The organism is Aureimonas sp. AU40 (assembly GCF_001463785.1).
Classification (GTDB): Bacteria; Pseudomonadota; Alphaproteobacteria; order Rhizobiales; family Rhizobiaceae; genus Aureimonas.
Genome location: NZ_BBWL01000052.1, coordinates 168708 through 226378 on the forward strand (window position 1 = coordinate 168708; position 57671 = coordinate 226378).

A 57671-nucleotide genomic window follows, 5' to 3' on the forward strand; every position below is an offset into this window, starting at 1 on the left:
GGTCCGGTGCGGGCTGCGGCTTTCCCAAGCGCGTTTCCATCGGCAGGACGCCGGCCCAGACGGGATAATCCGCGTCGTCGTCATCACCGGGAGGTGCCGAGCGGGTTTTGACGCTGGCCTCCTCGATGTCGAGATAAAGGACACTGGTGCCCTTGAGCTCGGGCACCGTCATGGGCCGGAGCGTGTCCCAGCGGCCCGGAAAGAGCCCGTCCGTGAAGCGGCGCAGCGCCTCGGCGATGGCGTCCGGCTCTTCCACGATCTGTGCCGTGCCGAACACCATGGCCGAGCGATAGTTGACGGAATGGTTGAAGGCCGAGCGCGCCAGCACGTAGCCATCCATCAGGCTCACCGTCAGGCAGACGCGCGCGCCCTCGACCTTTCGAAGAAATCGGCTGGCGGCCGAGCCGTGCCAATAGACACGTTCGCCCTGCCGCCAGTGGATCGTCGGCGTGACATAGGGCTGCCCGTCGATGACGTAGCCGACATGGCACAAGGGCGCGGCGTCCAAGACGGCATGAACGGCCGCCGCCTCATGACTGGCGCGCTTGTGCAGCCGGCGCGCGCGGCTGCGCTCGGTCACGGGATAGGTGGGGTTTTCCGGAGTCGGGCTTGGGCGGGACATAGGCGTTTCCTCGCTGGATACGCCCAATGTGCCGCAAAACAGGATGGGCGAAACCATCCACTTGCGCAAGATCGGCCAGTCCAGTTCACTCCTCGCATGACGCTTCCCCTCCCCGACGCCTGGCTCCTCCTCGACCGTGCCGCCGGCAATCTCGAAGCGCAGATTCAGGGGGCGATCCGGGAGCAGATCCTGGACGGGCGGCTGATGGCGGGCGAGCGCCTGCCCTCCTCCCGCGCGCTCGCGCTTTCGCTCGGGATCGCGCGGTCCACCGTGGTCGGCGGTTTCGAGCGGCTGCGCGCCGAAGGCTTCATCGAAGGCGCCCAAGGGGCGACGATGCGGGTCGCCCGCCTCGCCACCCCGCCGCAGGGCGCCAGAGCCCGGCCGATCGAGCCCTTGCCGAGGGCTGCCCCCGAGCCGGAGCGCTTCCTTCCCTTTCGCCCCGGTCTCCCGGATCTCGACAGCTTCCCCGCCGCGCTTTGGGCGCGATGTCTCGCAGCACGGGCGCGCCATCTGCGCCTTCACGATCTCGGCTATGGCGAGGAAGCCGGCCTGCCGGAACTGCGCCAGGCCATCGCCGCGCATGTCGTTCGCGCCCGCGCTGTTCTGGCTGATCCCGAACAGGTGATCGTCATGCCGTCGGCCGCCTCGATCCTGGCGATGGTGGCTGATATCGCGGGGGTTCGCGGCGGGCGCCCCGTCTGGCTGGAGGAGCCGGGCTATGTCACAGCCCGTGACATCTTTCTGGCGGCGGGCGCCCGTCTCGTGTCCGTGCCCTGCGACGCGGAAGGGATCGCGATCACGCGCGGCGAAGGGCCGCCGCCGAGCCTGATCTATGTCACGCCATCGCATCAATACCCGACCGGGGTGGCCATGAGCCTCTCCCGCCGCCTGGAGCTTCTGGACTTTGCGCGGGCCAACCGCGCTGTTGTCATCGAGGACGATTACGACAGCGAGTTTCACTACGCCTCGCGGCCGCTCGCGGCTCTGCAGGGGCTCGATCGCGCCGGCTGCGTGGTCTATGTCGGCACCTTTTCCAAGGTGCTCGCGCCGGGCCTGCGCGTTGCCTATGCGGTTCTGCCCCCTTCGCTTCTATCGCAGGCGCGCGCGGTTCTGCGACGGGAGGGAAGCTCTGCGCCGATCCATGTTCAGGCGGCGCTCGCGGACTTTCTGAACGAGGGGCACCTTCGCGCCCATATCCGAAGGATGCAGACCCTTTATCGCGAGCGAATGCAGGCGACGCGCGCGGCGGTGCTGGCAAGCGGGGACGGCCTCCTCCAACCTGGATCAGGGGACGGCGGCCTTCAACTCGCCGCCTGGTTCAAGAACCGCGATGCCGACGACGGGCAAATGGCGCGCGCGCTTCACGCGGCGAAGATCGGCGCCATGGCGCTTTCGCCCTTCTACAGGAACGAGCCGCGCCCCGGCCTGCTGTTCGGCATCGGCGGCGCGACGCTGGAGCGGATCCCAGCGCTCGGCAAAGCCTTGGATCGGCTTCTCCGCCCGTAGGAGGCAGCGAGCGCGCCCGTTGCCAAAGCGTTCAGTCGCCGCCGCCCGCAGGAGCGGAGACCCCGATCGGATGATCGCGCAAGGCCGCCTTGGCGCGGGCGAGAATGCGCACGGGATCGCCGAAATGGGTATCCATCTCCTCCTCCACATCGCGCGGGTCGCCCTGCCCGATGAAGGCCGCGAGCCGTTCGTGCTCCTCGATCAAGGCGCGGTTCTGCCGGTAGCCCGCCATCATGATGCGCAGGCAAAGCCGCGTTTCGGCCTGGAGCGTGCGGTAGCTGCGCGACAGGCGCTCGCTGCGCGCCTCTTCCACGATCCGCAGGTGATAATGCAGGTCGAGATCGGCGATCTCGCGCCACTCGCCCTTGGCCAGCCGTTCGGCCATCTCATTGGTCAGGCCCTGAAGCTCTTGCGATAGCCGACGGCGCTCGGGCCCGGCCATGACGCGGCGGATCGCGGCGATCTCCAGCGACTTGCGGGTGAAGTAGATGTCGACGATGTCGCTCGTACCGAGATCGGGCACGAAGACGCCGCGATGGGGCTCGGAGCGCAGCAGCCCTTCCTGAATCAGGCGCTGGAACGCCTCGCGAACCGGGCCCCGACTGACGTCGAACTGCGTGGCAAGCGCGAACTCGTTGAGCTGGCTTCCGGCAGGAAAGGCGCCGTCGAGGATCAGAGCGCGAATCTCGGCCGTGATCTGGCTGGCCAGGGTGTTTCGCACCACGCGCCCTGCCCCGCGCGGGGCGTCGTTCGGCTTGGGAGATGGGGGCACGCTCGGCAAGGTTCCGCCTCTTGGTCGCGGCGAGGCCGCCGGTCTTCGGGTCCGCCCGTTCCGGCCCGAACGAGCCCTCGCTTCGCTATCACGCCTCCGCGCCGCCCGCCAACAGGCAAGGAGGTGAAGACGAGGCTCGTGTTGCTTCCGACGGGAAGGGCGTGGCCCGGCTGTCGAGCCACGAACGGCGCGCTCGGATCGGATGGGCGCCGGGATCGTTGAAGACTGGTGCCTTTCGCACGAGGGAAGCGAACCCATGTCCGATCATCCGTCCACCCCGCCGCGCGACGAGCAGGAGCCCAAGGAGAAGACGCCGTCCGCCGGTCCTCACGCCAAGCCCGAACTCACCAATCCCGATGCGACGCCCGGCGCTGGCAGCCTACCGGACGAGAAGGAGACCGGCGACGCGGATGGCGGGGCCGGCTGAGCGGCCCAGCGTCCCTCCCCGCTCCGGGGGTCGGGTCGTCACCGACGATACAGGCGGGAGCGGCCGTCAGCGCGCCAAAAGCTTTTGAATTTCGTCGGCAAGCTGCGACTGGCTATAGGGCTTGCCGAGGCGGGGCAGCCCGAGCCGCTCGCCGGCGGGCAGCTCGGCATAGCCCGTCGCGAGCAGGATCGGCAGGCCTGGGCGTAGCGCCAACGCGGCTTCGGCGAGTTCCGCCCCGTTCATGCGCGGCATGGAAAAGTCGGTGATCATCAGATCGAAGGGCGACCCCTGGCCCAGAAGCTGTAGCGCCTGCGCTCCAGACTGGGCCTCGACCACCTCGTGGCCGAGATCTTCCAGCATGTCGGTCGTGCTCATGGCGATCAGCGGATCGTCGTCCACCGCCAAGATGCGGGCTCGCACCGGCGCGCGCTCCGCTTTCGGTTCGACTCTCGGTGCTTGCTCTCGCACCGCAGGCAGGGCCTCGGCCGCAGGCAGCCAAAGCTCGGCCCGCGTTCCCTCCCCCGGATGGCTCGTCAGCCGCAAGGCGCCGTTCAGCTGAACCGCGAGGCCGTGAATCATCGACAGGCCGAGGCCCGTGCCCTTGCCCACGCCCTTGGTCGAGAAGAAAGGCTCTGTCGCCTTCTTCAGGGTTTCGGCGCTCATGCCCTGCCCCGTGTCGCTAACCGACAGGCGCACATAGTCACCGGCGCTGAGTTCCCCCTCGCCCTGGCCGCGATCGATGCGGATGCGCAATTCGCCGCCGTTGGGCATGGCGTCGCGCGCGTTGACGGCCAGATTCAGAATGGCGAGTTCCAGCTGATTGGCATCGACCAGCGCGGTGGACGGCGCGTCGTCGAGTTCCAGCGTCAGCTCGATATTGCCGCCGAGCGAGCGCTCCAGAAGATCGGTCATGCCCCGCACGAGATCGGCAAGGTCGCGCGCTTCCACCACGAGATCCTGACGGCGGGCGAAGGCAAGAAGACGCTGGGTCAGCGCCGCGCCACGCTGCGCGCCCTTCATGGCGCCGTCGATCAGGCGAGCCGTGCGCGCGTCGTCGGGAATGTGCTTGCGCAGAAGATCGAGATTGCCGAGCACCGCCATCAAAAGGTTGTTGAAGTCGTGCGCGACGCCGCCGGTCAGCTGGCCGATCGCCTCCATCTTTTGCGACTGGCGCAGAAGCGTCTCGGTGCGCTCGCGCTGCTCCACCTCGGCCATCACGATCCGGTGCGCGGCCTCGAGCTCGCCCGTGCGCTCCGCGACGCGGGCTTCCAGCGTCTCGTTCAGGCGCTGTAGATCGGCTTCAGCCTCCTTGCGGGCGGTGATGTCGGCGGAAACGCCGACAAGCCGGATCTTCCGCCCGCTTCGGTCCCGCACCAGGCGACCGTTGATCGCGGTCCAGTGCACCGAACCGTCGCGCCACAGGACGCGGTATTCGATCGCGTAATCCGCGCCCCCGGAGACGCTGCGCTCCACCGCCGCCTGCATCCGCTCGCGGTCGCCGGGGTGGACGCTGCGGAGGAGGTCGTCATAACCGAAGGCTTCCTCCGGGCCATATCCAAAAATGGCCTTGCAGGTGCTCGTGGCCACCAGGGTCCAGGTCGAAAGGTCGAGCTCCCAGGAGCCGAGATGGCCCGCCAGGAGCGCGGTCCGCAGACGCTCCTCGCCCTCGTGCAGCTCCTCCATGCGCGCCCGTGCCTCGAACTGGCGATGGCGCCCGCGCGCGGCCGTCGTGGCGAGGCTGACGAAGGAGGTCGGATGGAACGGTCGCTCGAGGAAGGATACGTTTCTAAGACGTTCGGACAATCGCGCGGCAGCGGGGTTGCGCTCCGGCCCGCCGCCGCGCTGGGTCAGCACGATGAACTGGAAGTCCGACCAGGGGGCCTGGGCGCTCAACCGCTCGGTCAAGTCGCTGAGATCGGACAGGCGCAAAGCTTCTTCCGTCACGACCGCGAAACAGGCGTCATCGTCGATCCGCCGGGTCAGAGTTTCGAAATCCGGGCAGACCAGCGGCGCGAGTCCGCATTCCGACAGGAGAGCTGCCGCCACTTCTGCGTCGCGCCCGCGCGGCGCCAGGACCAGGACATTCGTTTCGCGCACGTCAGGCTTCTCAGTCGGTGGCCGTGTTGGCCACGCCGGCGTTTGCCTGCTCGATCAGCGTGGGAACGCCGCGCAGCACGCCCTGGAACCCCCTGATCGGCTGGCCCAGCGTTAGCCCGTTCTCGGCGATCCGGTATTCCCGGATCGTGTCCTCGTGGAAGCCGGCGCGCTTCTTGATGACGGAAACGGCCCGGCGAACGGTGCCCAGCGCCTCGAAATAGCGCAGCAGGATCACCGTGTCGGCGAGATAGGTGATGTCCACCGGCGCCTTCATGTCGCCGACCAACCCGTGCTGGGCAACGGTCAGGAAGGTCGTCGCACCCCGCCGGTTGAGATATTGCAGAAGCTCGTGAATGTGCAGGACGAGGGCATTCTCCTCCGGCATCGAAGCCTGATAGCCGTTGAGGCTGTCGATGAGGACGGTCTTCATGCCGCCTTCGTCAACGCGCTGGCGCACGCGATGGGCGAACTCGCCAGGCGAAAGCTCCGCCGCGTCCACCTGCTCGATGTGGAGAAGCCCCTCCTTCTGCATGGCCTGGAAATCGAAGCCCATAGCTTTCGTGCGGTCGAACAGAAGACCCAGTTCTTCGTCGAAGATGAACATGGCCGCTTTCTCGCCCCGCGCGATCGCGGCCGAGATGAACTGGAAGGTGAAGGTGCTCTTTCCGGTTCCGGCGGGGCCCAGAATAAGCGTGCTCGACCCTTGTTCGATGCCGCCGCCCAGCAGCGCATCGAGCTCGGCGATATCGCTCGTCATGCGCGTGCGGGTAAAGCCCGTGCGGTGCTCGGCCGCGACGAGACGTGGAAAGACCGAGACGCCGCCATTGCGGATCGTGAAGTCGTGATAACCGCCGCGAAAAGCGCGGCCGCGATACTTCATGACGCGCAGCCGGCGCCGCTCGGCGCCATAGGCCGGAGCCAGTTCCTCCAGCTTGATGACGCCATGTGCGACGCTGTGGACGGTCTTGTCCATGGACTCGGACGTGAGATCGTCCAGCAGGAGAACGGTGGCGCCCTGCTGTGCGAAATAATGTTTCAGCGACAGGATCTGCCGACGGTAGCGTAGCGAGCTTTGCGCGAGCAGCCGGATCTCGGACAGGCTGTCCAGCACGACGCGTGCGGGCCGCACGCGCTCGAAGGCCTCGAAGATCGTGCGCGTCGCCTCTCCCAGTTCCAGGTCGGACGAATAAAGCAGGCTCTGCTCGCGATCGGAATCCAGCGCGACTTCGGGCGGCACGAGTTCGAAGACCTCGACGCTCTCACCGATCGTCCAGCCATGCGAAGCTGCGCTTTCGCGCAGTTCACGCTCGGTCTCCGACAGCGTGATGTAGAGGCCCTTGTCCCCGTCTTCGCCGCCCGCCAGGAGAAAGCGGAGCGCGATCGTCGTCTTGCCCGTGCCGGGACTGCCTTCCAGCAGGAAGACATGCCCTTTGGACAGGCCGCCGGAGAGGATGTCGTCGAGGCCGGGAACGCCGGTTCGCGCCATGACCTGCTTGTCCTCAGCGCTCATGGGAGCGTCCGATCCGGCTGAGCGACGGCTTGAAGGGGTCGCGAAGGCTTTGAAGCCTGACAGGGGAGCGATGAAGGAGCATGCATGCGCAAGACCATTCCCGGGTGCGCAGTCCGTTCGACAAGTCCGGGAAGATTCCCTGCGCCCATTCCCTTTGCGTAAAGCCTCCGGTCCTGGGAGGCAAATGCAATCGCGTCGGCAAGCTGCGGCCAACGGCGGCAAGACGCCGCCTGGCTAACGAGGTGAGGAAACCTTCCATCCCGCCGCGTCCTTCGAGTTGCATCGCCCTTCCACGGCATCGCCGCATTCCCCGTCCACTCGCGCGACACGAGCCATAAGGCCCCTGCCCCGTCCTGGATCGAGACGTGTCGGCGGCAATGATCGTCCACCGCTCTCCCCAAACCCGATCCGACATCCGCTCGATACCCCGTCACGACCGCAGAGACTGGTTGCGCAATGCCTCCAGCATCGGGCCGACGCGGAACCGCTTGGTGCCGGCCTTGGCCGTCAACGCGCGCAGATAGCCGCCGGGCGAGCGTACACGATCGGCGCGCTCCAGAAGCGCCGCGATGGTGATGGCGGCCTCATAGGGCCCCATCGCCGCCTGCGCCGCGCGGTAGGCGTCCGACGAAATGCCAAGGAAGCCGCGAACGAGGTCGGCCGTCACCTCGAAGTCGCGGCGGGAGCGGATGGGCGTGCGGCTGTAGTCCGCCAATGTCGGGCAGATCGTCATAACGGTTCCGACATCAGGCGCCTCTCGCTCCGCCAACCGGCGCAACGCCTCGCCCCCCTGCCCCACTGGTGCAGCGTCTGCATCGTGACGCATCGGTTGCTCGACCTCGGATTTTTCTTCGTTCTTCTCCTCCTGGGCTATTTCAGTAAGAGTGTCTGGATTTGAATCTTGATAGTGGCGCTCGCCGTGCGCGTCATTGCCGCTCATTTCTTGTTCAGAAAGCACTGAAAGATAAAGAGTTTCGCTCTTTGTGCGAAGTTCGATAGCATGCGCGGACATCTGTTCGAGTTCACTGGCGGTGGCACTACGCGACAGCGGCCGGGAAAGCTCTTGCCAAGCCTGCTCCAACGCGCCCCAATCGCCCGCGCGTTCTTCGATCAACGCAGCATCCAGGATCTTTCGGATGTCTCGTCGGCAGAGGGCGATCTCGGTCCGCAGACGACGCAGCTTACGCGCCTCTGCGCGTGCCTGCTCAGCCCGTGCGAAGATCTCGGTCGCGCAGAGGGCAAACGGCGACAGATCGAACCCGAACGCCTCGTCTCCCTCTTCGAGGTCGCGCCTTCGGTAGCGCTTGCCGTTGGGACTGTCCCGCCTCAGAAGCAGGCCGGCCTCAATCAGGCTGGCGAGATGCCGGCGCAGTGTCGCGTCCGCCATGCCACGCGTGCGCAGCGACAATTCGCGGTTCGAGGGAAACACGATCTGCGGGCGCGAAGGATCGATGCGCTTTTGCGCATGGCAGGATAGGAGCGCTTCCAAGACGGACAGAGTGCGATCGGACAAGCGGAAATGCGCACGCGCCTCCGTCAGCGCCCGCAGCAGCACCCACTTGTCGGGGCCATCGGCGCCCGCGTCCTCGTCAACATCCGGTTTTTCGGCGCGCAGACGCGCTTGCGCACGGCGCACGCCATCCTCCCGCCGAATCAGGGCAGCCGATATCGGCCGCGCCCCGAAAGGCGAGTTCCATTGGATCTCGAACATGGCTCTGCTTCAGGCTCGAGGCAAAGCAGAGGCGTTGCCGGAACGCGACCGACTCTTGACAGAGCATGCCGGACATGATTCTTTCAGATTGCTACATCTTGAAAGGGCTTCCGGAGCATCACGTTTCGGGGGCCTTTTTTTGATCGCCTCGATCTCTGTCCTTTCCTCGTTTCGTTGCGCGTCGTCTGTCTCGTCGGCGGTTGGTCCCGCCGATCAGTCCTCGCCCTCTCGCGCCTTGAAGGCGGCGTAGAGCGCGGGAATTTCGGAAGCGACGAAGGCGGCGAAGGCCCCCTCGCCTTTGAACTCGATGACGGACCGCTTGCCGTCTGGCTTAAAGGACGCCACGACGCGTCCGCTCGGCTCAGATAGCGCCTCGGCCGTACGGCTGGCCGTCTTGGCGCGGCGGGTCAGGCGCTCCAGCATAAGAACGAAGCGCTCGTCACTCGTCGCCTTGGCGAAGCGCTCCGTTGCGATCTCGCGCTCGGCCTTATCGCGTGCACCGGCCGTTCTCAGCTGTTCGGCCAGGAGCATCCAACGCGTGCGGCCCGCGCGCGGCGCGGGGCCGATGGCCCGCGCGATGGCGTCCGGTACGGCATCCGCCACCTGGAGCAGTCGCGTCATCTCCGCCTTATGCAGCGAAAGCGCGGACTGAACGGTTGCCCGCTCGAAGCCGCGTTGCAGGAGCGCCTCGGCAAACAGCGCGCGCTCGATGAAGGAGAGATCGCGCCGCTCGGAGTTTTCCTTGCCCTGCGCCACCACCAGCTCGACATCGCTGAGCGGACGCACCACGGCGCGCACCTTGATGCCAAGAGCTCTGGCGGCCGCGACGCGGCGATGCCCATAGGCGGTCTGATACCAGCCGGCCTGCGCCCGCTCCGCGTCGGGATGCGGGCGCAGGAGCACGGGCACCTCCTGCCCGCCGTTCTCGATCGAGCGACAAAGCGCGTCAAAAGCCTCGTCGGAGCGATCGGGCTGCGACAGGCGATCAGCTACGAAAGCCGGCTCGATCCGGTTCGGGTCGATCTCCACGACGCGCTCGCCGCGGGCCACCTGTTCGCGCAGGGCTCTCGCGTCCTCGGCCTCTGCGCGCAGGTTTCCGAGCGCCAGGCCCATGGCCTTCACCGCGCCGGAACTCGCATGGGCGCGAGGCCGAGCGGCGGAGGCGTCCGCCTCGGCGGGCGTCTCCGCCGCCGGCGGCGCCCCGCCGAGCAACGCCTTCAGCTCGTCGCGACGTCGGCTCATGCCACGCCTCCGAAAAGACTAGCCACGATGCCCGGAACGAGAGGGAAATCGCCCATCATCACACCCGCCCCCAGCTTTCCAGGATCAGCGCCTCAACCTCGCTGTTGACAGCAGTCAACGACTCCATCGCGCGGTCGTAGGTCGAGCGGGAGAAGTTCTCCCGTGCCACCTCGTAGAGCGTCTGCTTGGTGAGACCCGCGTCGCTCAGCGCCGTAGACTTCAGCATCGGGTTGGTGAGGACACGACTGCCGAACTGCGCGCGCAGGAACCCCGCGATCTGTGCCTGCGGCCCGTCATGGGGCTCATAGCGCGTCACGAGATAGCGCAGGAAGTCGAAGTTCAGATCGCCGCCGGCCTCTCGCACGACCTGAAGGAGGTCCGACGTCATGAACAGGAACTGGCTCATCGAAGCGACGTCAAGCATCTGCGGATGCACGGTGACGAGAACCGAGGTCGCAGCGCAAAGAGCGCCCAGCGTCAGGAAGCCGAGCTGGGGCGGGCAATCGATGACGACGATGTCGTATTTGGATTCAACCTCGCGCAGAGCGTCCTGCACGCGGGCGAAGAACAGGCGCTCTCCGGCGCGGCCCTCGCGCTGCGCCTCCGCCAGCTGCCGAGGCGTCGCGTGCTCGAACTCCTGCAGTTCAAGATTGCCGGGCACGAGATCGAGCCCGTCGAAATAGGTCGGTCGGATGATGCTCTCCAGCGAAACTCGCTCTTCGTCGTAGCGGATCGCACCGTAGAGCGTGTCGTTTCCGGTGAGGTCGAGCTCGGGCTGGTAGCCGAGGAGCGCGGAGAAGGACGCCTGCGGATCGAGATCGACCGCGAGCGTCCGGTAGCCCTGGAGCGCAAGATATTGCGCGAGATGCGCCGAGGTCGTGGTCTTGCCCGAACCGCCCTTGAAGTTGGTGACGGCGATGATCTGCAGATGCTCGTCGCTTTCGGGTCGGCGCCATTTCAAATACTGTCGCGCCTTGGGCGAGCCGGCCTCGTGCTGCGAGGCCAGATGCCGGCGCAGGGCATTGATGTCGCCGAGCGTATAGGAGCGGCGGCCGGAGGGGCCGACTTCGGGCTGCGGCCCTTCGCCCGAGATCGACAATTGCCGGAGGTAGCTGTCCGACACCCCGATCAGTCGCGCCGCTTCGCCCGAGGTGAAGGGGCGCAGCGTCTTCGACGAAGTCGGCGGGAACAGCCTTTGGCGCATCGCCTGGAGTTGGCTGGACAGGAGGCGCGCGTCGGCGGCAATCTGCTCGTCGGCGGGCTTGAACTCGAGTGATCTGGATTTCGGCTTGGACACCGCTTGGCCTCGTTTTGGAATCCGCGCCGCCCGCGAGCGGGCAGGGTGCGGCTGATCATCTCCGTTCCGCGACGCGGCACGGCCGGACCGGCGACCGGATTGAGCATCCGGCTCCGCCCGTTCATAAGCATCCGGGTCAATCCCGAGGCTTGCGCTCCCATCCATCAGTAACGGCACTCTGCTCATGTAACGGCCCAAACCGTTAACGAGGATGCGGCCAGTGGACCCGAGAGTCAAACGGGGTTCATATTTCGGTAAGGGATGAAGGGGGTGCTGCCGATGGGTCGTGAGCGCGCCGCACCCCTTATGCCTCGCAACCCATTGTTTTAGCGCGATTTCTCGGTGTCCAAGCCGCGTTGACATCTGTCAATCGCTCGCAGCGCTCATCGATTGGGGGCGTCCGGCTTGAAACAACGATCTCGCAAACCCTGATTCTCAAGGAGGATGCGATTCTCCGGTCTGCTCCTGCGAGGCTGCGTTCGCGGGCCTTATAGAAGGACTTCCCGGGCTCACCGAAGCCCATAATCTGAATCAAGAACAGCCCCATTCGGCGATGGCGGGCCAAGGCAACGGGGAGAGCTGAGGCTTCGGGCATCGGTTTGTTGGGATGTCGCGTTCCGATACAGTTCGTAAACGAGCAGCGGACATTGCCTTGTATTCAGCGAAATCCGGAATTGTTCCGTCACGAGTTCGCTGTGTCGATGCGACCGCCCAAGCGAGAATCCTGCTGTAACGCGAAGGGCGACACATCGATCTGCGGGGCCGGCCTCAATGGTGCGTCGTCTGTTCGGCCCGACTTGAATGCGAGGTGGTATCGGCCAATAAAAAAAGGCCGGCGCCCCGTGAGAGGCGCCGGCCCTAAAATCGTTCGGCGGTGAGGAGCGGGCAGGGGGCGAAGACGCCCCGCCACCCGGCTCAGGCGGCGGAGGTCTTTAGCGAACCATTGCGGTAGCGCTTGGCCATGTCGGAGAGCGCGATCGGCTTGATGGCGGAGGCATGGCCCGCCGTGCCGAACTCCTCGAAGCGCTGCGCGGCGAGCTTGGTGACGGCCGTCATCGCGGGGCCGAGATATTTGCGCGGATCGAACTCCTCCGGCTTTTCCGCAAAGACCTTGCGGATCGCGCCGGTCATGGCGAGGCGGCAGTCCGTGTCGATGTTGATCTTGCGCACGCCGTGGCGGATGCCGCGCTGGATCTCTTCGACCGGCACGCCCCAGGTCGGCTTGATCTCGCCGCCATGCTTGTTGACGATTTCCTGCAGATCCTCCGGCACGGAGGAGGAGCCGTGCATGACGAGATGCGTGTTGGGCAGCTTGCGATGGATCGCCTCGATGACGTTCATCGCGAGAACCTCGCCGTCCGGCTTGCGCGAGAACTTGTAGGCGCCGTGCGAGGTGCCCATGGCGACGGCGAGTGCGTCGACATGCGTGTCCTCGACGAAGCGAACCGCTTCCTCCGGGTCGGTCAGAAGCTGGTCGTGGCTGAGCGTGCCCTCGAAGCCGTGTCCGTCCTCCTTCTCGCCCGACCCCGTCTCCAGCGAGCCGAGCACGCCGATCTCGCCCTCGACCGAGGCGCCGCACCAATGCGCCATGTCGGAGACGCGCCGCGTGATGCCGGCATTGTAGGAATAGTCGGCCAGCGACGCGCCGTCCTCCTTCAGGGAGCCGTCCATCATCACGGAGGTGAAGCCGTGCTGGATGGCGGTGATGCAGGTCGCTTCGTTGTTGCCGTGGTCGAGATGCATGCAGATCGGAATGTCGGGATGCATTTCCGACAGGCCTTCGATCAGCCGGGCGAGGATGAGGTCGTTGGCATAGGCGCGCGCGCCGCGGCTCGCCTGGAGGATGACAGGGGCGTCCGTCCTGGCGGCGGCGGCAAGGATCGCCAGCCCCTGTTCCATATTGTTGATGTTGAACGCCGGGACGCCGTAACCATGCTCGGCGGCATGATCGAGAAGCTGGCGGAGGGTGATCAGGGCCATGGGGTCTTGTCCTTCCGTTTCGATCAGCCGAGCGCGGCCGTGACGTCGGCGACGATGCCGAGATAGCCATCGGCGTTCCACGCGGAGCGGCCGATGAAGAGCCCGTCGATATGCTCGCAAAGCGCGAGATCGACGCAATTGCCGAGATTGACACTGCCGCCGTAGACGACCGACAGCGGCGCGCCCAGGCGGTCGGCAGTCAGCGCCTTGATGCGCTTGTGTTGCGCGTCGGCGAAATCGGGCTCCGCCGGCGTGCCGCCTTCGCCGATCGACCAGACCGGCTCGTAGGCGAGGATCACCTTGGCGCCGCCGGCCCAGTCGACCTTCGAGATCGCCGCCAGGACCTGGCGCTCCAGCGCCTCCTCGGTGCGGCCGGAATCGTATTCTTCCTTGGTGTCGCCGATACAGACCAACGCGGTCAGCCCGTGGCGCACGGTAGCGGCGGTCTTCAGCGCCACGGTTTCATCGGTCTCGTTGAAGAAGGTGCGCCGCTCGGAATGGCCGATCTCGACCAGCGCGCCGCCGCAGTCGCGAACCTGCGGCACGGAAATCTCGCCGGTCCAGGCGCCGCTATCCTTCCAATGGGCGTTCTGCGCGCCGACGATCACGTCCGTCGCCTTCAGCTGCTCGGCCACCCGATGGAGAACCGTGAAGGGGGGGATCACGAAGAGCTGGGCGTCGTCGGAGCGATGAGCGCGATCCGAGGCCTTCAGGATCTCGCAGAAGGCGTCGGCCTCGGCGATCGTCTTATTCATTTTCCAGCTGGTGCCGATCCAGGGACGCTTGCGCAAAGTCGCTCCTCCAAAATGTCGATAGGTGTCCGGTCTTGTCGCCGGAACGGGGGAGGGGGCCGCGCGTCTCGCCGAAACCCCCACATGAAAACGGGGCCGGCTCTTTCGAGCCGGCCCCGCTGGTCCGGTGCCTCAGGCGTGGGCCTTGGCCTTCGCCTTTTCCGCCACCTTCTCGGCGGTGATGCCGAAGTGCTTGTAGAGATCGGCGCCCGGTGCCGAGGCGCCGAAGCCGTTCATGCCGATCACGTCGTCCTCGTCCTCGACGAAGCGCGTCCAGCCGAAAGGCGAGGCGGCTTCCACCGCGATGCGCGGCGCCGAGCCGAGCACGGCGTCGCGATAGCTCTTGGGCTGCTTGGCGAAAAGCTCCCAGCAAGGCATGGAGACGACCGCCGCCTTCACGCCTTCGCCGGCGAGCGCTTCCGCCGCCGCGACCGCGATCTCGACTTCCGAACCGGTGGCGAGGATCGTGACGGCGCGCGCGCCGCCTTCCGCCTCGCGCAGGACATAGGCGCCCTTTGCCGAGAGGTTCTCGGAGGAGGCTTCCGTGCGCACCGCCTTGAGGTTCTGGCGCGACAGGACGAGCGTCGTCGGCGCCTTCACGTCGCCGAGCGCCGCTTCCCAGCATTCCACCGTCTCGATGCCGTCGGCCGGGCGCATGACCAGCATGTTCGGCATGGCGCGCAGGCTTGCCAGATGCTCGATCGGCTGATGCGTCGGGCCGTCTTCGCCCTGGCCGATCGAGTCATGCGTCATGACGTAGACGACCGGCTGGTGCATGAGGGCCGACAGGCGCATGGCGGGGCGCGCATAGTCGGAGAAGCAGAGGAACGTGCCGCCGAACGGCGTGAAGCCGCCATGCAGCGAGAGGCCGTTCATGACGGCGGCCATCGCGTGCTCGCGCACGCCATAGAAGATGTAGTTGCCGTCATAGGCACCCGCCTGCACGGGCTTGGCCGCGCCGGCCTTGGTGAGGTTGGAGCCGGACAGATCGGCCGAGCCGCCGATCAGCTTGGCGGACTTGGCGGTCAGCGCCTCGACCACCATCTGGCCGGCCTTGCGCGTGGCAAGCGAGGCCTTGTCCGCGATCATCTTGGTCTTCAGCTCGGACAGGAGCTCGGCCGGATTGCCGTCGAACCCGTCCTTCAAGACGCGCTCGAACGCCTCGCGCTGGGCCGGGTCGGCCTTGGCCAGACGCTCAGCCCAGGCCTTGGCGTCGGCTTCGCCCCGACGGCCGAAGCTCTTCCACTGGTCGGTCAGGTCTTCCGGCAGTACGAAGGGCTCATGCGCCCAGGTGAAGTATTCGCGGGCGTAGGCGATGCCCTCGGCGCCGAGCGGCGAGCCGTGGACGCCGGACGTGCCGGCCTTCTTGCCGCCGCCATAGCCGATCGTGGTGCGGCAGGCGATGAGCGTCGGCTTGTCCGACTTTTGAGCGCGTTCGATCGCGGCGGCAATCGCGGCGGGGTCATGGCCGTCCACCGCATCGGTGTTCCAGTTGGCCGAGGCGAAGCGACCTGCGACATTGTCGGAAGTCGTCAGATCGGTGGCGCCGTCGATCGTGATGCGGTTGTCGTCCCAAAGGACGATCAGCTTGTTCAGCTTCAGGTGGCCGGCGAGCGAGATCGCCTCCTGGCTGACGCCTTCCATCAGGCAGCCGTCGCCCGCGATCGTATAGGTATAATGTTCGCAGAGATCGGAGCCGAAGCGCGCGTTCAGGATGCGCTCGGCGAGCGCCATGCCGACGGCGGTCGCCAGACCCTGGCCGAGAGGGCCGGTCGTGGTCTCGATGCCGGCGCCTTCGCCGAACTCGGGATGGCCGGCGGCCTTGGAGTGAAGCTGGCGGAAGCGCTTCAGCTCGTCGATCGTGAAGTCCTCGTAGCCCGTGAGGTGCAGGAGGCTGTAGAGCAGCATCGAGCCGTGGCCGGCCGACAGGACGAACCGGTCGCGGTCCGGCCAGTTCGGCTGCTTGGCGTCGAACTTCATGAAGCGCGAGAAGAGAACGGTCGCGACATCGGCCATGCCGAGCGGCATGCCGGGATGGCCGGAATTGGCGGCCTCCACCGCGTCCATCGACAGAAAGCGGATGCCGCTGGCGAGATAGCGCGTCACCGTGACGTCGAGCGGGGGAAGGTTCGGTTTGTCGAGCATGTGGGTCCTCCGAGATGCGGGGGCTCGTCCACCCGGTTCGCCCATCCCCGACGTGCCGAACACGAAGGAAACGCGGGCTAGGGGCGAGGAACCCTGTCCGTCCTGGGCAGAGCATTCCCACGGGCGGCGCGCCAAATCAATCGCCGCCCCTAGAAATATGTTCATATGAACGAGAAAAACGCATATGAACAGGTTTTGGGATTGTCGCTGCGATGGCCGGCCGTCCTTCCCACCTGCGAGCAGCCGAGGCCTAAGTGGACGCAATCGCCCCCACCGAAATCGAGCTGATGACCGAGATCGCGCGGCGCTACTACGAGGGCGACGCGACGCAGGCCGACATCGCGGCCGAGTTCGGCCTGTCGCGCATGAAGGTCAGCCGCCTCCTACGCCAGGCACGGGAGGAGGGGGTGGTGGACGTGCGCATTCGCGTCCACCGCACCGTGGCGGCGGATATCGAGGAGCGCCTCTGCGCGCGCTTCGGCCTGAAGCGCGCGCTGATCGCGGCCGACCGGGCAGACGCCGAAGCGCAGCGCGACGACGTCGCCCTGGTGGTGGCGGACTATCTCGACCGCGAGCTTTTCACCGGCGCGACCGTCGCCGTCGGGATGGGTCGCAACGTCGCGGCCGTTGCCGACACGCGGGGGCGCCCGGCGGTGGAAAGCGCGGTCTTCGTGTGTGCGACGGGCGGGGCGCATCGCGCCGGGGAGCCCGGCAATGCCGACCACATCTGCCGCAAGCTGGCGCGCCGCTTCGGCGGCACGCCGGAAACGCTGTATGCCCCAGCCTATGTGCCGGACGCGGCACTGCGCGACGCGCTGCTGCGCAACCAGACGGTTCGCCGTACGCTGGATGTCGCTCGCTCGGCCGACTTCGCTCTGATCGGCATCGGCGATCTCGGCGAGGAAAGCCACATGGTGCGCATGGGCTGGTTCAAGCGCGACGAGATTCTGGCCGCGCGCGCCGCCGGCGTGGTGGGCGATCTCATGGGCTACGACTTCTTCGATCTCGAAGGGCGCGAGCGCAACGAAATCCTCGGCGGCCGGGTCATCGGACTGCGCCTGGAGGAAATGCGCGCCATCCCCAATGTCGTGGCCATCGCCTCCGAGCCGACCAAGACCGTGGCGATCCTCGCAGCTCTGCGCACGGGGATCATCGGCGTCCTCGCGACCTCGCTCGCCAATGCGCAAAGCATCCTGGCGTTGGACGAGGCGACCCGCCTTGCGACCCAGAAGGCGCCTTGAACATTTGAACGGAAAGTGTTTGAAGTAACAGCAACGCGGCGGCGCGGATCGTCGGCCGATCCCGCGCGTTCGGGCTCCCCAGCCCCGCCCCAATCTAGAGGTCGAAGGAGACAAGACCATGAAGATCGTTCTGGGTGGCGACAGCGCCGGCGTTCCGCTCGTGAAGGTGCTGATGGAGCACCTGCAAAAGCGCACCGATCTGGAAGTCGTGGATGCCAGCGTGGCGCCGACCGGCGAGGCCGAGCGCTATGCCACGACGACCGACCGGATCGCGAGCCAGGTCGTCGACGGCACGTTCGATCGCGGCATTCTGGTCTGCGGCACGGGCATCGGCGTCTGCATCTCGGCCAACAAGGTGCCGGGCATCCGCGCCGCGCTGACGCACGACACCTACTCGGCCGAGCGGGCCGCGCTCTCCAACAACGCGCAGATCATCACGATGGGCGCGCGCGTCATCGGACCCGAGCTCGCCAAGGCGATCGTGGACTCCTATCTCGCGCAGACCTTCGATCCCGCCTCGTCGTCCGGCCCCAATGTCGATGCGATCGACGCGGTGGAGCAGAAGTACAAGAGCGCCTGAGGCGCCCCGGATCCAAGCTTTCAGGAAGGGTCGGCCCCGCAGGCCGGCCCTTCTTGCGTCTTGCGGCGGGGGAGGGCCGAGAAGAGCCCTCAACTGTTGCAGCCAGGGACTACACGTTTGCCCGCATCGTCCTATTATGGATTTTGGAATGCTGTTGCAGGGGTGTACGACGATGTTCCATGGCGAAGACATGCAGATGATCCGCGATCGCGCCTATGCGATCTGGCAGTCGGAAGGCCATCCCGAAGGCCGGGCCTTGGAGCATTGGCTGATGGCGGAGCGGCAGCGCCTCGCCTCCGATCCGGCTCAGCCCTGGTACGAGGCGAACGGTATGGAAGGCGAGACGGCCTTCATGCGCCGCATGCTCTGGACGGCACAGCCCTTCGTGGCGGAACACGCTACCTTCCACTGACCCCGCACGCGTCGTCAGAACGCGTAGCGAACCTCGCAATAGGGCATGGCGTCGTTCAGCCACGTGCGCAGGCGCGCCAGCCATTGGCCTTTCCAGCCGTGGCGGTAGCGCAGGTTCACCATGCCGCTTTCGCTGACCTTCTCCTCCTGAAGGTCGGGCCGCCAAAGCGCGTCCTCGCCCTTGGGGTGCCAGCCGAGATTGATTTCGTGCAGGCCGGTATTGTGCGTCAGCATGATGATCTCGCATTTCAACTGCCGCTTGGCGGCGGGCGAGAGCGCGGCGTCGAGTTCGCCGAAGAGCGCCTTCCACTCGCCCTCCCATTGCTCGTGCACGATGACGGGCGAAAAGTTCACGTGCACCTCGTAGCCGGCGGCGACGAAATCGTTGATCGCCGCGATCCGCTCGGCGATCGGTGAGGTACGGATGTCGACGCTGCGCGCCATGGCCTGCGGCATGAGCGAGAAGCGGATGCGCGTTCGTCCCTGCGGGTCGTAGCTCAGGAGATCGCGATTCACGTGCTTCGTGGCGAACGAGCCCTTGGCGTTCGGCATCCCGCGAAACGCCTCGACGAGCAGGCGCACATTGTCCGATAGCGTGGCGTCCACCGAGAGATCGCCGTTCTCGCCGAGATCGTAGACCCAGTCCACGGGATCGACGCTGTTGGGCTGGGGCTTGGGGCCGAGCCTTCCCGCATGCCGGCGCAGCGCCGCCACGACATCCTCGCCGTTCACGAAGATCGTCACCGGGTTGGCATAGCCCTTCCGGCGCGGAACGTAGCAATAGGAACAAGCCATGGCGCAGCCATTGGACGAGGAGGGCGCGATGAAGTCGGCGCTGCGCCCGTTCGGCCGCAAGGTCATGCTCTTCTTCAGCCCGAGCACGAGAACGTCGCGCTTGATGCTCAGCCAGCCGTCGACGCTCGACGGGTCGTTGAAGAGCTGCGGGATGCGGGCATGACTTTCGACCTCCACATGCTCGGCCTGCGGAAAGCGCGCCAGGATCGCCTGCCCGCGCGGATGGGCGCGCGCGGCGGGTTCGAGATAGATGCGGGTGGGGTCGATCAGCGGGCGAGGGGCCATGCCTCGGATATGGTGTCGCGGCGGGCAGGGGAAGGGCCGCGGGCGGCATGTTGCGGACATTAGACGCGATTTCCAAGAAGATCAGCATCCCGGACTATCAGGAGCCGGCTATATAAGTCGAAGCAGTGTCAGGCCATGGATGAAACCCATCTGCCGTTAGAAGCCTCTCAATAATTTTCAAGCATCGTCCGAACAAACAGGAATGTCGAGCGGATCGAATCGCAGAGGCCGAGCTCGACGTCGAATGCCAGGGAACGCTGGGAGAAAGTCGTCCGCTTCATCGCGGACCGATACGGGCCGCCGAGCGCAAGCAATGCGTCGAGGCACCCGGATCCGATTTGTTGTGTTCGGCAGGACCACGGTCCCAGGCCGGTTAGTGTTCGATGTCGGCTGAAGGACGATCATCATGCGAATGACCATCAAGGCAAAGTTAATGGCGTCCTTCGGGGTCGTCCTTCTGCTGTTCGGCCTCTGCGGCTACCTGTCGATCGGCAGCCTCGCCACCACCAACGCCGCCATGTCCGGCTTCGTCGGCGGCCCCTTCGCCCAGGTCCAGAGCGGACTGGCGATCCGAGGCAACGTCACCGATATGCGCCGTCTGCTCCTGCGTATCCTGATGACGACGGACGAGACCGTGATTGCCGCCAGCAAGGCCACCATCGCGGAAAACTGGCGGGCGATCGACACCTCTCTGACCAGCCTGACCGGCGCCATGAACGAGGAGCAGCGTAGCGCCTGGTCCGACCTCCCGTCGCTCGTCGAGGATTACCGCCGCGTGGTGGACCTCGCTTTGAACAGCTTGGAAGTGGCCGACATGGAAGTCGGCAACAAGGCGATCCTGGCGGCGAATGCCGCCCTGACCCCGATCCTGGCCGAGCTGAATGTCTTGCGCGGCGATCTGCGCCGGGCCGGCTCGCTGGAAAACGCCCTGAGCGTGGACGATGCGATGACGGCGATGGAAGCGTCCCGCCGCCTCGCGGTCGAGGCCGTGGTTCTGGCCGACGACCAGCAGATCCGCCAGTCCGCCGACGGCTCCAAAGCCGCTTCGAGCGAGGTCGATCGCCGTCTCGACGTTCTCTCGGCCCAATTGACGGGCGCTCCCGCCGATGTCCTGACGCGGGCCAAGGCGGGCTGGGACAAGGCGCGAGAGGAGATCGCGCGGCAGGCCGCGATCGGCGTGGAGAACACGTTCGCCACAGCCCAGGCGATGCTTGAAAATCAGGTCGTTCCGCCCGCCAACAAGCTGGGCGATCGCCTCGGCCAACTCAACGAGGAACTGTCCCTTGCGGCCGACAGCGACGTCAAGTCGGCCGAGGCCCGCTACGAGGCGACCCGCCTGACCCTGATCGCGCTTATCGTCGGCGCGGTGTTGATCGGCGCGGCGGCCGCCATCTGGATGTCGCTCGCGATCTCTCGCGGCCTGACGAAGTCGGTGAAGTTCGCCGAAGCGATCGGCGCGGGCGATCTGACCCAGACCGCCCCCGTCACCAGCCGGGACGAGATCGGCGATCTCCTCGGCGCGATGAACACCATGTCGGCCCGCTTGCGCGAGATCGTGTCGGACGTGACGAACTCGGCCACGCAGGTCGCCGCCGGCGCCCGCCAGTCCGCCGTGACGGCCGAGCAGTTGAGCCAGGGCGCGACCGAGCAGGCCGCTTCGACCGAGCAGATCGGCCAGGGTGCCAACGAGCAGGCCGCGACCACGCAGCGCCTTTCCTCCGGCGCCAGCGAGCAGGCCGCCGCCACCGAACAGGCTTCCTCGGCCATGGAAGAAATGGCCGCCAACATCCGCCAGAACGCCGAGAACGCCGGCGCCACGGCCAAGATCGCGGCTCAGGCTTCGCAGAACGCGCAGCGCAGCGGCGAGGCGGTGATCAACTCCGTCGAGGCCATGCGCACCATCGCCGACAAGATCCGCATCGTCCAGGAAATCGCCCGCCAGACCGACCTTCTCGCCCTCAACGCCGCGATCGAAGCGGCCCGTGCCGGCGCTCATGGCAAGGGCTTCGCGGTCGTCGCCTCCGAAGTGCGCAAGCTCGCCGAGCGCTCGCAGCAGGCGGCGTCCGAGATCGGGTCCCTGTCGACCTCGACCCTCTCCATCTCGGAAGAGGCCGGCCGAATGCTGGAGCAGCTCGTGCCCGACATTCAGCGCACCGCCGATCTCGTGGCCGAAATTTCCGCCGCGTGCCGCGAGCAGAACGTGGGCGCCGACCAGATCAACCAGGCGATTCAGCAGCTCGATCAGGTAACGCAGCAGGTTACGCAGTCGGCCGCGCAGATCGACCAGGTGGCGCAGCAGACCAGCGCCGCGATCCAGCAGCTCGACCAGGTGACGCAGCAGAACGCCTCCGCCGCCAACGAAATGTCGGCGACCTCCGAGCAGCTCGCCGCCGAGGCGCGCCGCCTGAACGACCGGGTCGCCTATTTCCGCCTGAGCGAGGCGGCCGACCACAAGCCGGTGCTGCCGCCGCTCGTGCACGGCGGCTCCGTCGCCCCGAGCACGCCGCGCCCCGACGTGCGCACCCTGCAGACCCGGGTGGACCAGTTCGCCAGCACCGCGCGCCCCGCGCCGGCCGCCAAGGCGCCGGCCTCCAACAGCCCGCGCGGCGGTTTCGATCTCGACCTCAACGAGAACGACCGCCAGCGGGGCTTCGAGCGCATGAGCGGCTGAGGCGAGAGCACGCTGTCGCTTAACGACTGATCGTGCCTGCGGGCCGCCTTCCGACCTTCCGGTCGCGGGTGGCCCGCGGGCTCGTCCAAAGTCTGGCCATCTGCGGCCCTTCGCCGCTGGACGCGAGCCCCGCCTTGCGCCATGAGCACGCGGCGAATTCCTTTAGTCGGACCGAACGCCCATGACCGTCGTCGCCGCCTACGAATATCGGGACGGAAAGCGCCTGCGTGAGGTCTCGTTGTCCGAGCCCTTGCCGCCGCGCGAGCCCGGCAGCTTCGTCTGGATCGGCATTGCGGATCCGACCGAGGCGGAGATGGCCGCGCTCGGCCATTGCTTCGATCTCCACCCGCTGGCGCTGGAGGACGCAAGCCATCCGCATGTGCGGCCCAAGCTCGAAGTGTACGACGGCGAGCTGTTTCTCGTGGCGCGCACGGCGATGCGGGAGGGCGACCATATCCGCTACGGCAACACCTCGATCTTCGTCAGCGAGGACGTGATCGTCACGATCCGAACCGGCTCGCATAGCGACCACCGGCCGCTGCGCGCCAAGCTCGAAGCCTCGCCGCTGCTGCTGCGATACGGCGTCGACTACGTGCTGTATGGCGTTCTCGACTTCGTGGTCGCTAATTACGAGCCGGTGCTGGAATCGATCGAGGAAGACCTGTTCGACATGGAGCGGCGCGCGCTCGACGCCTTCCTGACGCGCGGCGAGATCAACACGCTTTTTTCGATCCGCCGCGAGCTCGCCCGCTTCGGCCGCATCATGGGACCGATGGAGGAGGTGCTGGAGCGGCTCGCCCATCTCGAGCACAAGGGGCTCGACGCCGAGGTGCGGCCCTATTTCAGCGATGTCTACGGCCGGGTGCGCCGCGCCACCGCCCGTATCGAGGGCGCGCGGGACAGCATTACCGCGACGCTCGAAGCCTCCTCCTTGCTGGAGCAGCATCGCCAGGGCGAGATCACCCGCCAGCTCGCCGCCTGGGCCGCCATCCTCGCCGTGCCGACGGCGATCGCCGGCGTCTACGGCATGAACTTCGAAAACATGCCGGAATTGCACTGGCGCTACGGCTATTTCGCCGTGCTGACCGCGATCGTCGGCATTGCCGGCTTCCTGTTCTGGCGCTTCCGGCGCAGCGGCTGGCTTTGAGAGCCTGTTTGGAAACTCGGTCGGGTCGGTCCGACGGTTCTTTTTAGCCGACGCTTCATTGCCAATCCTCGCCGATGCCGCCGGCATCGACTGCGTTTGGCGCCTCGCGACGCCCAAAAATCCCTCGCCGGCCCTCCGCCGCCGAGCTTCCAAACAGCCTCTGAGGCTCAAGCCCGCCCGCTGGCGGCAAGGTCGGACTGCGCGTCGAAGCGGCGTGTAAGGAGAAGCAGCAACGCCGCGCCGGCCATGGTGCCCATCGCTGCGAGGATGGTGGCGCGAAAGCTCAGAAACGTCGCGAGGGCCGCCAGGAGGCTGGTGGCGGCCAAGCTGCCGAGGAAGAGGCTGTTCATGTAAAGCGAGGTCGCGCGGCCGATGCGCCCGCGTGAGAATCCCTGGACGAAGCTCGCGCTGACCCCGGCGAAGAGGCCGCAATAGATGCCCTCCGCCGCCGCTCCGACAATCAGCGTCGGGAGCGAATGGACCTGCGAGAGCAGGGCATAGGCGAGGATGCCGAGCCCCGCCGAGGCGACGAGGCAGGTCCGCGCTCCGAACCGCGCGATCAGCGGCGCGCAGGACAGGATCAGCACCACCTCGAACAGGCACTTCACAGCGAAGGACAGACCGGGCGCGAAGGTCGGCAGGCCGATGTCCTGAATCAGGAAGATCGGCAGCGAGACGGCACAAAGGCACTGTGAGATCGAGAAGAGCAGGCACACGAGCCCGGCGATCCGCAGCGCCGGGTTCGGCCCGTCCTCCCTCGCCGCAGCCGAGCTGTTCGCTGGCGTCGGCGTGTCTTTGCGAAAGTCTCGCGGCAGGCAGAGAAAGCCAAGGCCGAGACACAGCGCCGGCCCGATCATCCAGCCGAGCGAGGTCATGGTGCGCAGGCGGGTGTTGGCCCGGGCCGGATCGATCCCGTTTCGCTCGGCATGAAGCCGGCCGAGACTGTAGAGGCTCGTGGTCGCCGTCTGCCCCAACGCCACGAGGGGCGCGGCGAGCGTGAGAAGCCGCGCGTAGTCATGCGGGAGCGCCAGAATCAGCGTGCCGGCGAGGGTGCAGAAATTGGCGAGCGACACCAGCCGGGCGATCGGCCAGCCCCCGTCGATCCGCTCGCCCGCCGCCCGGTTGGCCGTCACGCTCACCAGGGTCGTGACGCCGGCATAGAGCCCGATCGCCCAGGGCGGCTGGCCGAGATCGTGAACGATGTGGAACCCCATGAAGGTGACGAGCGAAGCGTTCGCCAACGCGAGGCCGAACAGAAACAGGAGAATGAGAGCCGCCTCGCGGCCCGCCCGTCGAGAAGGAGGCGAGGGCACGATCATGGGACGATTCCTCGAGCGGCGACCGGGCAGGCCGCCGGCCAGCCCCTCGGTCGGCCCGTAACGTTGCCGCATGTCGGCGAGATGACAGCCGCCGGCTTCCGCTGGCGCATCCCCAAACCACACAAGGAAGCCAAGCCAAGCAGATGAAATTCCGGGGGATCGCAACAAGGCGAGTTGACAGATGTCGAGCCATGCTTGAAAAAAGTCACAACGAAGCGCCGATGGGAGTCGGCGCCGGGGAGGGAAGGCGACACCGGGGGAAGACCGGACGCCTTCGGGAGGAGACGCCATGTCGGCACCGCTTCTGCGGGTTGAAGGGCTGCGCAAGTCGTTCGGCGGCGTCGCTGCTCTGAAGGACGGCCGCTTCGAGCTGGCACCGGGCTCGGTCCATGCGCTGTGCGGCGGCAATGGCGCGGGCAAGTCCACGTTTCTTTCCATCCTCATGGGCATTCACAAGCGCGACGGCGGCACGATCTGGCGCGGCGAGCGCGAGGTGGAGTTTTCCGGCCCGGCTGAGGCGCTGGCCGCCGGCATCGCCATCATCGAGCAGGAGCTGAGCCCGGTTCCCTTCATGACGGTCGCCGAGAACATCTATCTCGGCCGCGAGCCCTCGGCCCGCTTCGGCGGCATCGATTTCCGCGCCATGAACCGCGACGCGCAAAGCCTGCTCGACGGGCTGGGCTTCCAGATCCGCGCGAGCCAGACCATGCAGACGCTGACGGTCGCGCAGATGCAGTTGGTCGAAATCGCCAAGGCGCTGAGCCACGACGCCGAAGTCATCTTCATGGACGAGCCGACCTCGGCCATCGGCGAGCGCGAGGCGCAGCAGCTCTTTTCCGCCATCGAGCGCCTGAAGGCCCAGGGGCGCGGCATCGTCTATGTCTCGCACCGCCTGTCGGAAATCTTCCAGATCGCCGACAGCTACACCGTGTTCCGCGACGGCGCCTATGTCGCCAGCGGCAAGCTGGCCGAGACGGATCGTCCCTCGCTGATCCGCATGATCGTGGGCCGCGAGATGGGCGAGGAATATATCAAGACCAACGCGCCGACCGCCGAGATCGGACTGGAGGTCGAGGGCCTGTCGAGCCCCGGCCATATCTCCGACATCTCGTTTTCCGTGCGCAAGGGCGAGATCTTCGGCATCTACGGGTTGATGGGCTCGGGCCGCACGGAAATCTTCGACGCCCTGTTCGGCCTCGACCCCAAGGCGCAGGGGCAGATCCGCGTCGAGGGGGCCGACGTCTCCATCACCGGCCCGCGCGACGCGATGCGCCAGGGCATCGCGCTGGTGACGGAAGACCGCAAGCAGACCGGTCTCAACCTGTCGGATTCGGTGCGCGCCAATATCGCGCTCGCCAGCCTGCCCGAGATGAGCCCCGGCTTCGTCATGCGCGGCAAGGCGGAGGTCGAGGCCAGCCGCGCCATGATCGAGCGCTTCGCCATCAAGGCAGCGCGCGACACGATGCCGGTCTCCGGCCTGTCGGGCGGCAACCAGCAGAAGGTGGTGCTCGGCAAGTGGTTCCTGCGCAATCCGCGCCTGCTGCTGCTGGACGAGCCGACGCGTGGTGTCGATGTCGGCGCCAAGCGCGAGATCTACCGCGTCATCTGCGACTTCGCGGCCGGCGGCGGCACGGTGGTGATGATCTCGTCCGAGATCGACGAGGTGCTGGGCATGTCGGACCGCGTCATGGTCATGCGCGGCGGGCGCTCGGCCGGCATTCTCGAGCGCGCCGAGGCCAGCGCCCAGTCGCTCGTCCATCTTTCGACCTGAGCCTCGCCCCTCGGGACGTCTCGAACGCTATGGGAGAACAGCGTTGTCTGACATCGGTATGAAACCGGCCACGGGCTGGTTCGGCTCGGAGCGTCGCCGCCTCCTGATCCAGGAATACGGCATCTTCATCGCCTTTCTGGTGCTCGTCGCGGTGCTGGCGCTGTCGAACGAGTTCTTCCTGACGGCCGGCAACATCTCCAACGTGCTGCTGCAGACCTCGATCAACGGCGTGCTCGCGATCGGCATGACCTTCGTCATCCTGACGCGCGGCATCGACCTGTCGGTCGGCTCGGTCGTGGCGCTGGCCGGCATGGTCAGCGCCAGCCTTGCCACGACCTCGCCGGCGGGTGTCGCGGGCGGGCCCTATCCCGTGGCGCTGGCGCTCGCCGCCGGCATCGGCGTGGGCGTCCTGACGGGCTCGATCGTCGGCCTCATCGTCTCGCGCTTTTCCGTGCCGGCCTTCGTCGCGACCCTCGGCATGCTCTCGGCGGCGCGCGGCGCGACTCTGATCTACGGCAACGGGCGCCCGGTGCCGGGCCTCGTGCCGGACTTCCGCTGGATCGGCACGGGCAATGTTCTCGGTGTGCCCATGCCGGTGGTGATCCTCGCCGGCGTCTTCATCGTCTCTTGGTGGATTCTTTCGCGCACCCGCTTCGGCCGCTACATCTATGCCGTGGGCGGCAATCCGCACGCGGCCAAGACATCCGGGATCGACGTCACTCGTATCCGCTTCCTCGTCTATGTCATTTCCGGCGCCCTGTCGGGCCTCGCCGGCATGATCCTGTCGGCGCGCACGGGCTCGGCCCTGCCGCAGGCCGGCGTCGCCTACGAGCTGGACGCCATCGCGGCGGTGGTCATCGGCGGCACGTCGCTGTCGGGCGGCGTCGGGCGGGTGACCGGCACCCTGATCGGCGCGCTGATCATCGGCGTCATGAACAACGGCCTCGATCTCCTCGGCATCCAATCCTACTACCAGCAGATCCTGAAGGGCGCCCTGATCGTCGGCGCCGTGATGCTGGACCAGACGCGCAAGCACGGCGCCTGACCCAATCGGAGCGCCCACGCGCGCCTCATGCCCATCGGCGCACCCGCGCCCATCGTCTCGGCCGGCGGAGGAGCCGGCCCATCCAACGGAGCGCCGGATCGGCGCGCCCGCACCAGACCATCCAGGGAGGAACCACCACATGAAGAAACTCATGCTCGCCTTCGCCATGGCCTCGGCGCTCTACGCGCCCGCCGCCATGGCCCAAGAAAAGCTCAAGATCGGCGCGACGGTCTACGGCCTCAACGCCGAGTTCATGCAGATCTGGACGGCCGCGCTGCAGAAGCACCCGGCGGTCAAGAGCGGCGAGGTCGAGGTGACGATCTTCGACGGCCGCTACGACGCGCTGGTCCAGCAGGAACAGTTCAACACGATGATCACGCAGAAATACAACGCGATCATCTTCGTGCCGATGGATGTCGAGGCGGGCGCTGCCGCCGTGCAGACCGCCCATGACGCTGGCATTCCGGTGGTCGGCTCCAACGCCCGCGTCAACTCCGACCTTCTCGCCTCCTATGTCGGCTCCAACGATGTCGAGGCCGGCGAGCTGGAAGCCAAGTCGGTTCTCGACAAGATGGGCTGCAAGGGCAATGTCGTCATCATCGAGGGACCGATCGGCCAGTCCGGCCAGATTCAGCGCCTCGAAGGCAACGAGAAGGCGCTGGCCGCCTGCCCGGATGTGAAGGTGCTGGAGCAGCAGACGGCCAACTGGTCGCGCGCCGAGGCGCAGACCCTGATGGAGAACTGGCTGACCTCGCATCCCGGCCAGATCGGCGGCGTGATCGGCCAGAACGACGAGATGGCGCTCGGCGCGATCGAGGCGATCAAGGCGGCCAATCTGAAGGTCGAGGACTTCGCCATCGCCGGCATCGACGGCGTGACCGACGCGATCAACGCGGTGAAGGCCAAGGAGATGGCCTCCATCCTGCAGGACGCCAACGCCCAGGCGCAGGGCGCGCTGGACGTCGCCATCAAGGCGGTGAAGCCGGACTACCAGCCCCAGTCCGATATCTGGAAGCAGTATCCGGCCATGAGCTGGAAGGACGGCAAGGAAAAGACCTATCTCGTGCCCTGGACGCCGGTGACGCTCGACAACGCCGACAAGCTCTTGGAATCGCGCAAGTAGCATCGATTGGGAGCGGCGGCCTCGCCGCCGCTCCCACCCTCCTCGCCCGGCTCCTGGCCCGTTCGGCGACGCCCGCCTGCACCTTTCGGCGCGGGCTTGGTCCAACCGGCCGCCACGCGACCCATCGAAGACTTAGAGCGCCTAACAAAATCTCTGGGCGGAGGATGGTCGAGGGATTTTCGTTCGGGGACGAGGAGCGAAGCGCAGTCGATGCCAGCGGCATCGGCGAGCATTCGCGACGAAGTCCACGGCGGAAAGACCCGACCAGCCGACCCCACGAGGTTTTGTTAGGTGCTCTTAACTCCCCATTCGAGACTTAAAGGATAGGCCGCCATGAGCGACGCCAGCCCCCAAGTGGATCTGAACTTCTCGCTCGCCGGCAAGGTCGCGCTCGTCACCGGCGGCGGCTCCGGCATCGGGGCGGCGATTGCGGAGGCCTATGCGCAGAAGGGCGCGCGGATCGCCGTTCTCGACATTCAACAGGAGGCCGCCGAAGCCATGGCGAAGTCGCTCGGCGGCGACGCCAAGGCCTTCCGCTGCGACGTGTCGGACCCCGCCTCCGTCACCTCGGCGATCGACGCCGTGCTCGCCGCCTTCGGGCAGATCGACATCGCGGTGAACAGCGCCGGCATCGTGGCGCTCGCGCCGGCCGAGGATCTCGGGGTCGACGCCTGGGACAAGACCATCGCCATCAATCTGAAGGGCACGTTCCTGGTCAGCCAGGCGGCGGGCCGCGCGATGATCAAGGCCGGGCGCGGCGGCAAGATCGTCAACCTCGCCTCGCAGGCCGGCACGGTCGCGATCGACGAGCACGTCGCCTATTGCGCCTCGAAATTCGGGGTCATCGGCCTGTCCAAGACGCTGGCGGCCGAATGGGGCAAGCACGGGATCTGCGTCAACACGATCTCGCCGACGATCGTTCTCACCGATCTCGGTCGCAAGGCCTGGAGCGGCGAGAAGGGGGAGGCGGCGCGCCGGCGCATTCCGTCCGGGCGCTTCGCCTACCCGCAGGAAATCGCCGCCGCGGCGGTTTTCCTTGCCTCCAACGGGGCGGATATGATCAACGGCGCCGACCTTCTGGTCGACGGCGGCTACACCATCGTCTGATTTTGGGAACGGGTGCCAAACCATGATGCAGCGTTTCATCAACAACCCGGACGAGGTGGTGGAGGATACGGTGAAGGGCTTCGTAAAGGCCCATCCCGATCTGGTCCGCCTGTCGGAGCGCAACCGGCGCGTCATCGTCTCCACCTTCGCCCCGCAACAGGGCAAGGTCGGCGTGGTGACGGGCGGCGGCTCGGGTCACGAGCCGGCCTTCATCGGCTATACCGGCCGCAACATGCTGGACGCGGTGGCTGTGGGCGAGCTCTTCTCCTCGCCGACCGCCAAGAGCTTCCATGACGCGTTCAAGGAGGCCGATGGCGGGGCAGGGGTGGTCTGCCTCTACGGCAATTATGCCGGCGACAACATGAACGTGAAAATGGCGACCAAGCTCGCCGCGAAGGACGGGATCGAGATCGCGACCGTCGTCGCCAACGACGACGTCTGCTCGGCCCCCCTGTCGGAGCGCGAGAAGCGCCGGGGCGTGGCGGGCGAGATTCTCCTCTGGAAGATCGGCGGCGCCAAGGCGGCGAGCGGCGCGAGCCTCGAAGAGGTCCGCGCCACCGCCCAGCGCGCCATCGACAATTGCCGCTCGGTCGGCATCGGCCTCGGCCCCTGCACGCTGCCCGCCGTCGGCCATCCCAATTTCCAGATCGAGCCCGGCACGATGGAAGTCGGCATCGGCCACCACGGCGAGCCCGGCATCCGCGTCGAGCCCTTAAAGACCGCCGCCGAGGTGGCGCGCGACATGGCGACCATCGTCCTGGACGACCACGCCCTCCCAGAAGGAACCGAGGTCGCCGTGCTCGTCTCGGGCCTCGGCGCGACGCCGCTCAACGAGCTCTACATCCTCGGCGACACGATCGAGGAGGAGATCGCAAAGCGCGGCCTCAGGATCCACCGCACCTATGTCGGCAACTATTTCACCTCGCTGGAAATGGTCGGCGCGACGCTGACGGTGATCGCGCTGGACGAGGAGCTGAAAGCCCTGCTCGATGCGCCCGCCGCGTGCCCCGCGATGGTTCAGGTCTGAGGAAACGGTGACAATGCAGAGCTTTTCCAACAGCGGCAGCGGCGCGATCGTCCTCGCCATGGCGGACCGGATCGTCGAGAACCGGGCCTATCTCTCCGAGATCGACGGCAAGATCGGCGACGGCGACCATGGCGTGAACATGGCCAAGGGCTTCGGCATGGCGGCGGAGCGGCTGAAGGACCGCGAGGCGAGCCTGACCGAGGCGATGGAGACCTTGAGCGAAGTGCTGATGGGCGAGATCGGCGGCTCCATGGGCCCGCTCTACGGCATGATGTTCACCGAGTTCTCCGAAACGCTGGGCAAGACCGAGGCGATCGACGCCCCGCTCTTCTCCGCCATGCTGCACAAGGGGCTGGAGGGTATTCAGTCCATCGGCTCGGCCAAAGTCGGCGACAAGACGCTGATCGACACGCTGGTTCCCGCCGTCGAGGCCTTCGACAAGGCGACGGGGGAGGGCCGATCCTTCGCTGAAGCGCTCGACGCGCTGGCGAAGGGCGCCGAGGCGGGGCGCGATTCCACGATCGACCTCGTGGCGAAGATCGGCCGGGCGAGCCGGCTGGGCGAGCGCTCGCGCGGCGTGCTCGATGCGGGCGCGACCTCCTGCGCCATGATCCTGACGGTCCTGGCGGAAGGAGCCAAGGCGCGGCTGTCGGCCTGAGCCTTCTCGCCTTCGCCGGGAGTTGCGCGCCACGGCGCGCCCGTGTGAAAGGTGGCTGAAGGCAAGGCCCAAGCGAGGCGGCGTGACCACGGCGAAACCCAAGCTCAAGACGGCCAAGGACGGCACGGCGGACGCGGCGATCCCGGTTCCCCTCCGCTTCGGCGACGATCCGCAGCTTTGGGCGGCCTGGCTCTACTACGAGGAAGGGCTGACGCAGGGCGAGATCGCCGACGCCATGGGCGTCTCGCGCGCCACGGTCAACGCCACGCTGGCGGACGCGCGAGAGCGCGGCGTCGTGGACATTACGATCGAGCCGCAACGCCTCGCCGCCGTGACGCTGGCGCGGGAGGTGAAGCGCCATTTCGGCCTGCATGACTGCCTCGTCGTGCCCAATGGCGGCGAGGCGGGCCAGCTGATCGACCGGCTCGGCCGCGCCGGCGGCTTGGCGCTCGTCGATCTCCTGCGCTCGGGCGACACGCTTGCGGTTGCCTGGGGGCGCACGGTGCTCGCCGTCGCCCGGCAGCTGCGCGCGCCGCGGCTGCAGGATCTTCGCGTGGTGCAGGCGACGGGCGGCATGAGCACCGGCACGCCCTTCTCGCCCGAACTTTGCGCCTCCGCCATCGCCGATGCGCTCGGCGCCTTCTGCCTGCCGCTGACGGCGCCCGGCATCGTGTCCTCGCCGGAACTGCGCGCCCTTCTTCTGGACGAGCCGCTGCTGCGCGCCCAGTTCGAGGCGCTGCGGGGGGCCAGCCGCGCGCTGCTCGGCATCTCCTCGCTGCGGCCCAATTCCACCATCCATTCCTCCGGCTTCTTCGACGCGGTCCCGCTGCAGGACTATCTCGCGCGCAACGCGGTCGGCGTCGTCGCCGGGCGCTTCGTGGGCCCGGGCGGCGAGCCGGTGGAAGGACCGCTGGACGAGCGCACGATCGGCCTGTCGCTCCAGGATCTGGCGGGAATCGAGCGGCGCATCGCGGTGGCCGGTGGCTTCGACAAGGTGCCGGCGATCCTCGCCACGCTGCGCGGCCGCCATTGCGACGTCCTGGTGACGGACGCCGCCACGGCGCGCGGCATTCTCGACGCGGAAGGCGTGGCCAGCACGGCATTTCTGAAGCGCGGCCAGCGCCCGAGCGACGCGCCGCCCGCCGCCGGGCCCGAGCTTCAGCGCCGCTTCGTCAAGAAGTTCCTGAACGACCCCGAGGATGTCGTGGACGAAATGCTCGACGGCGCCGCGCGCGCCCATCGCACGCATCTCGTGCCCGTTCCCGGCGCGCGGCGCGCCTTCATGGCCATGGGCGGCGCGCGGGAAGGCCGCGTCGCGCTGGTGGTCGGCGGCGGCTCCGGGCACGAGCCCTGTTTTCTCGGCTATGTCGGGCGCGGGATGGCGAGCGCGGTGGCGGTCGGCAATGTTTTTTCCTCGCCGCCGCCGGACCCGATCCTGCGCGCCGCCAAGGCGTGCGATGGCGGGGCGGGGGTTCTCTTCGTCTATGGCAACTATGCCGGCGACACGATGAATTTCGAGATGGCGGCGGAGCTGGCGACCGACGCGGGGATCGCAGTGCGCACTGTCGTCACCACGGACGACGTCGCCTCCTCCTCGCCGGAAGACCGGGACGGACGACGCGGCGTCGCCGGCAATGTCTTCGTCTTCAAGGTGGCGGGTGCGGCCTGCGACCTCGGCTGGACGCTGGAAGCCTGCGAGGCCGCCGCCCGTCGCGCCAACCAGCGCACCTACACGATGGGCGTCGCGCTGGAGCCCTGCTCCATGCCGCAGAGCCGGCGCTTCAACTTCGCCATCGGCCCGGACGAGATGGAGGTCGGCGTCGGCATCCATGGCGAGCCCGGCGTCTCGCGCGAGGCGATCCGCCCGGCCGACGCGGTGGCCGACACGATCATGGACCGCATCCTGTCGGAACTGCCGGAGGATCGCGGCGGACGTGTCGCGGTGCTGGTGAACTCCTTCGGCGCGACGCCGCTCATGGAACTCTACGTTCTCTATCGCCGGGTCGAGCAGCGGCTTGCCGCGCGGGGCCTCACCGTGGCGCGCAACTGGATCGGCCACTATTGTACCTCGCTCGACATGGCCGGCGCCTCGGTTTCGGTGCTTCATCTCGACGACGCGCTGCTGGCCCTTCTCGACCATCCCTGCGACACGCCGTTCTTCCATGTCGCGCCACCCACAACCTGAAGATCAGGCCGTCCGCACACAGGCTTTTGTTGGGGGCGCCTGAAACGCGGGCCGTGTTTTCCTTGCGAAAGGGCGAGGGGGCGGCCTAGACCCGAACTGGGAGATCCGCCACGCCGGGAGGGCGACGAGGCTCATGGAACAGACCGCATCCAACCGACTTGCCGCCGTCTTCGCCGCCATTCGGCAGGCCGTCGAAGCCGAAAAGACGCATCTGTCGGAACTCGACGGGCCGATCGGCGACGCTGACCACGGCACGACGATGGCGCTCGGGTTTCGTGCGGTCGACCGCGCGCTCAGTGCGTCGCGGGACGCCAGCCCCTCCGTGATCTTCGCGCAGGCGGCGGCCGCGTTTCTCGACGCGGTCGGCGCCTCCACCGGGCCGCTCTATGCCACCGGTTTTCGCCGCGCGGCGCAAAGGTTGGAAGGGCGCGTCGAGTTCGGCCCCGAGGAACAGGTTCTCACGCTGGAAGGCATCGCGGGTGGGATCGCCGAGCGCGGCAAGGCGCAGCGCGGCGACAAGACCATGCTCGACGTCTGGCTGCCGGCGGCGGAAGCGGCGCGCGCCGCCTTCGTCCGAAAGCAACCCCTCTGGCCCGCCGTCATCGAAACCGCCGACCGCGCGGCTGAGGCGACGGGCTCCATGGTCGCCTCGCGCGGGCGCGCCGCGCGGCTCGGCGAACGCTCGCTCGGCCATCTCGACCCCGGCGCTGTGTCCGCCGCACTGATCCTGCGCGCCATGGCTGGAGTCCTGTCACCTGCCGCCTGAGCCGTCTCGCTCCGCTCTCTGGCAGGCCCTCTTGATGCGGACGGCTTGAAGAGGGTGGAGGGGCTCTGGAAGTGTCCCAAGCCGGCGCGCCGAGCCGGGGGAAATGCAGCAGGAATAGAGCCGAAGGTCGCGCCGTTCACCTGCCGCAACACGAAGCCTTTCGTATGCGCGGCTGACTCGGCCACCATCCGAGGGGTGCAAACCGACAGCAGGATTCGTTCGGGGCCTGCCTGGGAAGGCGCCTCGGGAACTCCCGTCAGGATCGAAAACGGGGCGGTTTTCGCCCGTGGTTTTTCCGAATCCCGAAAACGTTCGCGGGTTTCACAAACCGCCTGGCACACGGTCGGCTCAAGTTTTTCCCGCAGCGCAAGAAGGCGCTTGATCACGACATCGAGAAGTGGCATTGGGCCGCAGTCCCGGAGACGCAGTTCCCCCACCCCTCCGGGCTCCAATCGGAACCTCAACCTCGATGCCAAGCGACAGTAACAGTCGATTGACGCGGCCGCGTCAGGTCTCGCCGCACGGCGCTTCTCTCTAGAAGCGTCGCTTCGCGACGGGTGCCTGCGCGGCGACCCGGAGCGAACCCATGCAAGACACTCTCGAATTCGAGTGGCTCTCCCAGCTTGCCAAGGATGCGGAAGAGTTTCGCGGCAAGCATGTCGCCGACATCGTCCAAAAGCTGAACGAGCTGACCGCCGAGGCGGCGGCCTTCGTGACCGCGCGCCTGCCGATCGAGGTCGCGGCCGAGGTCTTCGACCACCCCTCGCTGGACGAGCCGCAGAACATTCTCGCCGCGCTCGACGCCTCTAAGGCCGCCGCGGTTCTCGACGCCATGGCGGCGGACCGGCTGGCCTATCTCTTCCGCGACATGGAGGAGCCGCCGCGCGAGCAGCTTCTGGCGTTGCTCACCAACGAGACGCGCTCCGTCGTCGCCTCGCTTTTGACCCACCCGGAAGGCAGCGCCGGCAGCCTGATGACCACGGAGTTCGTCTCCGTGCCGTCCAACTGGACCATCGGCGAGACGCTGAAGCACGTGCGCGAGGTCGAAGGCGCGCGAGAGACGATCTACGCGATCTACGTGGTGGACCCCGCGACCCGCCGCCTGGAGCGCGCCGTCTCGCTGCGCCGCCTGATCTCGGGCGATCTGCACGCCCCCGTCGGCTCCGTCGCGCGCTACGACAATCCCATCACCGTCCTGCCGCAGACCGACCGCGAGGAGGTCGCGCGGCTGATTTCCGAGTACGACCTTCTCGCCATTCCGGTGGTGGACGAGAAGCGCCACGTGCTCGGTATCGTGACGGTGGACGACGTGATCGACGCCATGATCGAGGCCTCGACCGAGGACGCGCACAAGTTCGGCGGCGTGGAAGCGCTGGACGAGCCCTATCCCGACATCGGCTTCCTGGAAATGCTGAAGAAGCGCGCCGGCTGGCTCGCGGTTCTGTTCCTGTCGGAAATGCTGACGGCCAGCGCCATGCAGCATTTCGAGGACGAGCTGGAACGCGCCGTCGTGCTGACGCTGTTCATCCCGCTCATCATGAGTTCGGGCGGCAATTCCGGCAGCCAGGCGACCTCGCTCATCATCCGCGCCTTGGCGCTGGGCGAGCTGAAGCTCGGCGACTGGTGGCGCGTGGCACTGCGCGAAGCGCCGACCGGCCTGGCGCTGGGCGCGTTCCTCGGCGTCATCGGCATGGCCCGCATCGCGATCTGGCAGACGGCCGGGATTTTCGACTACGGTCCGCACTGGGTTCTTGTGGGGCTGACGGTCGCCCTCGCGCTTGTCGCCATCGTCACCTTCGGCTCGCTCGCCGGCTCCATGCTGCCCTTCATCCTGAAGCGCTTCGGCTTCGATCCGGCCAGCGCCTCGGCTCCCTTCGTCGCCACCTTGGTCGACGTGTCGGGCCTCGTGATCTACTTCAGCGTCGCGCTTCTCGTGCTCAAGGGAACGCTGCTTTAGGTCTCCATCGAGCGAAGCCTGAAGAAGCTTTGGGCCATTGAAAACGGGTGCTCCTTGGGCGCCCGTTTCCTGTTTCGGCGTCCGTTGAGCCCCGTCATGCGGCCCGAGCCGTGGAGCGGACCAGTCGCAGCTTGACCGGCTTGCGGGCGGGCTCGGCCGGGGCAGCTTGAACTGGCGGACCGGCCGCCGGAGCGTCGGCGCCATCCATTCGGAAGAAGCCCATGCGCTCGTTCAGCCGCAGCGCCTCGCCCGACAGTTGGCCGGCGGTCGCCGCCATTTGCGTGGCCGCGCCGGCATTGGCCTGCGTCACCTGATCGAGCTGGCTGATCGCCTGGTTGATCTGCGACGCGCCGACGGACTGCTCGCGGCAGGCCGCCGAGATTTCCGACACGAGTTCGGCGGTGCGGCGAATGTCGGGAACGAGCCTTTGCAGCCTGGCGCCGGCGTCCTCCGCGACGCTCAAGGTGCGCACCGAAAGCTCGCCGATGTCGCGCGAGGCGGCCTGCGCCCGCTCGGCGAGCTTGCGCACTTCGGAGGCGACCACTGCAAAGCCCTTGCCGTGCGAGCCCGCGCGCGCGGCCTCGATCGCGGCGTTGAGGGCCAGAAGATCTGTCTGACGGGCGATCTCCTGCACGAGCGCGATCTTCTCCGCGATGGCCCGCATGGCCTCGACCGACTGTTCCACGGCCTCGCCCGTCTCGCTCGCGCGGCGCGAGGCTTCCAGCGAGATCTTCTCGGTGGTCGCGGCATTGTCGGCGGTCTGGCGCACATTGGCGCTCATCTCCTCGATCGCCGCCGAGGCCTGTTCGGAGGCCGCCGCCTGCTCGGTGGAACCCGAGGACAACTGCTCCGCCGCCGACGCCGACTGGGTCGAGCCCGAGGCGACCGTGCCGGAGGAGGCAAGAACGCCGCCGACGATCTCGCGCAGGCGCCCGCTCATCTGCGCCATCGTGCGCTGCAGCTCGGCCAGTTCGTCCGTGCCCCTGGCGGCCACCGGCGCGCTCAGGTCGCCCTTGCCGATGGCTCGCGCCAGGGCGATGGATTGGTCGAGCGGGCGACGGATGCTTCGGCGAAGGGCCCAGCCGGCAAGCAGCGTCAGGGCGATGCCGGGCGTGCTCCACAGCACGGCTCGCAAGGCGCCGTCCCGGATCACCGCCGTCACGTCGTCGACATAGATCCCCGTCGAGACCGACCAGCCCCAGGGCTCGAAGGCCACGGAATAGCCGCGCTTGGCGAACAGACCCTCCTGGCCCGCGCGGGTCGTGTCGTAGTCGGTCCAGCCGCCGCCCGTGCGGGCGTGCCCGATCATGGTCTGGATGTAGAGATTGCCTTGGGCGTCCTTGCGGTCCCAGGCGCTGGAGCCTTCCTCCGCAGGGTCCTGCGCCAGCACGCGGCGGCCTTCGTAGTCGTGGAAAAAGAGATAGTCGCCGTTGTTGAAGCGCACCGGGCGCAGGATCGCCTTGGCCATGGCCTGTGCCGTCGCCTGATCGAACTCGCCGGCCTTGGCGCGCCGATCCAGGCTGTCGAGGATCGACAGGGCCGAATCCACCTGGGCCTTCAGATAGAGATTGCGGTCGCTCCAGACCTGATCGCTCAGAAATTTCAGCTGCACCGCCACGACAGCCGCGATCACGAGGACGCAGAGCATCGTCAGACCCATGAGCTTTCGCGACACCGTCATCCGCATCATCGCACTCACCCCCTTCGCCGGTTCCTCGACATTGGCGGGATAAAATCACGAGATTGCTAAGGCCACCTTCCAGTCGGATCGGCCGAGTAACCGATGCCGGGCAAAATATCGGGTTTGGTTAGCCAAGGCTTTCAAACGCGCCGAGCGAACGCGCGGCGGGCGGGCGCTAGGAACTTGGTAACCATAAACGCGCATCCTGCCCCCATCGCATCCCTTCCGCCGGTCCGTCCGCGCGCGGGGAGGCACATCCGTTTCGTTGGGCCGGGCCGTTCATGACCATCGAATATTCAGCCGAGATCGGGCCTGGCTCGCCGCGCGCTCCCGCTAAGTCCGGTGCGAGCCGCGCGCTGCGCGGCTTCCTGTGGACCGGCTCGGCTGCGGCGCTCCTCCTGACGCTGGCCGCCGCCGCCATGCCGGCCCTGTTCGCACTCGGCGGCGAAGGGCTCGATCCGCAGTCGGCGCAGGATCTGACCCGCGCCGCGAGCGGCCTGTCCCTCGCCAAGATGCCGAGCGCGCTCGCCCCCAAATCCTCCCGCCTGGAACGCCCTTCGGTGCGCCGTGTTGCGACCCCGCCCGTGTCGGTGCAGACCGAGACAAAGGGAGAGAACCGCATCGCCCGGCTGATCGCCCCGAGCCAGAACCTGCGGGTCGCCTCCGCCGGGGAAGCGACGCATTGGCTGGAACAGCCGAAGGTCGCGACCGCCACCCGTTTCGCTCCGCTTTTGCCCAAGCCCGAGGAGATCGCGGCCGCGACGCTGGAGGATCAGGCCTTGGCGGAAGCCGAAGTCGCCAGCAAGGCGCCGGACATGGCAAGCGTCGCCGCCGACGCGCCGGTCGAGGTCGCGGCGCTTACCGTCCCCAAGCCGACGTTTCGCCCGCTCGCGCCGCGCGTCGAAGCCCTGGCGGCGGAAGAGGATGAGGATGACGACAGCGACGAGAGCGAAGCGAAGGTCGTGGCGCCGCGTCTTGCGCCCGCGCCTCGCCTCGCCCCGGCGGCTCGTCTGGCCCCGGCCACCAAGCGCAGCCAGCCCGCGCCAAGCCCGGTCATGGCCTATGCGCGCCCCGACGCCGGCGCGCTGCGGCTCGACCCGACGGCGGTCGATCCGCCCTCGCTTCGCCCGAAGATCGGCGCCGGTACGGCGATCTATGACATCACGGCCTCGACCGTTTACCTGCCCAACGGCGAGCGCCTGGAGGCGCATTCCGGCCTCGGCCGGATGCGCGACAACCCACGCTTCGTGCACCAGAAGAATCGCGGCCCCACGCCGCCCCACACTTACAAGCTGACGCTCCGCGAAAGCCTGTTCCACGGGGTGCAGGCGATCCGCCTCACGCCGGTCGGCGGCGAGGGCAAGATCTTCAACCGGGTCGGCCTGCTCGCCCATACCTACATGCTGGGTGCGCGGGGCGATTCCAACGGCTGCGTCTCGTTCCGCGACTACAAACGCTTCCTCGCCGCGTTCCGGCGTGGCGAGATCCGGCAGCTCGTGGTGGTGGAGCGAATGGACAGCCCAAAATCGCGCTTCGCCTGGCTGTTCGGCAAGTCCTGAGCTTTTAGAACACCTAACAAAACTCTCGTGGGGTCGGCTGGCCGGGACTTTCCGCCGTGGGCTTCGTCGCGAATGCTTGGTCCTGCCGCCGGCACCGACTGCGCTTTGCTCCTCGTCCCCGACAAAAATCCCTCGCCCATCCTCCGCCCAGAGATTTTGTTAGGCGCTCCTAGACCGCCCGGCCGCCCACCAAAGCTTGATCCACCAGCGGCGTGAAGCCGCCGAAGATCATGCGCTGTCCGTCGAAGGGGCGCTCGCCCATCAGGCGCGTATCCTGCATGAGATTGCCCCAGCCGGCGTTGCGCACCGCCTTGGACGGCCATTCGACGAAGGAGAAGACCACGGTCTCGCCGTCTTCGGCTTGGGTCGCACAGCGGAAGTCGGTGCGCTGGCCGTCCCGGACGTCATCGCCCCAGGCGTCCACGAGGCGGCTCGCGCCGTGTTCGAGAAAGGCGTCGGCCGAGGCTTGGCAGAAGGCGCGATAGCGCTCGCGTCGGTCGGCCGGAATGGCGAGCACGACGCCGTCGATATAGCCGCACGCCCCCGGCCGCCCCGCCTCGAACAGGGTCTCGAAGCCGGAAAAGATCATGCGCTGCGCATCGAAGGGCATCGGATCCATCGCCTCCATGCGCGGATCGCTCATGATCTTGCGGTTGGCGGCATCGCGCGTCGCGCGGTCGGGATACTCGATGAAGGAGAAGACGACCGTCTCGTCGTCTTGCGCCTCGACGGCACCCCATAGATCGTTGCGCTTGCCGCGCGGCACCTCGTCGCCCCAGCCCTCGAAGAGCCGGCGGGCGCCGAACTCGCCGAACAGGGGCGCCGCCGCCTCGGCGTGCGCCTTATAGCGATCCTTGTTGCCGCTTGGCACGGCGAGAAGGAATCCTTCGAGATAGGACATGACGAACCTCCCATCGGGCGGGGCGGTCATGGGCGAGGCGTCCTCGCGCGCTCGCCGAACCGCGACCCATCTTGTTGCAAAAGGCGTGCTTGTTGCAGAAGGCGTGGCGTCAGGATGCGCCGGCTCCGTTCCACGCGGCCATGGCGCGCTCGACATCCATCCACATCAGCTCGATGACGTGGCCGTCGAGGTCCTCGAAACTGCGGCCATACATGAAATCGCCCATCACCTGGGGCGGCGTCGGGTCCGCCTTGGCACCAGCGTCCAGGGCCTTGCCCAGTGTCGCATCGACGCCCTCGCGCGTCGTTTCGCTCAGGCAGATCAGGACTTCACTTTCGGCTTTGGCGTCAACGATGCGCTTGGTGGTGAAATCGGCGTATCGCGCATGGCTGAGCAGCATGAAGGCGATCGTGTCGGAAAAGGCGACCATCGCGGCGACGCCCTCCTGGCTGAAGCGCTCGTCGCGGCGCGCGCCGACCGCCTCGTAGAAGCGGCTCGCCCGTTCCACGTCCGCCACCGGCAGATTCACGAAAATCATCTTGGTCATCGTTCTGACTCCCCTGGCATCCACTGGTTGCCGAGCGTGTCGCATCTCGTTATCAAAGACAACGATGAAGTTAGAAAAAATAACGAAAACGTCGAAAGGTCGAGCGGGGCGCTGGTACGAGGATGCCTGCGGCACCGCCCTTGGGCTGGAGCTCGTCGGCGAGCGCTGGGCGCTTCTGATCCTGCGCGAACTCATGTTCGGCCCGCGCCGCTTCGGCGAATTGAAGGCGGATCTCGTAGGCATCAGCGCCAATGTCCTGACGCAGCGGCTGGAAGGGCTGGAAGCGGCCGGCATCCTGCACCGCCGCCGTCTGCCGCCCCCCGCCGCCGCGCCGGTCTACGAACTGACACCCTGGGGCTGCGAGGCCGAACCCGCGATCCAGGCGCTCGGTCGCTGGGCGGTGCGCTCGCCCCGGCACGATCCGACCCTGCCGCTCTCGGCCGCCGCGATCATGCTGTCGCTGCGCACCATGATGAACGGCGAGGCGTCGCGGGCTCTGCCGCCCTGCCGGATCGCCTTTCAGTTCGGGGAGGTGTTGTTTCTCGCGCGGCTGGAAGCCGGACATCTGGCGATCCGGCGCGAGGCGGGGGAGGCGGACCTCCTTTGGCGCACCGACCCGACGACGCTCGCCGCCCTCGTCTACCGCAAGCGGCCCATCGAGGATGCCGAGGCGGCGGGGCAGCTTGCACTGAGGGGTGACCGAGCGCTGGCAAGACGCTTCATCGACCTGTTCGAACTGCCCGAAAAAGCCGGTCGCCCATAGAGCGGCGACAACGCTTGACGGAAAGATGCGAAGAGCTGCGCCTATTGAAGATGGCGCCCCCTCTCGATTGCGCGGAGAACCAGGCTGCGCGCTTCCTCGACATGTTCGACCGCCTCCCGCAGCCCATAGTCTTCCGACCAGCGCGCGATCTGTTGGAGCATGGTGGCGATGGCCACGAGGTCCGACGGCTCGCGGCCATCGGAGAGGAGATCGGTATTGGAGGAGCGATCGCAGAGTTTCGTGTCACGCATGTCGAGCAACCCATTCACAGCGACGATTGAACAGGGAAGGGAAATCGGGCTCGCCCCGTTCCAACGGACCTTCGCAAAGCGTCAGCGCGCAGTGGTCGGGACACGCGTGGAAGGCGTCGAGAACGCAGCGCCACGCTTGTTGCATGCGCGAGCGATCCCGCATGATATGGCTCGTCGAGAACCGTTCCAGACTCGGGGACCCAGGGCCATCATGACCTCCACCACCGCGCCGGACGAAGCCCCGCACCTCGCGCCGACGATCCGCACCATCGCCATGCCGGCCGACACCAATCCGGCCGGCGATATTTTCGGCGGTTGGCTGCTGGCGCAGATGGATTTTGCCGCCGGCGCAGCCGCCGCCCGACGCGCCAAGGGGCGCTGCGCCACGGTCGCGATCGACGCCATGCAGTTTCTCAAACCCGTCTATGTCGGCGACGAGGTCAGCCTTTACGCCGAGGTCGTCCATGTCGGGCGCACCTCGATGAAGATCTCGGTCGAGGCGTGGCGGCGCAGCCGCGAAAATGAAGAGACCGAGCAGGTGACGCGCGGGACCTTCACCTTCGTCGCGATCGACGACCAGCGCAGGCCACGCTCGATCGACTGACAGATCGAGCCCAGCGGCCGAAAGGCTCGGCCATTAGACACCAGCCGATCCTGCCCCCGTCCGAGCGCGTTCGCCCGCTACCACCAGCCGGGCGGCACGGCGCGCGCGGGCGGCACCTGGGAGCGGCGCGGCGCCCGGTCTCCCGGCGGCCAGGCGAGCCCCGCATGAAAGGGCGCGGCGCGCATCAGCAGCGGATTGTGGAACGGGTCCGACGCGGCGACGCCCGGCCAGCGCGCCAGCATGGCCCGAGCCTCGCGTGCGGCATCGCCCGGCGGCACGCTGGACGGCGCGTCGAGGCGCATCACCGCGTCGGGCGTCACCACGACGCGCCGCCCAAAGGCCTGCAGCTTCAGCGCGTAGTCGTGCGACCCGAAATGATGAGGAAACAGAAGCGCGTCGAAGCCGCCGAGCGCCAGGAACTCCGTGCGCCGCGTCAGGAGGCATGACCAGCCGAGGCCCGAAACCTCCCGCGCCGCCCGCATCGCGTCCCCATAGCCTGGATCGCCGGGTTCGAGCCCCGCGAAGAGCGGTAGCGAAACGCCCAGCGGCGACAAGAGGCGACCGGACTCGACGATCGCCCCGCGCGCGGTGGCGATCGTGGGCGCGACCGCGCCGACATCCGTTTCCGCGAGCCGGGCGAGCAGTTCCTCCAGCCAGTCCGCGCCTGCGGGGCGCAGGCGCGCATCCACGAAGCAGACGCAATCGGCCCGAACCGCGTCCGCCGCCGCGTTCAGCCGTGCGGCGCGCGAGCGCCCGGGGCCGGACTGGATCAGCTCCACGCCGTCGAGCTTCAAGGCTTCGCGCAAGGCAGGGTCGAGAACCGGCGCGCTGACGAACAGCGAGACCGAGTTGGCCGCGCGGGAGGGACGCAGCGCTTCCGCCGCCGCGCGCAGCGGCAGCGCGGGGTCGTCCGCGTCGAGGATCAGGGCGAGCGTCGGCTGCGCGCCCCGGCGGCGCACGCGAAGGGCCGGCAGGGTCGCCGCCGGGCGCGGGCGCAGATCCGCCTCGACGCCGCGCGCCGCCAGATGCCCGGAGACGCTCGCCGCCAGCCCGTCCGCCTCGGCCTCCGGCGCGGGGAGGGGCGCGACGGCGGCGAAGCCGGGGACATGCAGATATCGGCCGAGCCGATGCAGACCGCCTTCGAGCGGCGCCAGGAGAAGTCGGTGGAGGTGCCGCACGTCCCGCCCGAGCGCTTCGAGGCTTTCGTCCCGTCGCATCAGGAAGGCCATGTCGGGGCCGGATTGCTCCAGCGCCCGCTCGTAGCCGAAGGCGGCAAAGGCGAGCGGATGAAGCGCGCCGTCGTCGCTCTGCAAGAGCAGATCGCCATAGGCCAGGCTCGCGCCGCCATCACCGTCGAGCGCGGCGAGGAGGCGCGCCAGGGCGCGAGGCCGCAACGCGACGCCCGCCCGCAGCCAGAGAACGGCGTCGCACTCGGCCGCCTCTTCCTCGAGGAACAGCCGCGCGGCGGCGGGATCGAAGGTCGCCGGCCCCGCCACGGCCGGCAGGATTGCGGCCGGAAAGGCTCCGCTCGGCGCACCGAGCGAGGCGAGGCTGGCCTCGCCATCCCCCGCGCCGACCACCAGGACGGCGATGCGGCCCGGTTGGAGGTCCGCTGCCTCGGGCAGCGGAAAGCGGCGGTCCCAGCTTTCGAATGCACCGAGGGGAACATGATCAGGCAGCAGGGCGTCGAAATAGGCGCCGCGCAGCGCGTCGGCTTCGCTTTCCGCTCGCGCGGCCAGAACGGCGGCGAGCCCATCGGGGAAGGCAATGACGGTCAGCGCGCCGCCGGGGAGCGGGCGTCCGTCCACCGTCACTTCCACGTCGCGCGGGCGGGCGTCGGCGAGCGTGCGCGGCAGCGCGAGGCGAAAGCCAGCGACCGGGCGTTCAGCCAGCCCCGAGCCGAAGCGCTCCATGCGCCAGCGATTGGCAAGGGCGCGGGCCACCGGCGCGCCGTCCACCCAGGCTTCCACCACGCGGGCGCGGCCGGGCTCGCTTCCCGGCTCCACCCATCCCGACAGGCTCAGCCCGCCCGTCCATTCCACTTGGCCGCCCGGCACGCCGCTCGGCGCCAGTGAGGATTCGCCCGACAGGTCGATGGGCGGGGCCAGCGCGATGTCGAGATTGGCGAGGCGCAGTTCGGCGCGGCGCAGCTGGGGAAGCGCAGCGGCGTCGAGCTGGAACCGAAAACCGTGGCATCCGTCGCCTGGGCCGGCCGCCAGCGCGAAGGCGTCGAAAGCGCTGGCGCGCGCGAGCCCGGCGGGAAAGCCGTCGAGCAGGAGTTCCACCGCCAGCCGCCGTTCGGGGTCAGCGGGGTCGATCACATAGCCTTCGAGCAAGAGTTCGGCGCTGCGCACGAAGCGCACGCGAAGCGCCATGTCGCCGGAGCCGGCGCGAGCGGGCGGATCGTCACGCCGGCGCCGGCGGGATGCCACCAAGGAGCCAATCGACGAGGGCGTGGGCGTTGTCTCGGTCACGGGCAGACGGGTCCAGATAAAGGTTCGGCGGCGAGGCGGCACGGCGGCCGGCCGGGTCGACAAGGGCAAGGGGAAGGCCGGTCTCGGCCCCGAGGCGCGCAAGCTGGCCCCAGCCACCGAGGCCGGGCGGCAGGGCGAGCGCGCCAAGCGCCAGCCGCCGCGCCAGCCAGGCGAGGTCTCCGGGCTCGGTCGGCCCAATCACGAAGACATTGCCGAGCGAGAATAGAGCGGCCTCGTCCAAGGCGCGGCCGAGAACGAACAGCATTTGGTCAGGCGCGCGCGCGCGAAGCGCGGCGGAGACGGCGTGCACGAAAGCCTCGGCGCGCGGGCCGGGGGCGGGCATCGGAAGGCCGAGCGGCGGAGCGGGGGCAGCCTCGTTCTCGGAGGACGATTCTGCGAATGCAATGTGGTCCAGCCTCTCGGCTTCGAGCCCGAGATCGCGCAGGAGCAGCGCCCCCGTCCCTTCGTCGGCGACATGAAGCCCGCGAAACGGGTGCGCGGACGCTCCGCCCCAAGCCTCCAGCGCAGCGACAGCATCCGGCCCCTCGAACAGGGCGTCCATCGGCGCGCCGAGATCGGTCAGGACATTGCGTAGGATAGCGGGCGGCGGCGGGCCGACCATGTCCACCACGCCGGGCGCGAGGCGGGTGAACAAGTCGTGCCAAGCCTGCTCGTCGTCCGGTGGCAGTTCGAGCGATTGCGCCGCCGCGTGGGGTTCGCCCGCGCGAAGCGACAGGAGCGTTCGTCCCTCCGCGCGGTGCCAGCTCAGCGCCAGAGCCTCGTCGCCGTCGCGGCGCAGGCAAAACAGATGCTCCCGCGCCGCGACATCGCCACGCGCGAAGACCACGAGCCGCGCCCCCGTCGAACCGCCCAGCGCCACCTCCAGCCCGGCGCGTGCGGCGCGCAGCGGATCGGCGGCGGCAAAGGCCCTGGCCTCGGGCCTGTGCGCGGGAAATCGCCGGTCGGCCAGCCGCCGGTTGCGAGCCAGGAGCGCGCCGCGCTCCGTCGAGAAGGACCGGCCACCGTGATGGGCGACGAAGATGCCTGGCGCCGCGACATTGCGAAAGCCGGCGGCCCGCACGCGCAGGGACAGGTCGAGATCCTCGAAATAACCTCGCCCGAACAGGGTGGAAAAGCCGCGCACCGCCGCCAGCGCGTCATGACGCACGAAAAGGCAGAAGCCCGTGCCGGTGGGCAGATCGACCGCCCGCGCGCCATGAAGCGATGCGGCCAGCGCGTCGAGCCGCCGCGCGTCCTCCGGCGAGGGCATCGCCGTCTTGTCGGAACGCACGGGGAAGCTGGCGAACTCTCCGGCATTCGACAGGGACGTGACCGTGCCGATCCCCGCCTCGCCATAGGCGACATCGGCGAGGCGCTCCACCGCGCCGGGCGGCAAGGCGGCGTCACTGTTGAGGATCAACACGTCCTCGCCGCCGGGAAGGCTGGCGAGCCCCCGGTTCACCGCCCCGGCAAAGCCGAGATTATGCGGATTGCGCAGGAGCTCCACGAGGCCGCGCCCGGCGAGCGCGTCGAGCAGAAGCGCGAGCTTCCGGTTCGGCGAGGCGTCGTCCACCACCAGCACCCGGACGCCCGGCCCTTTGGCCGCGACGGCCGCGCGTAAGCCCTCCTGCGTCGCCTCGAAATCCTCGTAGACCGGGATCAGCACCACGACGGGGCGCCGCGCGGGGATCAGATGCGGCGCGCGGCGCGCGGGGTCGGACAGGGCGACACTGGTGCGCGGCCAAAGCTGTCCGCTCGCCATCGGCTCGGGCAGGTCGCTAGAATGGAGCGCGAAGCCCCGCGCGGTGGGGGATGCGGGCAGGTCCACGAAAGCGCCTCGGGCGCCGCGCGGCGCCAGGGTGAACGCCGCGTCGGCCCGGATGGGCGACCGCGCCTCCCCTTCCTCGCCCTTCAGGTGAAGGTCCAGTTGCTCTGCCTCTCCGTTCCAAGCGATCCAGCCGAGCAGCCTTCCGTCGAAAAGGTCGAGCCGGGCCACGGCCGGAACGCCGCCCGCGAAGAGCCGACCGAGCGCGAGGCGCAGGAGTTCGTGTGGCATCGCCGTCTGCGCCACGAGCGCGGACGGATCGGGCAGATCGGCACCAGCCTTGGAGAGTTGGAGCATCGCCAGCGCCACCAGCGGATCGGCGGGATCGGCGGCGAAGGCGCGCGCGAGATCGACGGCCGCATCCTCCCGCGCGTTCAGGAACCAGAGCGCCAAAGCGCGGAGCGCTAGCGCCGAGGCGGGCGGCGGCGCGCTCAGCCGGCAGCGCCGGTCGGCGAGCGCGAACACGTCGCGCGGCCGGCCGGAGCCCAGCGCGCGCGTCGCCGCAAGCACCAGCGCCTCTTCATGGGCCTGCGTGCCGGCCATAAGGTCGGGACCGGACAGTTCGTTCGGCACCGGAAGGCGAGGCTCCTGCGACATGATCCCATCATGCCAGCCCTCGCTGTCCGAAAGCTGGCGTCCCGGTGCGGCAAGCGCCCGGAAGCGATGCGGGAGTCGATCCGTCTTGCCATGCCGTTGCGAGGGCGGCTCCAAACCTCGTTCCGGCGTTCACGCTTTGCTGTCCCTACCAGCAGCCTTCGCTTGCGTGGGCTGGGGCCGGGACGCCATGCTGCGGGCTTGAACACCTTTCCCGGCGGAGCCGCGTCCATGAGCGAAAGCGACGACACGAAAAACGGCGGCTCCGGCAATTCGAGCGGGGGCGGAGCGTCGGCGGCCGCCGCCAATGTCGTCGTCGCCGGTGGCATGGCCACCACGGCTGGAATCAGCGTCACCTCTCCCACGGCCGCCGCCTCCACGAGCAGCGGCGGCTCGCGCGGCGGCGTGGCGGACGGGGGCGCCAGATCGACGGCCTCTCAGAGTTCCGAGGCGGCCTCCGTCAACGATGGCGGGCAAGGTGCCGGGGGCCTCGGCTTGGGCACGTCCACGGCCGGAGGTGCGGCATCGCATGGCGCCGGGGCGCGGGCCGCCGGAGCGGGTGGGGGAGCAGGGGCCGGACCGTCCGGCGCGATCGGCGGCGCCTCGACCTCCGGCGCGCGCAGCGGCGGGTCTTCTCAGCCGGGTCGGGGCGAAGCGCGTCCGACCGAGGGCGGAGGCGGGGCGGACCCTGCGGCTGCGGCTGCGAGTGGCGGTGGCACCGACGGCGGCGGGTCCGGCGGGCAGGGTGGCGACGGGTCGGACGGCTCCGGCACGTCCAGTTCGTCGACCTCCGGCGACAGCGCCACGGAAACCGCCATGAGCGCCGCCACCGGGCAAGGCTCGGGCAACGGATCTACCGGGAGTTCCGGCACCGCCGGATCGGGCACGGGCGGCGGCAGCGACTCCGCCACGAGTTCGAGCGGCAGCACATCCACCGGATCGGGCCTTTCGGGCGGCACGCAGGGCCATTCGGCGGCAGGTGGTCTCGGCGGCTCCTCCAACACGGCCGACCCGCTCGCGGGCAACGTATCTCCAGTCTGTTTCCGACCTGGAACGGCCATCGCGACGCCCACGGGCCAAGCGGCTATCGAGACCCTGCGGCCGGGCGATCTCGTGCTGACGGCCGACGGCGAGGCTTTTCCCGTTCTCTGGATCGGCCGGCAGAGCCTCGCTTCCGGCGAGGGAGACCCGCTGCGGGTTCATCCGATCCGCATCCGGGCCGGCGCCCTGGGACCTCGGCTTCCCGCGCGCGATCTCTACGTTTCGCCCGACCATGCGCTGGCGCTGAACGGGGTGCTGGTTCACGCCGGCGCGCTGGTGGACGGCACGGCCATCCAGCGGCAGGACGATCCGCCGGCGCTTCTCGTGTATTACCATATCGAGCTTGAGCGCCACGCGCTGGTGTTGGCCGAAGGCGCGCCGGCGGAAAGCTTCGTGGACAATCCCGAACAGCTCGCCTTCGACAATGGCGAGGAGCGTGAGGCCGCGCTGGCCGGGCGGCAGCCCTGCGCCGAGATGGACTGGCCCCGCGCCAAGGCCGCGCGGCAGGTGCCCATGGCGATCCGCCGCCGCCTCGCGGACCGCGCCGCCCTGCTGGCCGCGATCGACACGCCAGAAGCGGAAGCTGCCTGAGCGTCAGACAGCCTCATAAGCTCGATCCAACCCCTTCCCGACCGAGCCTCAGGCTTTGCGCGCAGGCCGCGCCGCGCGGCCGAAGGCGGTGCGGCTCCAATGGCGTTCGGTGGACTTGTAGCCGGTGAGGCAGTGGATCGCGACGAAGCGCGACAGCGTGTGCCGGCTGACGATCCGGAGATCGGCGACCTCGGCCGGGCGCGTCGCCAGAAGGCGTGCCGCCGCGCGGGACAGAAGCCCGGGACCGGTGCTCAGCCAGAGAATGTCGCCGTCTCCTCGGTTCACCGCTTCGCTGGCGAGATCGCGGGCGAGTAGGACGAGAGGGTGGCTCGGCCGCGCGGCGAGGACATTGTTTCCGAGCGACCCCAGATCCTCCTGATAGGTCAGGAGCCCGACCGGGCCGGCGAGAAGCGGGCGGATGGGTCCGAGGCAGCGGTCGTCGGCATCGGCATAGACGCCCCCCTCTTCGCCGAGCAGCGCGAGCCGGAAGAGGTCGGCTTTCATCGCCGGCTGGCGCGCCCGGCGGAAGGCGGCGAGCGCGTCGTCGAGGCCCCGCTCATTGAGATAGGCCTCCGCCTCCGCCCGGCTCCAGATCCGACCGTCGAGCCCGTCATTCTCCCGCCGCCAGCTCTGAACGTAAGCCGCCACGTCGGGCGGCACGGGCGGGTCATCCCAGAACTGGTGCAGCACAGGCGGAACGAGGCTGGGTTCGTGGCTTGCCTCCACCTCCTCCACCATCGGATGCGCGCCTTGGCGGCGCAATTCGATGAGAAGTTGGAGCGCAGCGATCGTGCTGTCGGGAAAGGCCGAAACGACTGCCTGAAGGGCGGCGAGCCGTGCGTCCGGCGCCGGCTCGGCCAGGGCCGGACGAAGCGCCGCCAAGGCTTCGGCGTCCATTCGGAACTCGTCGTAGAGCTGGCCGTAATGGCTTTGCGAAGGGTTGGCGGACTTGCCCTTCAACCGGCTCGACCCCGCTTCCAGCCGCGCCAGGGCGGCGAGATGCCCGCCCGCCCGCTCCAGATCAAGGCCAAGCAGCGCGGCGTGGATCAGCCGGTTGCGCACCCAGCCGTCGCCCGGCAGGCGCGCGACGGCCGCCTCGCCCTCGCGCACCGCCGCCTCGAAATCCCAGCGCGCGGAGGCGAGAAGCGAACCGACGAAATGGCGCCGCCCGGCATCGGCGCGGAAGGCCGGCGGCGGGTCGGAAAGGGCCGACTCGACCTCAGCGAAGGCCCCGGCCTCGACACGCTCCACCAGCGACTGCTGCCAGAGATGCGCGTGGCCGGGATGGCGATCCCGGGCCTCTCCCAGCATCGCGCGCGCCGCCTCCAATTGCCCGGTCTGGCGCAGGAGATCGGCGCGCAGCGACGCCGTTTCGGGGCGCGATCCGAACCGGGCGTCGACCCCGTCCAGCCGCAGCAATGCCGCCTCGACCTCGCCGCTCAGCGCCTCGGCCCGCGCTGCGCCGAGCCAAGCGGACAGGCGCGTGGGGTCGCCGGCCGCGGCGCGATCGAACAGGTCGCGTGCCGACGCCAGATCGTCCCGCATGAGGGCGCGCCGCGCCCTTGCGTCGAGAAGGGCGGGATGGTTCGGCGCAGCCCTTTCCAGCCGGGCGAGGCAGGCCTCCGCCCGGCCATCTTGGCCGGCGCGCATCCAGTCTTCCGCCGCGTCCACCAGAGCCTCGACCCGCGCGGCCTGCCCCTCCACCGCCGCTTCGAAAGCCTCCGCCGCCTCCGCCCAGCGCCCTTCCGCGCGCAGGAGATGCGCCTCTGCCACGCCCACGTCCGCCCGCCGCCGCGTCGCTTCGGGAATGCCGGCCAGCCAGCGTCGTGCCGCCTCGAAGGCGCCGTCCTCGCGGCTCATCGCGGCAAGTTCCAGCTGCGCCTGCGCTTCCAGCGGCTCGGCCTCGGCCGCTTGGCTTAGAAACGCGCGCGCCTCTTCGCGCCGTCCCTCCGTGCGCGCCACGAGGGCCAGGCCCATCAGCGCCCAGTAAAAGCCGGGTCGGTGTTCCAACGCCTCACGGTAAACCGCCGCCGCGCCCATCAGATCGCCGCTGGCGCGCCGGTCGTCGCCCTGCAGCAGGAGAGCGCGGGGATGGGCGGGGTCCAGCGCCAGGGCGCGGTCCAGAACGGAGCGCGCGGCCTCCGGCCCCTCGGTGCGGGCGCGCAGGCGATAGAGTTCCAGCAGCGCATCCACCGGCGCCGCCGGCTCGTCGGTGATCGCGCGAAGCTGCGCTTCGGCTTGATCGCTCGCGCCGGCCTCGCGAAGCGCCACGGCCCATTCGAGGCGCAAGGCGAGATCGGCCGGGGCCAAGGCGAGCGCCGCTTTCAGATGCGCCGCGACGGCCTGCGCATCCCCCCGCTCGCGTGCCGCACGCGCCAGTGCGCGCAAGACCGCGAGGCTGGCCGGGCGTCGCACCAGAAAGCGAACGAGGCGGTTTTCCGCCTCCAGAGCCCGCCCGCTTCGCCGCAGGAGATCGGCCTCTGCGCAGACCAGCGCCTCATCGTCCGGGCCGAGCGCCTGTGCGGTTTCAAGTGAAGCGAGGGCAGCCTCGATCGAAGCAGGGGTCGCGGCCAGCCGTGCCCGTTCCAGCGCGGCAGGCGCGAAGCCCGGCCGGGCCTGGAGCAAGGCATCCAGCGCCGCTTCCGCCGGCTCCCGCTGCCCCAGCGCGGCCCGCTGCCGGGCGGTGTCGAGCGCGAACCAGGGATCGTCCGGCAGGATGAGGCTCGCGGTGCGCAGGAGGGCCAGCGCGTCCTCGCCCGCGCCGCGCTCTCGCGCGAGCTCCGCCAGCCCGCGCAGCGAATGAGCGAGCGGCGTCGCCTGCGCCAGCCGAAGCCAGGCCGCCTCCGCCTCGGCCCCCCGGCCCAGCGCGCGCAGTGCCGCGCCGGCATCATGGGCGTTCCAGAGATCGCGCTGGTCGCAGCGATGCGCCTGCTCGAAGGCTTGCAGCGCCGCCTCGTGCCGGCCCTCGGCCCGCGCGACGAGGGCGAGCGTGCGCCAGCCCGGCGCGAAATCCGGCTTCTCCTCCGTCAGGGCGCGGGCCAGCGCCTCGGCCTCGCCGCGCTGACCGAGCGAGAGATGCTCCAGCGCCATGTCGTTGCGCGTCCAGGCATCGCCCGGCCGCAGGTCCAGCGCCTCGACCAATCGGGCCAGGGCCTCGGCGTGCCGCTTCTGCGCGCGAAAGCCGCGTGCCTCGGCGCGCAACTGCTCGAACGAAGGGGCTGGGGTCTGGCTCATGGGGCTCCGGCACAGGTCAGGCTCCCATCATGCCACCGGAATGGTTGATGGCTCCTGACCCTTCTTGCATCCGCAGGACGCCCCGGCCCGTTCAGCCCTCCAGGATCGCGACGCCGGAGGGCGCGAGGTCGTCTCCGCCGAGGCGGAACCGGCCGGTGAGCCCATGCTCGGACAGGCGCACGGTCTCCCCGCCATAGTTGAAGACATAGGCGAGCCCGCCGGCACGGCGCAGGCGAAGGCCGGGCGGCAGGTCGAGCGTCGCGAGCCCCACCTCTTCGGCCAGGCTTTTCAGGAGATCGAAGGCCAGCGCTTCGTCCGGCCAGCCGGCGAGATAGCGAAGCGACCCCGCACCGGCCAGCGTCGGCTCGCCGTCGCGCGAGCGAAGCAGGACATGGGCGTCCTCGACCTCCAGCATCTCGCGCCAGATGCGGAAGGCGCCGGGGCGCCCGTCCATGGGCACGGTGAGGTTCGGCGGCAGGGTCTCGACGCGTGTCACCTTGAGCGCATCGAGCGGCGCGGGGAGTTCCGGCGGCAGGGCGGCGGGAATGGCGAAGTCCGGCGTGCGCGAGCCCGAGCGCGGGCCGACCAGCGCGATGCCGCCCAGCCCCGCCAGCGCCGCGCGCAGGTGCTCCGGCCACGCGAAGAGGCCGGGCGCCAGAACGAGGCGGTAGGGCGAGGGGTCGGCGCTCTTGGCGTCGAGGAAATCCACCGACAGGCCGAGCCGGCGCAGCGCGTTGTAGCACTCGACCACGAGGCGGAAATAATCGAACTCCTTGCCCTGCGGCTGCGTGGTCCAGGCCCAGGCCGAGGGGTAGTCGAAGAGAATGGCGACATCCGCCCGGCCGGGCATGGGCAGGTCGAGCCCTGCGATCTCGCGCGCCACGGCGGCGGCCTCGGCATGGCCGGGCGCCGGCTGGCTGTCGGGTCGCAGGAGGCCGGCATGCATCTGCTCCTGCGCGAAGGGCGCCTGGCGCCAGCGGAAATAGCTCACCACCTCCGCCCCATGCGCGAAGGCCTCCCAGGTCCAAAGCCGCACCATGCCGTCGCGCGGCACGGGGTTGTGCGGCGCCCAGTTCACCGGGCCGGGCTGCTGCTCCATGATCCACCAGCGGCCGTTCGAGGTGGCGCGGTAGAGATCGTGGTGCAGGGCTTGGAGATCGGGGTCGCCGGCCCGGGCGAACGCGGCCTTGAAACCGGGTTCGCGATGCGCCCACTGGTCGAGAAAGCCGAGCGGATAGGAATCCCAGCTCGACACGTCGAGATCGGCGCCGAGATCGAAATGGTCGAAGGAGAGCGTGCGCCCCATGAAATTGTGGATGACGTCGCGCTCCGGCGAGAAGCGGTGGATGATGTCGGCCTGCAGCCGGTTGAAGCTGACGATCGCCTCGGAGGAATAGCGGCGGAAGTCCATAACATGGGCCGGCGCGGGCTCGGTCAGCGCCACGTTGGGCAGCTCGATCTCCTCGAAGCTCGCATATTCCATCGACCAGAAGACGTTACCCCAGGCGCGGTTCAGCGCGTCCGGCGACTGGTACTTGCGGCCGAGCCAGTCGCGAAAGCCCTTCAGCGCAGCCTCGGAATAGGACAAAGCCGTGAGATGGCAGGCATATTCGTTGTCGGTCTGCCAGGCGGCGACGGAAGGGTGCTCGCCGAAGCGGCGCGCCAGCGCTTCCACGATGCGGGCGCACTCGGCGCGGTAGCCCTCGTGCGAGAAGTCGTAGTGCCTGCGCGAGCCGAAGCCGCGCACGCGCCCGTCCTCGCCCACAGGGAGCATGTCGGGCATCTCGTCCACCAGCCATTTGGGCGGCGTCGCGGTGGGCGTGCCGAGCACGACCTTCAGCCCGGCCCGGCCGAGCGTCTCGATCGCCCGCTCCAGCCAGTCGAACGTATAGGCGCCGCGCCTGGGCTCCAGCCGCGACCAGGCGAACTCTCCGATCCGCACGAAGCCGATGCCGGTCTCGGCCATGCGACGGGCGTCCTCGGCCCACATCTCCTCGGGCCAATGTTCGGGATAGTAGCAGACGCCGAGCGCGCGAACGGGCATGGGGATTTCCTTGGATTGAAGGTCTCGGTTCACTTCACCGCCCCGGCGGTGATGCCGGACACGAACTGGCGCTGAAGGAAGACGAAGAGGGCGACCATGGGCAGGGTCATGAGCGTGGCCCCGGCCATGACCGCGCCCCAGGGCGGCACGGAATTGACCGTGAGCAGCGAGCCGAGCGCGACCGGCGCGGTGCGCGCCGCCGCGTCGGGCGCGACCAGAAGCGGCCAAAGGTAGTTGTTCCAGGAGGCCAGGAACAGGATGATGAGAAGGGCGGCCAGCGCCGGGCGCACCAAGGGCAGGGCGATCAGCACGAAGATGCGCAGCTCGCCCGCCCCGTCGAGCCGGGCCGCCTCGACGATCTCCTGCGGCAGCGACAGGAAGGTCTGGCGCATGAACAGGACGCCGAGCGCGTTGAACAGCGGCGGGACGATCACTGCAATGAGCGTGTTGGCGAGCGACAGGTCGCGGGCCACCAGCACATATTGGGGAATGATGACCACGGCATAGGGCACGGTCAGCGTCGCGACGAGCAGGCCGAACAGGACGTTCTTGCCGCGAAAGCCGTAGCGCGCGAAGGCATAGCCCGCGAGGCTGCTCAAACCCGCCGAAAGCATGGCATAGGCTAGCGCCACGACAATGGAGTTGAGCATTGCCCGGTCGAAGGTCGCGATTTCGACGATCCGCCCGATATTGGCGAGGAGTTCGCGCCCCGGCAGGAGCGGAACGCCCGCCGAGAGGATCGCCGCGTCCGGCTGCGTGGCGAAGACCGCCATGAGGTAGAGCGGGGCCAGCCAGAGCGCGGCGAAGGGCATGAGCCCGATGGTCAGCCAGAAGCCCTTGCGGCGGGCCCGCTTCGTGCCCGTGCTGCCGACCGCGCTCATGCCTCGGCTCCCTTACGCGCCAGAAGAAGGTTCAGCGCGGCGATCAGCGCGGCCATGGCGGCGATGGAATAGGCGATGGCGGAGGCGTAGCCGAAATTGAGGTTCACGAAGCCCTGCTTGTAGAGATAAGTGCCGAGCGTCTCGGTGGCGTTGCCGGGCCCGCCGCGATCGGTGATGAGCCAGGGCTCAGCGAAAAGCTGCATCGTGCCGATGACGGAGAGGACGAGGCAGAAGGCTAGAACCGGCGCGAGAAGCGGCAGCGTGACATGGGTGAAGGAGCGCCACGCACCAGCCCCGTCCATGCGCGCGGCCTCGTAGAGATCCTTGGGGATCGACTGGAGCCCGGCCAGGAGGATGATGGCGTTGTAGCCGGTCCAGCGCCAGGTGAGCGCCAGAACGATCACGGCCTTGGCCGTCGCGCCCTCGTGCAGCCAGTTCGGACCATTGATGCCGAGCGCTCGCAGGCCCTCGTTCACCGCGCCGAAATTGCCGTTGAACAGGAGGCGGAACACGACGGAATAGGCGACCTCGCTGACCACGACCGGCGCGAAGAAGGCAAAGCGCAGGAAGGCGCGCCACCGCAGGAAGGGCGTGTCCAGCGCGAGAGCCAGGGCGGTGGCGAGCGCCAGCATCAGCGGCACCTGGACCACCAGCACCAGAAGCGTGTTCCACAGGGCGTTGTGGAAGGCGCGGTCGGTCAGGAGCCGGCGCCAGTTCACGCCGAGATCGAAGACCCAGGGCGAGACGCGCGTGTTCTGGAAGGACAGGAGCACGGACTGGATCAGCGGCCAGCCCCAGAACAGGACGAAGACCAGAAGAAAGGGAGCCAGAAACCCGTAAGGGGCGCGGCGACTCGCGTGCATGGGCAATCCCGTCGAGGGTCGAGAAAAATCGGAACCGAGACGAATCGGGGCGAGGAAGCAGAAGCGGAAAGCGACGCCCGCGCGGTGCGGGCGATCCATTTGGAGGGTCAGGACCCGAGTTGGTGCGGCCTTGCGAGCGCGGAGCCGCGCTAGGGCCGCGCCTGGAACTCAACACGAGACGCGCGGCCGGAGGATCGGCGAGGGGCTTCGTCCGCACACGAGACACGAAGCTCGAGTGAGGTCAGGCCAAGCCTTCGCGACGACGGGCGCCGACAAGGGAACCGGCCAGCCGACCCGGTCGGATCCCCTTGTCCCTCAAGCGAGGCGACTATTCCTTGACCGGCAGGCCCGTGGCGCCGGAGATTTCCTCGGCCGCCTGATCCAGCGCGTCCTTGGCGTCGACCTGGCCGGCCATGAACTCGGAGAAGATCGGGATGAAGCTGTTGTCGGCCTCGGCGAAATACTGCGTGCCGCGCCAGGGCTTGATCTTGTCGAGCGTGCTCAGCACCGTTTCCCAGATCGGCTGGCCGCCCCAGAAGGGCTGCGGCTGCTTGACATAGGGGTCCTGGATCGCCTCGGGCAGGGTCGGCACGAGGCCGCTCGCCTTCAGCTGGATGATCTGCCCTTCCGGCGTGCCGAGCGCGAAGCGCAGGAAGGCGAGCGCGGCCTCCGGGTTCTTCGAAGCGGTAGGGATGGCCAGCGCCGAGCCGCCGAGATTGGAGGCCCGCACGCCGCCCTTCTCGAAGGCGGGCATGAGCGCGATGCCCCATTTGCCGCTCTGGCCGGGCGCGGCGCCCCGCAGCGAGCCCTCGTACCAGCCGCCATAGATCGAGGCGGCCAGCTTGTCGGCATTGATCGCCTGCAGCGTCTCGCCCCAGTTGGCCTGGAGGAAGAGCCCGGCCTTGGCCACCTTGCCGACCGCCTCCAGCGCCTGGACGCAGGGCGGCTGGTTGATCGTCACGCTCGCGGCGTCGGGGGCGATGATGGAGCAGCCCGTCTGGTTGGCGAGCATGCGGAACCAGGTCGTGTCGCCGTTGGTGGACACGAACTTGGCGCCCTCGTTCGCCGCCACGACCTTCTGGCCGGCGGCGACGAAATCGTCCCAGGTCTCGATCGAGGCGGCGTCGACGCCCGCCTTGTCGAACATGTCGCGCCGATAGAACAGGACGATCGGCCCCGAATCCCAGGGCATGGCATAGACCTTGTCGCCGACGGTCAGCTCGGTCCGCTTGAACTCGGGAAACTTGGTTAAGAGCGGCGCGCCCTCGCTGCCGAGCATCGCCTTGATGTCGCGGAAGCAGTCGGGGAAGCGTGCCCAGAACACTTCCGATTCCTGATTTTCTACCGTGTAGACGTCGGGCATGCCTGCCCCGCCCGCCGCGCAGCCGGCAAGGCCTCGGTCGTAGGTTGGCTGGTTGCCGACGTCTTCGATCTTCACGGTCACGTCCGGGTACTTCTGGTTGAAGGCGGGCACCACCGCCTCCAGCGCCTTGGCGGCGACGTCCCAGCTCCACACGGTAATGGTGCCGGATAGCTTCGGCTCCTGCGCCCCGGCCGCCGCCGGCGCCAGAAGCGCGATGCCCGTCAGCGCGGCCGCGGCCGCCTTGCGCATGGCTTTCATGTCGATCCT

Annotated in this window: 43 protein-coding genes (1 of these 43 only partly in view); 20 read left to right on the forward strand and 23 right to left on the reverse strand. The window is 68.3% G+C overall.

Annotation, left to right across the window (positions count from 1 at the left end; all coding sequences use genetic code 11):
- Positions 1–622 carry the 5' portion of a pyridoxamine 5'-phosphate oxidase family protein gene (locus tag AUL32_RS20365; protein WP_062119164.1) on the reverse strand. The gene continues 65 nt to the left of window position 1, outside the view, so the window shows 622 of its 687 coding nt (coding positions 1–622); its start codon is at positions 620–622; the stop codon falls past the left edge of the window.
- Positions 623–718: 96 nt separating this feature from the next.
- Between AUL32_RS20365 and pdxR the strand changes: the two genes are divergently transcribed.
- Entirely contained in the window at positions 719–2128 is a 1410-nt protein-coding gene (gene pdxR / locus AUL32_RS20370; protein WP_062119168.1) for a MocR-like pyridoxine biosynthesis transcription factor PdxR, read from the forward strand.
- Between the two features lie 31 nt (positions 2129–2159).
- Here the strand turns inward: pdxR and AUL32_RS20375 are convergent, their stop codons facing one another.
- A complete protein-coding gene (locus AUL32_RS20375) occupies positions 2160–2852 on the reverse strand; it encodes a GntR family transcriptional regulator (protein WP_062119171.1) in 693 nt (230 codons plus the stop codon).
- Between the two features lie 304 nt (positions 2853–3156).
- Here AUL32_RS20375 and AUL32_RS25700 point away from each other — a divergent pair, with 304 nt between their 5' ends.
- A complete protein-coding gene (locus AUL32_RS25700; protein ID WP_187301343.1) occupies positions 3157–3327 on the forward strand; it encodes a hypothetical protein in 171 nt (56 codons plus the stop codon).
- 66 nt (positions 3328–3393) lie between these two features.
- On the opposite strand, the gene AUL32_RS20380 is transcribed toward AUL32_RS25700, so the two are convergent.
- The 8 genes from AUL32_RS20380 to tkt form a co-directional block, all read right to left on the reverse strand.
- Positions 3394–5424, reverse strand: a complete 2031-nt coding sequence (locus AUL32_RS20380; RefSeq protein ID WP_062119174.1) for an ATP-binding protein — start codon at positions 5422–5424, stop codon at positions 3394–3396.
- A 10-nt stretch (positions 5425–5434) separates the two neighbouring features.
- Positions 5435–6934 (reverse strand): ATPase domain-containing protein, encoded by a 1500-nt coding sequence (locus AUL32_RS20385; RefSeq protein WP_062119176.1) that lies wholly within the window; start codon positions 6932–6934, stop codon positions 5435–5437.
- 430 nt (positions 6935–7364) lie between these two features.
- Positions 7365–8645, reverse strand: a complete 1281-nt coding sequence (gene repC, locus AUL32_RS20390; protein ID WP_062119180.1) for a plasmid replication protein RepC — start codon at positions 8643–8645, stop codon at positions 7365–7367.
- A gap of 213 nt (positions 8646–8858) precedes the next feature.
- Positions 8859–9887, reverse strand: coding sequence for a plasmid partitioning protein RepB (gene repB, locus AUL32_RS20395; protein WP_062119183.1), 1029 nt, complete (start codon positions 9885–9887; stop codon positions 8859–8861).
- A gap of 58 nt (positions 9888–9945) precedes the next feature.
- Positions 9946–11184: a plasmid partitioning protein RepA gene (repA, locus tag AUL32_RS20400; RefSeq protein ID WP_062119186.1), complete on the reverse strand. Its 1239-nt coding sequence runs from the start codon at positions 11182–11184 to the stop codon at positions 9946–9948.
- 915 nt (positions 11185–12099) lie between these two features.
- The gene (gene fba, locus AUL32_RS20405; RefSeq protein ID WP_062119189.1) at positions 12100–13164 is read right to left on the reverse strand and encodes a class II fructose-bisphosphate aldolase; all 1065 of its coding nucleotides are present in this window, start codon (positions 13162–13164) and stop codon (positions 12100–12102) included.
- 23 nt (positions 13165–13187) lie between these two features.
- Positions 13188–13955, reverse strand: a complete 768-nt coding sequence (locus AUL32_RS20410) for a triose-phosphate isomerase (RefSeq protein ID WP_082659907.1) — start codon at positions 13953–13955, stop codon at positions 13188–13190.
- A gap of 132 nt (positions 13956–14087) precedes the next feature.
- On the reverse strand, positions 14088–16100 hold the full coding sequence (tkt, locus tag AUL32_RS20415) for a transketolase (protein ID WP_062119191.1): 2013 nt from the start codon (positions 16098–16100) through the stop codon (positions 14088–14090).
- Between the two features lie 254 nt (positions 16101–16354).
- Between tkt and AUL32_RS20420 the strand changes: the two genes are divergently transcribed.
- The 3 genes from AUL32_RS20420 to AUL32_RS20430 all read left to right on the forward strand — a co-directional run bounded on the left by AUL32_RS20420 (position 16355) and on the right by AUL32_RS20430 (position 18333).
- Positions 16355–17341, forward strand: coding sequence for a sugar-binding transcriptional regulator (locus AUL32_RS20420; RefSeq protein ID WP_244497997.1), 987 nt, complete (start codon positions 16355–16357; stop codon positions 17339–17341).
- Between the two features lie 118 nt (positions 17342–17459).
- Positions 17460–17921: a D-erythrulose-4-phosphate isomerase gene (gene derI / locus AUL32_RS20425; RefSeq protein ID WP_062119195.1), complete on the forward strand. Its 462-nt coding sequence runs from the start codon at positions 17460–17462 to the stop codon at positions 17919–17921.
- 172 nt (positions 17922–18093) lie between these two features.
- Positions 18094–18333, forward strand: coding sequence for a DUF2934 domain-containing protein (locus AUL32_RS20430; RefSeq protein ID WP_062119197.1), 240 nt, complete (start codon positions 18094–18096; stop codon positions 18331–18333).
- A gap of 14 nt (positions 18334–18347) precedes the next feature.
- Here the strand turns inward: AUL32_RS20430 and AUL32_RS20435 are convergent, their stop codons facing one another.
- Positions 18348–19412 carry a spore photoproduct lyase family protein gene (locus AUL32_RS20435; protein ID WP_062119200.1) on the reverse strand — a complete coding sequence of 355 codons (1065 nt, stop codon included), beginning with the start codon at positions 19410–19412 and terminating at the stop codon, positions 18348–18350.
- A gap of 412 nt (positions 19413–19824) precedes the next feature.
- Here AUL32_RS20435 and AUL32_RS20440 point away from each other — a divergent pair, with 412 nt between their 5' ends.
- Both AUL32_RS20440 and AUL32_RS20445 read left to right on the forward strand, forming a co-directional pair.
- Positions 19825–22083 carry a HAMP domain-containing methyl-accepting chemotaxis protein gene (locus AUL32_RS20440; protein ID WP_062119203.1) on the forward strand — a complete coding sequence of 753 codons (2259 nt, stop codon included), beginning with the start codon at positions 19825–19827 and terminating at the stop codon, positions 22081–22083.
- Positions 22084–22264: 181 nt separating this feature from the next.
- Positions 22265–23230, forward strand: coding sequence for a magnesium and cobalt transport protein CorA (locus AUL32_RS20445; RefSeq protein ID WP_062119206.1), 966 nt, complete (start codon positions 22265–22267; stop codon positions 23228–23230).
- A gap of 167 nt (positions 23231–23397) precedes the next feature.
- Here the strand turns inward: AUL32_RS20445 and AUL32_RS20450 are convergent, their stop codons facing one another.
- Entirely contained in the window at positions 23398–24549 is a 1152-nt protein-coding gene (locus tag AUL32_RS20450; protein ID WP_062119209.1) for an MFS transporter, read from the reverse strand.
- Between the two features lie 289 nt (positions 24550–24838).
- On the opposite strand from AUL32_RS20450, the gene AUL32_RS20455 reads away from it, so the two are divergent.
- From AUL32_RS20455 to mgtE, 9 genes are all read left to right on the forward strand, one after another.
- Complete coding sequence (locus AUL32_RS20455; RefSeq protein WP_062119211.1) at positions 24839–26320, forward strand: sugar ABC transporter ATP-binding protein; 1482 nt, start codon at positions 24839–24841, stop codon at positions 26318–26320.
- Positions 26321–26378: 58 nt separating this feature from the next.
- A complete protein-coding gene (locus tag AUL32_RS20460) occupies positions 26379–27365 on the forward strand; it encodes an ABC transporter permease (protein ID WP_061978264.1) in 987 nt (328 codons plus the stop codon).
- 139 nt (positions 27366–27504) lie between these two features.
- Positions 27505–28488 carry a substrate-binding domain-containing protein gene (locus AUL32_RS20465; RefSeq protein WP_061978263.1) on the forward strand — a complete coding sequence of 328 codons (984 nt, stop codon included), beginning with the start codon at positions 27505–27507 and terminating at the stop codon, positions 28486–28488.
- A 333-nt stretch (positions 28489–28821) separates the two neighbouring features.
- Positions 28822–29595, forward strand: a complete 774-nt coding sequence (locus AUL32_RS20470; protein ID WP_062119214.1) for an SDR family oxidoreductase — start codon at positions 28822–28824, stop codon at positions 29593–29595.
- Positions 29596–29620: 25 nt separating this feature from the next.
- The gene (locus tag AUL32_RS20475) at positions 29621–30622 is read left to right on the forward strand and encodes a dihydroxyacetone kinase subunit DhaK (RefSeq protein WP_062119517.1); all 1002 of its coding nucleotides are present in this window, start codon (positions 29621–29623) and stop codon (positions 30620–30622) included.
- 13 nt (positions 30623–30635) lie between these two features.
- A complete protein-coding gene (gene dhaL / locus AUL32_RS20480) occupies positions 30636–31280 on the forward strand; it encodes a dihydroxyacetone kinase subunit DhaL (protein WP_062119216.1) in 645 nt (214 codons plus the stop codon).
- Between the two features lie 82 nt (positions 31281–31362).
- Positions 31363–33465 carry a bifunctional sugar-binding transcriptional regulator/dihydroxyacetone kinase subunit DhaK gene (locus AUL32_RS24700; RefSeq protein ID WP_082659911.1) on the forward strand — a complete coding sequence of 701 codons (2103 nt, stop codon included), beginning with the start codon at positions 31363–31365 and terminating at the stop codon, positions 33463–33465.
- A gap of 133 nt (positions 33466–33598) precedes the next feature.
- Positions 33599–34231, forward strand: coding sequence for a dihydroxyacetone kinase subunit DhaL (gene dhaL, locus AUL32_RS20495; protein ID WP_062119217.1), 633 nt, complete (start codon positions 33599–33601; stop codon positions 34229–34231).
- A 586-nt stretch (positions 34232–34817) separates the two neighbouring features.
- Positions 34818–36188, forward strand: a complete 1371-nt coding sequence (gene mgtE / locus AUL32_RS20500; protein WP_062119219.1) for a magnesium transporter — start codon at positions 34818–34820, stop codon at positions 36186–36188.
- A gap of 94 nt (positions 36189–36282) precedes the next feature.
- Here mgtE and AUL32_RS20505 read toward each other — a convergent pair whose 3' ends face one another.
- Entirely contained in the window at positions 36283–37878 is a 1596-nt protein-coding gene (locus tag AUL32_RS20505) for a methyl-accepting chemotaxis protein (protein ID WP_062119222.1), read from the reverse strand.
- 272 nt (positions 37879–38150) lie between these two features.
- Here AUL32_RS20505 and AUL32_RS24705 point away from each other — a divergent pair, with 272 nt between their 5' ends.
- Positions 38151–39428: a DUF2778 domain-containing protein gene (locus AUL32_RS24705; RefSeq protein WP_082659913.1), complete on the forward strand. Its 1278-nt coding sequence runs from the start codon at positions 38151–38153 to the stop codon at positions 39426–39428.
- 169 nt (positions 39429–39597) lie between these two features.
- On the opposite strand, the gene AUL32_RS24710 is transcribed toward AUL32_RS24705, so the two are convergent.
- Positions 39598–40359 carry a DUF1428 domain-containing protein gene (locus AUL32_RS24710; protein ID WP_244497998.1) on the reverse strand — a complete coding sequence of 254 codons (762 nt, stop codon included), beginning with the start codon at positions 40357–40359 and terminating at the stop codon, positions 39598–39600.
- 79 nt (positions 40360–40438) lie between these two features.
- Entirely contained in the window at positions 40439–40876 is a 438-nt protein-coding gene (locus AUL32_RS20525) for a VOC family protein (protein ID WP_062119225.1), read from the reverse strand.
- Between the two features lie 64 nt (positions 40877–40940).
- Here AUL32_RS20525 and AUL32_RS20530 point away from each other — a divergent pair, with 64 nt between their 5' ends.
- The gene (locus AUL32_RS20530; RefSeq protein ID WP_062119228.1) at positions 40941–41639 is read left to right on the forward strand and encodes a winged helix-turn-helix transcriptional regulator; all 699 of its coding nucleotides are present in this window, start codon (positions 40941–40943) and stop codon (positions 41637–41639) included.
- 41 nt (positions 41640–41680) lie between these two features.
- On the opposite strand, the gene AUL32_RS20535 is transcribed toward AUL32_RS20530, so the two are convergent.
- Complete coding sequence (locus tag AUL32_RS20535) at positions 41681–41890, reverse strand: hypothetical protein (protein WP_061978255.1); 210 nt, start codon at positions 41888–41890, stop codon at positions 41681–41683.
- Positions 41891–42101: 211 nt separating this feature from the next.
- Here AUL32_RS20535 and AUL32_RS20540 point away from each other — a divergent pair, with 211 nt between their 5' ends.
- The gene (locus AUL32_RS20540; RefSeq protein ID WP_062119244.1) at positions 42102–42494 is read left to right on the forward strand and encodes an acyl-CoA thioesterase; all 393 of its coding nucleotides are present in this window, start codon (positions 42102–42104) and stop codon (positions 42492–42494) included.
- Between the two features lie 77 nt (positions 42495–42571).
- Here AUL32_RS20540 and AUL32_RS20545 read toward each other — a convergent pair whose 3' ends face one another.
- Positions 42572–44929: a hypothetical protein gene (locus tag AUL32_RS20545; protein WP_062119247.1), complete on the reverse strand. Its 2358-nt coding sequence runs from the start codon at positions 44927–44929 to the stop codon at positions 42572–42574.
- Entirely contained in the window at positions 44901–47390 is a 2490-nt protein-coding gene (locus tag AUL32_RS20550; RefSeq protein ID WP_156421558.1) for a glycosyltransferase family 2 protein, read from the reverse strand. The genes AUL32_RS20545 and AUL32_RS20550 overlap by 29 nt, the downstream gene beginning before the upstream one ends.
- A 228-nt stretch (positions 47391–47618) precedes the next feature.
- On the opposite strand from AUL32_RS20550, the gene AUL32_RS20555 reads away from it, so the two are divergent.
- The gene (locus AUL32_RS20555; protein ID WP_062119252.1) at positions 47619–49019 is read left to right on the forward strand and encodes a Hint domain-containing protein; all 1401 of its coding nucleotides are present in this window, start codon (positions 47619–47621) and stop codon (positions 49017–49019) included.
- A gap of 48 nt (positions 49020–49067) precedes the next feature.
- Here the strand turns inward: AUL32_RS20555 and AUL32_RS26315 are convergent, their stop codons facing one another.
- The 5 genes from AUL32_RS26315 to AUL32_RS20580 all read right to left on the reverse strand — a co-directional run bounded on the left by AUL32_RS26315 (position 49068) and on the right by AUL32_RS20580 (position 57653).
- A complete protein-coding gene (locus AUL32_RS26315; RefSeq protein ID WP_082659917.1) occupies positions 49068–52253 on the reverse strand; it encodes a tetratricopeptide repeat protein in 3186 nt (1061 codons plus the stop codon).
- A gap of 91 nt (positions 52254–52344) precedes the next feature.
- Complete coding sequence (locus AUL32_RS20565; protein ID WP_062119258.1) at positions 52345–54297, reverse strand: beta-galactosidase; 1953 nt, start codon at positions 54295–54297, stop codon at positions 52345–52347.
- A 29-nt stretch (positions 54298–54326) separates the two neighbouring features.
- Complete coding sequence (locus tag AUL32_RS20570) at positions 54327–55109, reverse strand: carbohydrate ABC transporter permease (protein WP_244498005.1); 783 nt, start codon at positions 55107–55109, stop codon at positions 54327–54329.
- Positions 55110–55174: 65 nt separating this feature from the next.
- A complete protein-coding gene (locus tag AUL32_RS20575; protein ID WP_062119525.1) occupies positions 55175–56041 on the reverse strand; it encodes a carbohydrate ABC transporter permease in 867 nt (288 codons plus the stop codon).
- Positions 56042–56369: 328 nt separating this feature from the next.
- A complete protein-coding gene (locus tag AUL32_RS20580; RefSeq protein ID WP_062119528.1) occupies positions 56370–57653 on the reverse strand; it encodes an extracellular solute-binding protein in 1284 nt (427 codons plus the stop codon).
- Positions 57654–57671 lie beyond the last annotated feature (18 nt).

What these genes read in the sequence shown, in the direction of transcription:
- AUL32_RS20450 (WP_062119209.1), bottom strand. Translation starts at nt 24,549, where the DNA reads ATGATCGTGCCCTCGCCTCCTTCTCGACGGGCGGGCCGCGAGGCGGCT.
- derI (WP_062119195.1), top strand. Translation starts at nt 17,460, where the DNA reads ATGAAGATCGTTCTGGGTGGCGACAGCGCCGGCGTTCCGCTCGTGAAG.
- AUL32_RS24710 (WP_244497998.1), bottom strand. Translation starts at nt 40,359, where the DNA reads ATGACCGCCCCGCCCGATGGGAGGTTCGTCATGTCCTATCTCGAAGGA.
- AUL32_RS20570 (WP_244498005.1), bottom strand. Translation starts at nt 55,109, where the DNA reads ATGCCCTTCGCCGCGCTCTGGCTGGCCCCGCTCTACCTCATGGCGGTC.
- AUL32_RS20540 (WP_062119244.1), top strand. Translation starts at nt 42,102, where the DNA reads ATGACCTCCACCACCGCGCCGGACGAAGCCCCGCACCTCGCGCCGACG.
- AUL32_RS20430 (WP_062119197.1), top strand. Translation starts at nt 18,094, where the DNA reads ATGTTCCATGGCGAAGACATGCAGATGATCCGCGATCGCGCCTATGCG.
- AUL32_RS20440 (WP_062119203.1), top strand. Translation starts at nt 19,825, where the DNA reads ATGACCATCAAGGCAAAGTTAATGGCGTCCTTCGGGGTCGTCCTTCTG.
- tkt (WP_062119191.1), bottom strand. Translation starts at nt 16,100, where the DNA reads ATGCTCGACAAACCGAACCTTCCCCCGCTCGACGTCACGGTGACGCGC.
- AUL32_RS20460 (WP_061978264.1), top strand. Translation starts at nt 26,379, where the DNA reads ATGAAACCGGCCACGGGCTGGTTCGGCTCGGAGCGTCGCCGCCTCCTG.
- AUL32_RS20555 (WP_062119252.1), top strand. Translation starts at nt 47,619, where the DNA reads ATGAGCGAAAGCGACGACACGAAAAACGGCGGCTCCGGCAATTCGAGC.
- AUL32_RS20465 (WP_061978263.1), top strand. Translation starts at nt 27,505, where the DNA reads ATGAAGAAACTCATGCTCGCCTTCGCCATGGCCTCGGCGCTCTACGCG.
- AUL32_RS20575 (WP_062119525.1), bottom strand. Translation starts at nt 56,041, where the DNA reads ATGCACGCGAGTCGCCGCGCCCCTTACGGGTTTCTGGCTCCCTTTCTT.
- AUL32_RS26315 (WP_082659917.1), bottom strand. Translation starts at nt 52,253, where the DNA reads ATGAGCCAGACCCCAGCCCCTTCGTTCGAGCAGTTGCGCGCCGAGGCA.
- dhaL (WP_062119216.1), top strand. Translation starts at nt 30,636, where the DNA reads ATGCAGAGCTTTTCCAACAGCGGCAGCGGCGCGATCGTCCTCGCCATG.
- AUL32_RS20470 (WP_062119214.1), top strand. Translation starts at nt 28,822, where the DNA reads ATGAGCGACGCCAGCCCCCAAGTGGATCTGAACTTCTCGCTCGCCGGC.
- AUL32_RS20535 (WP_061978255.1), bottom strand. Translation starts at nt 41,890, where the DNA reads ATGCGTGACACGAAACTCTGCGATCGCTCCTCCAATACCGATCTCCTC.
- AUL32_RS20565 (WP_062119258.1), bottom strand. Translation starts at nt 54,297, where the DNA reads ATGCCCGTTCGCGCGCTCGGCGTCTGCTACTATCCCGAACATTGGCCC.
- repC (WP_062119180.1), bottom strand. Translation starts at nt 8,645, where the DNA reads ATGTTCGAGATCCAATGGAACTCGCCTTTCGGGGCGCGGCCGATATCG.
- AUL32_RS20455 (WP_062119211.1), top strand. Translation starts at nt 24,839, where the DNA reads ATGTCGGCACCGCTTCTGCGGGTTGAAGGGCTGCGCAAGTCGTTCGGC.
- fba (WP_062119189.1), bottom strand. Translation starts at nt 13,164, where the DNA reads ATGGCCCTGATCACCCTCCGCCAGCTTCTCGATCATGCCGCCGAGCAT.
- AUL32_RS20505 (WP_062119222.1), bottom strand. Translation starts at nt 37,878, where the DNA reads ATGATGCGGATGACGGTGTCGCGAAAGCTCATGGGTCTGACGATGCTC.
- AUL32_RS20445 (WP_062119206.1), top strand. Translation starts at nt 22,265, where the DNA reads ATGACCGTCGTCGCCGCCTACGAATATCGGGACGGAAAGCGCCTGCGT.
- repB (WP_062119183.1), bottom strand. Translation starts at nt 9,887, where the DNA reads ATGAGCCGACGTCGCGACGAGCTGAAGGCGTTGCTCGGCGGGGCGCCG.
- AUL32_RS20525 (WP_062119225.1), bottom strand. Translation starts at nt 40,876, where the DNA reads ATGACCAAGATGATTTTCGTGAATCTGCCGGTGGCGGACGTGGAACGG.
- AUL32_RS20435 (WP_062119200.1), bottom strand. Translation starts at nt 19,412, where the DNA reads ATGGCCCCTCGCCCGCTGATCGACCCCACCCGCATCTATCTCGAACCC.
- AUL32_RS20550 (WP_156421558.1), bottom strand. Translation starts at nt 47,390, where the DNA reads ATGTCGCAGGAGCCTCGCCTTCCGGTGCCGAACGAACTGTCCGGTCCC.
- AUL32_RS24705 (WP_082659913.1), top strand. Translation starts at nt 38,151, where the DNA reads ATGACCATCGAATATTCAGCCGAGATCGGGCCTGGCTCGCCGCGCGCT.
- AUL32_RS20530 (WP_062119228.1), top strand. Translation starts at nt 40,941, where the DNA reads ATGAAGTTAGAAAAAATAACGAAAACGTCGAAAGGTCGAGCGGGGCGC.
- AUL32_RS20475 (WP_062119517.1), top strand. Translation starts at nt 29,621, where the DNA reads ATGCAGCGTTTCATCAACAACCCGGACGAGGTGGTGGAGGATACGGTG.
- mgtE (WP_062119219.1), top strand. Translation starts at nt 34,818, where the DNA reads ATGCAAGACACTCTCGAATTCGAGTGGCTCTCCCAGCTTGCCAAGGAT.
- AUL32_RS25700 (WP_187301343.1), top strand. Translation starts at nt 3,157, where the DNA reads ATGTCCGATCATCCGTCCACCCCGCCGCGCGACGAGCAGGAGCCCAAG.
- dhaL (WP_062119217.1), top strand. Translation starts at nt 33,599, where the DNA reads ATGGAACAGACCGCATCCAACCGACTTGCCGCCGTCTTCGCCGCCATT.
- AUL32_RS20580 (WP_062119528.1), bottom strand. Translation starts at nt 57,653, where the DNA reads ATGCGCAAGGCGGCCGCGGCCGCGCTGACGGGCATCGCGCTTCTGGCG.
- AUL32_RS20385 (WP_062119176.1), bottom strand. Translation starts at nt 6,934, where the DNA reads ATGAGCGCTGAGGACAAGCAGGTCATGGCGCGAACCGGCGTTCCCGGC.
- pdxR (WP_062119168.1), top strand. Translation starts at nt 719, where the DNA reads ATGACGCTTCCCCTCCCCGACGCCTGGCTCCTCCTCGACCGTGCCGCC.